Annotated in this window: 42 protein-coding genes and 1 pseudogene; 18 read left to right on the top strand and 25 right to left on the bottom strand. The window is 69.3% G+C overall.

The features are described 5' to 3' along the window. The coding region (locus tag JWP65_RS09215; RefSeq protein WP_299762984.1) for a DNA polymerase at positions 1-1,124 on the bottom strand (1,124 nt) is incomplete at its 3' end. A gap of 513 nt (positions 1,125-1,637) precedes the next feature. Between JWP65_RS09215 and JWP65_RS09210 the strand changes: the two genes are divergently transcribed. Further along, positions 1,638-2,087, top strand: coding sequence for a hypothetical protein (locus tag JWP65_RS09210; RefSeq protein WP_299762982.1), 450 nt, complete (start codon positions 1,638-1,640; stop codon positions 2,085-2,087). A 647-nt stretch (positions 2,088-2,734) separates the two neighbouring features. Here JWP65_RS09210 and JWP65_RS09205 read toward each other — a convergent pair. Then, positions 2,735-3,079, bottom strand: coding sequence for a hypothetical protein (locus tag JWP65_RS09205; RefSeq protein WP_299762980.1), 345 nt, complete (start codon positions 3,077-3,079; stop codon positions 2,735-2,737). A 99-nt stretch (positions 3,080-3,178) separates the two neighbouring features. Between JWP65_RS09205 and JWP65_RS09200 the strand changes: the two genes are divergently transcribed. The 7 genes from JWP65_RS09200 to JWP65_RS09170 all read left to right on the top strand — a co-directional run bounded on the left by JWP65_RS09200 (position 3,179) and on the right by JWP65_RS09170 (position 11,643). Then, complete coding sequence (locus JWP65_RS09200) at positions 3,179-4,180, top strand: chemotaxis protein CheB (protein WP_299762978.1); 1,002 nt, start codon at positions 3,179-3,181, stop codon at positions 4,178-4,180. A 24-nt stretch (positions 4,181-4,204) separates the two neighbouring features. Then, entirely contained in the window at positions 4,205-7,606 is a 3,402-nt protein-coding gene (locus JWP65_RS09195) for a CheR family methyltransferase (protein ID WP_299762976.1), read from the top strand. Between the two features lie 94 nt (positions 7,607-7,700). Further along, on the top strand, positions 7,701-9,698 hold the full coding sequence (locus JWP65_RS09190; protein ID WP_299762974.1) for a S9 family peptidase: 1,998 nt from the start codon (positions 7,701-7,703) through the stop codon (positions 9,696-9,698). Between the two features lie 96 nt (positions 9,699-9,794). Continuing rightward, positions 9,795-10,397: a hypothetical protein gene (locus tag JWP65_RS09185; protein ID WP_299762973.1), complete on the top strand. Its 603-nt coding sequence runs from the start codon at positions 9,795-9,797 to the stop codon at positions 10,395-10,397. Positions 10,398-10,400: 3 nt separating this feature from the next. Beyond that, complete coding sequence (locus JWP65_RS09180) at positions 10,401-10,610, top strand: hypothetical protein (RefSeq protein WP_299762971.1); 210 nt, start codon at positions 10,401-10,403, stop codon at positions 10,608-10,610. 203 nt (positions 10,611-10,813) lie between these two features. Continuing rightward, positions 10,814-11,377, top strand: coding sequence for a hypothetical protein (locus JWP65_RS09175; RefSeq protein ID WP_299762969.1), 564 nt, complete (start codon positions 10,814-10,816; stop codon positions 11,375-11,377). 74 nt (positions 11,378-11,451) lie between these two features. Continuing rightward, a complete protein-coding gene (locus JWP65_RS09170) occupies positions 11,452-11,643 on the top strand; it encodes a hypothetical protein (protein ID WP_299762967.1) in 192 nt (63 codons plus the stop codon). A 30-nt stretch (positions 11,644-11,673) separates the two neighbouring features. Here JWP65_RS09170 and JWP65_RS09165 read toward each other — a convergent pair. The 14 genes and pseudogenes from JWP65_RS09165 to JWP65_RS09100 form a co-directional block, all read right to left on the bottom strand. After that, positions 11,674-11,941 (bottom strand): annotated as a pseudogene (locus JWP65_RS09165) (acyl-CoA dehydrogenase family protein); the annotation flags it as partial. A 135-nt stretch (positions 11,942-12,076) separates the two neighbouring features. Beyond that, positions 12,077-12,817 (bottom strand): transporter substrate-binding domain-containing protein, encoded by a 741-nt coding sequence (locus JWP65_RS09160; protein WP_299762965.1) that lies wholly within the window; start codon positions 12,815-12,817, stop codon positions 12,077-12,079. 45 nt (positions 12,818-12,862) lie between these two features. Continuing rightward, positions 12,863-13,522, bottom strand: a complete 660-nt coding sequence (locus JWP65_RS09155) for a CoA pyrophosphatase (protein WP_299762963.1) — start codon at positions 13,520-13,522, stop codon at positions 12,863-12,865. Between the two features lie 91 nt (positions 13,523-13,613). Continuing rightward, entirely contained in the window at positions 13,614-14,084 is a 471-nt protein-coding gene (locus JWP65_RS09150; RefSeq protein WP_299762962.1) for a hypothetical protein, read from the bottom strand. A gap of 652 nt (positions 14,085-14,736) precedes the next feature. After that, positions 14,737-14,883: a hypothetical protein gene (locus JWP65_RS09145; protein ID WP_299762960.1), complete on the bottom strand. Its 147-nt coding sequence runs from the start codon at positions 14,881-14,883 to the stop codon at positions 14,737-14,739. A 133-nt stretch (positions 14,884-15,016) separates the two neighbouring features. Beyond that, positions 15,017-15,634 (bottom strand): hypothetical protein, encoded by a 618-nt coding sequence (locus JWP65_RS09140; RefSeq protein WP_299762958.1) that lies wholly within the window; start codon positions 15,632-15,634, stop codon positions 15,017-15,019. A 63-nt stretch (positions 15,635-15,697) separates the two neighbouring features. Then, positions 15,698-16,126 carry a hypothetical protein gene (locus JWP65_RS09135; protein ID WP_299762956.1) on the bottom strand — a complete coding sequence of 143 codons (429 nt, stop codon included), beginning with the start codon at positions 16,124-16,126 and terminating at the stop codon, positions 15,698-15,700. A 121-nt stretch (positions 16,127-16,247) separates the two neighbouring features. Beyond that, a complete protein-coding gene (locus JWP65_RS09130; protein ID WP_299762989.1) occupies positions 16,248-16,688 on the bottom strand; it encodes a tripartite tricarboxylate transporter substrate-binding protein in 441 nt (146 codons plus the stop codon). A 2-nt stretch (positions 16,689-16,690) separates the two neighbouring features. Further along, positions 16,691-17,260, bottom strand: a complete 570-nt coding sequence (locus JWP65_RS09125; protein ID WP_299762954.1) for a tripartite tricarboxylate transporter substrate binding protein — start codon at positions 17,258-17,260, stop codon at positions 16,691-16,693. Positions 17,261-17,369: 109 nt separating this feature from the next. Beyond that, entirely contained in the window at positions 17,370-18,521 is a 1,152-nt protein-coding gene (locus tag JWP65_RS09120; protein WP_299762952.1) for a CaiB/BaiF CoA-transferase family protein, read from the bottom strand. A 3-nt stretch (positions 18,522-18,524) separates the two neighbouring features. Beyond that, the gene (locus JWP65_RS09115) at positions 18,525-19,511 is read right to left on the bottom strand and encodes a tripartite tricarboxylate transporter substrate binding protein (protein ID WP_299762950.1); all 987 of its coding nucleotides are present in this window, start codon (positions 19,509-19,511) and stop codon (positions 18,525-18,527) included. Between the two features lie 26 nt (positions 19,512-19,537). After that, positions 19,538-20,512 carry a tripartite tricarboxylate transporter substrate binding protein gene (locus JWP65_RS09110; protein WP_299762948.1) on the bottom strand — a complete coding sequence of 325 codons (975 nt, stop codon included), beginning with the start codon at positions 20,510-20,512 and terminating at the stop codon, positions 19,538-19,540. Positions 20,513-20,541: 29 nt separating this feature from the next. Then, positions 20,542-21,519: an acyl-CoA dehydrogenase family protein gene (locus tag JWP65_RS09105; protein WP_299762946.1), complete on the bottom strand. Its 978-nt coding sequence runs from the start codon at positions 21,517-21,519 to the stop codon at positions 20,542-20,544. 9 nt (positions 21,520-21,528) lie between these two features. Further along, entirely contained in the window at positions 21,529-22,686 is a 1,158-nt protein-coding gene (locus JWP65_RS09100; RefSeq protein ID WP_299762944.1) for an acyl-CoA dehydrogenase family protein, read from the bottom strand. 469 nt (positions 22,687-23,155) lie between these two features. Here JWP65_RS09100 and JWP65_RS09095 point away from each other — a divergent pair, with 469 nt between their 5' ends. From JWP65_RS09095 to JWP65_RS09080, 4 genes are all read left to right on the top strand, one after another. Then, entirely contained in the window at positions 23,156-23,950 is a 795-nt protein-coding gene (locus JWP65_RS09095) for a crotonase/enoyl-CoA hydratase family protein (protein ID WP_299762942.1), read from the top strand. 79 nt (positions 23,951-24,029) lie between these two features. Then, positions 24,030-24,767 carry a LysR family transcriptional regulator gene (locus tag JWP65_RS09090; RefSeq protein WP_299762940.1) on the top strand — a complete coding sequence of 246 codons (738 nt, stop codon included), beginning with the start codon at positions 24,030-24,032 and terminating at the stop codon, positions 24,765-24,767. Between the two features lie 7 nt (positions 24,768-24,774). Further along, positions 24,775-26,376: a hypothetical protein gene (locus tag JWP65_RS09085; RefSeq protein ID WP_299762937.1), complete on the top strand. Its 1,602-nt coding sequence runs from the start codon at positions 24,775-24,777 to the stop codon at positions 26,374-26,376. Then, positions 26,373-27,623 (top strand): MFS transporter, encoded by a 1,251-nt coding sequence (locus JWP65_RS09080; RefSeq protein WP_299762935.1) that lies wholly within the window; start codon positions 26,373-26,375, stop codon positions 27,621-27,623. The genes JWP65_RS09085 and JWP65_RS09080 overlap by 4 nt, the downstream gene beginning before the upstream one ends. 19 nt (positions 27,624-27,642) lie before the next feature. On the opposite strand, the gene JWP65_RS09075 is transcribed toward JWP65_RS09080, so the two are convergent. The 3 genes from JWP65_RS09075 to JWP65_RS09065 form a co-directional block, all read right to left on the bottom strand. Then, positions 27,643-27,789: a hypothetical protein gene (locus JWP65_RS09075; RefSeq protein ID WP_299762933.1), complete on the bottom strand. Its 147-nt coding sequence runs from the start codon at positions 27,787-27,789 to the stop codon at positions 27,643-27,645. Positions 27,790-27,833: 44 nt separating this feature from the next. Continuing rightward, the gene (locus JWP65_RS09070) at positions 27,834-27,965 is read right to left on the bottom strand and encodes a hypothetical protein (RefSeq protein WP_299762931.1); all 132 of its coding nucleotides are present in this window, start codon (positions 27,963-27,965) and stop codon (positions 27,834-27,836) included. A 67-nt stretch (positions 27,966-28,032) separates the two neighbouring features. Further along, entirely contained in the window at positions 28,033-30,111 is a 2,079-nt protein-coding gene (locus JWP65_RS09065) for an ATP-binding protein (RefSeq protein WP_299762929.1), read from the bottom strand. Positions 30,112-30,323: 212 nt separating this feature from the next. Here JWP65_RS09065 and glgC point away from each other — a divergent pair, with 212 nt between their 5' ends. Both glgC and JWP65_RS09055 read left to right on the top strand, forming a co-directional pair. After that, positions 30,324-31,586: a glucose-1-phosphate adenylyltransferase gene (gene glgC / locus JWP65_RS09060; RefSeq protein ID WP_299762988.1), complete on the top strand. Its 1,263-nt coding sequence runs from the start codon at positions 30,324-30,326 to the stop codon at positions 31,584-31,586. A 98-nt stretch (positions 31,587-31,684) separates the two neighbouring features. Then, entirely contained in the window at positions 31,685-32,947 is a 1,263-nt protein-coding gene (locus tag JWP65_RS09055; RefSeq protein ID WP_299762927.1) for a multidrug effflux MFS transporter, read from the top strand. Between the two features lie 3 nt (positions 32,948-32,950). On the opposite strand, the gene JWP65_RS09050 is transcribed toward JWP65_RS09055, so the two are convergent. The 3 genes from JWP65_RS09050 to orn form a co-directional block, all read right to left on the bottom strand. Beyond that, positions 32,951-33,922, bottom strand: a complete 972-nt coding sequence (locus JWP65_RS09050) for a glycerophosphodiester phosphodiesterase (RefSeq protein WP_299762925.1) — start codon at positions 33,920-33,922, stop codon at positions 32,951-32,953. 209 nt (positions 33,923-34,131) lie between these two features. Further along, the gene (locus JWP65_RS09045) at positions 34,132-35,706 is read right to left on the bottom strand and encodes a DEAD/DEAH box helicase (RefSeq protein WP_299762923.1); all 1,575 of its coding nucleotides are present in this window, start codon (positions 35,704-35,706) and stop codon (positions 34,132-34,134) included. A gap of 201 nt (positions 35,707-35,907) precedes the next feature. Next, a complete protein-coding gene (gene orn / locus JWP65_RS09040; protein ID WP_299762921.1) occupies positions 35,908-36,498 on the bottom strand; it encodes an oligoribonuclease in 591 nt (196 codons plus the stop codon). A 35-nt stretch (positions 36,499-36,533) separates the two neighbouring features. Here orn and JWP65_RS09035 point away from each other — a divergent pair, with 35 nt between their 5' ends. From JWP65_RS09035 to trxC, 4 genes are all read left to right on the top strand, one after another. Then, entirely contained in the window at positions 36,534-37,799 is a 1,266-nt protein-coding gene (locus tag JWP65_RS09035; RefSeq protein ID WP_299762919.1) for a M48 family metallopeptidase, read from the top strand. Next, positions 37,796-38,134 carry a 4a-hydroxytetrahydrobiopterin dehydratase gene (locus JWP65_RS09030; protein ID WP_299762917.1) on the top strand — a complete coding sequence of 113 codons (339 nt, stop codon included), beginning with the start codon at positions 37,796-37,798 and terminating at the stop codon, positions 38,132-38,134. The genes JWP65_RS09035 and JWP65_RS09030 overlap by 4 nt, the downstream gene beginning before the upstream one ends. Before the next feature lie 12 nt (positions 38,135-38,146). Next, the gene (gene rsgA / locus JWP65_RS09025) at positions 38,147-39,067 is read left to right on the top strand and encodes a ribosome small subunit-dependent GTPase A (RefSeq protein ID WP_299762915.1); all 921 of its coding nucleotides are present in this window, start codon (positions 38,147-38,149) and stop codon (positions 39,065-39,067) included. Between the two features lie 71 nt (positions 39,068-39,138). After that, entirely contained in the window at positions 39,139-39,585 is a 447-nt protein-coding gene (gene trxC / locus JWP65_RS09020) for a thioredoxin TrxC (protein WP_299762913.1), read from the top strand. A gap of 103 nt (positions 39,586-39,688) precedes the next feature. Here trxC and JWP65_RS09015 read toward each other — a convergent pair whose 3' ends face one another. From JWP65_RS09015 to JWP65_RS09005, 3 genes are all read right to left on the bottom strand, one after another. Continuing rightward, positions 39,689-40,687 (bottom strand): CobD/CbiB family protein, encoded by a 999-nt coding sequence (locus JWP65_RS09015; protein WP_299762911.1) that lies wholly within the window; start codon positions 40,685-40,687, stop codon positions 39,689-39,691. Positions 40,688-40,802: 115 nt separating this feature from the next. Continuing rightward, positions 40,803-41,516, bottom strand: a complete 714-nt coding sequence (locus JWP65_RS09010) for a CoA pyrophosphatase (RefSeq protein WP_299762909.1) — start codon at positions 41,514-41,516, stop codon at positions 40,803-40,805. Positions 41,517-41,587: 71 nt separating this feature from the next. Further along, positions 41,588-41,766, bottom strand: a 179-nt coding sequence (locus JWP65_RS09005; RefSeq protein ID WP_299762986.1) for a 50S ribosomal protein L19, incomplete at its 5' end; no start/stop codon positions are given.

Below are 41,766 nucleotides of genomic sequence, written 5' to 3'. Positions count from 1 at the left end.
GCTCCCAGGTGCCTGAGCCGAAGGCGAACCCAGCGTTGGCCTCCAAGATCAGCAAGAGGGTCGCCCAGATGTCCGCCGAGAAGAACCGGGTGGTGTTCATCCGCAAGGGGGCCGTCTTGGCTGACGTGAAGGTGGTCCAGTGGGATGACGACGTGCGGGTCAGCATCAGCACCCACCAGCTTCTTGCCTGGGGGCACCGTGAACAGCTCCCGGCACTCGTGGCCATAAGGGCTGTACGAGGCGGGCACTTGGGCCATGTTGGGGCGCGAGTGGGTCATGCGGCCAGTCACCGCGCCAATCGTGTTCACGCCTCCGTGGATGCGGCCATCGGCCTTGATGTGCTTCAGCCACGACTCGTCACCTTCAGCCAACTGCCCGATGCGCTTGCCCACCATCAGGTACTCCTTCAGGGGCTCCGCCTCGGGGTACTGAAGTTTGCTGATGACGGTCTCGTCGACCTTCGGCTTGCCGTCGTTGGTGAACTCGGTGGGCTCCCAGCCGCGCATCAGCTTCAGCCAGTGCGCGATGTGGTCGCGGCTGCCTGGGTTGAAGGTGACCAGCTTGACCTTCGTCATTGGGGCGCCCTCGGTGTAGCCGTGCTGCTTGCTGTCGCGGGCTGGTGAGAAGACCTTGCCGTCAGGCCTGTACAGGGGCTTGAAGACCTCCTGCAGCTGCCGCTCTAGCTCGACCCGGCGCTGCACCAGCTTTGCGTACAGCTTGCCCGCCTTGGCGTTGTCGAAGAGGAACCCGTAGCTCTCCTGGCGGGCCACGATGTGGGCCACCTGGGTCTCCAGCACGACGCAGCGCTCGTCCCACTGCTCGCCCAAGATGCGGGAGTACAGGTCGTGGGTGACCTCGACGTCCTGGATACAGTACTGCTCCATCGTGTCGAGCCACGCCGCAACGAGCCTGTCGTCGGTCAGCGTGGAGCCCTCGGTGCGGGCCTTCTCGATGGCCTCCGCTGCCGTCCATGGGCCGGCGAAGTCCCCCTTGTAGTCCCCAAGGCGGTAGCCCCAGGCTTCGAGGGAATGCCGGCCCATGCAGATCGAGAGCATCTTGCCGTTCTTCACCAGGGTCTTGTCGTGGTCGAAGATGTCAGCCCAGTGGAGGCGGGCAAGCACCACGGTGTCGCGGATGCAGGACCAGTGGCGCGTGTAGGCTCCACAGTGGGTGCCGTTGCAAGGGCCACTCCGTGGTATGACCATCAAAATAGACCATCAATCCAAGGCACCCGCTAGGGGCACCTACAGGAGCACCTACAAGGTGAACCACAAGGTTCTCTCTAAGGTTCCCTTGTAGATGATAGAAGTAGTAGTACTAGTAGGAGAACCCCATAGGTTCATCTTTAAGATTCCCTTGGGGGCAAGGGTGTCGGTTTAGACGATGGTCTTGAGGGAGCCGAGTGGGGTCCCCGATGTTTTCCTCAAGCATCTGAGAGGGTATCGGATCATCGCCCAGCCCGGATTTCCCCCCGTGGGGGCCTCGATCTGGCCGCCGCAGGCACCCGCAAGGACTGCCCTCCAGGGCCACCACACGGCACCACCAGGGGCACCAGCTGGCACCACACTGAGCTAAGTGCTTGATTCGTAAGGTATGGACAACGGATTAGCAGTCCGCAAGGTGGGCTAGTGGGGGCCATGCTGGGCTTGCTGGCCATGCTGGGCCTGCTGGTGCTCATGTCGGGGCCCTGGCAGTGGGCACCTGTTTTTTTCCCCTTCAAGACTCATCAAGGACGCTACGATGGCGACATGAAGAAGATCATCATGGGCATATGCGTGGCGCTGCTGGGCGTCTCGACCCACGCACAGCAGTCAACGAAAGCACAGCAGTCAACGAAAGCACAGCAGGCCTACATGGAGTGTCTAGCAGACAGCACACCAACGTCGTTCCCCCTCAACGAAGCAGGCGTCAACGGCGCTGTTACGGCCGCCCTCTGGCGCTGCGAACAGGCTTACTTTACGGTGGTCGGGGAGTACGCAGTAAAGAATCCCAAGGGGAACATCCAAGCTTACGCTGACAGCTGGCTCGGTAACGTGGCGGCTGACATGCGCTCGATGCTCAAACAGATGCACAACGTGCGGCCGTGACTTGCAATCGTTGAATAAGTGGGATGGTATTCGGGTCATGGAACTGCAGCCACCTACCCCCGACCAAGTCAAGGACGCCATCAAGGCGGCTGGGGTGACTCGTGGGGATGCAGCAGCCCTAGTGCATGTGTCAACCTGCCCCCGCTGGGCGTGAAGCACCTCTCGGTCAAGAACAACGGGCGCAAGCGGCGGGTCCGGGACGATGAACTCAAGGCGGTCCAGGGCTGGCCGAAGACCCGGAAGCGTGGCTTGAAGCCCGCACTGGCGCCGACATCGCGGCCGAGATGCGCGCCATCCAGCTTGCCACATGGAAAGCAGCCATGGAGTATGCGGCGGGGCTGTGTGAAGCGGAAAAGGTGGAGGCCAGGGATGCAGCCCCCGCCGAGGACATCGCCTACAACTGGGCTACGGACCACTGTGCCGCAGCCATCCGTCAGGCTCCCGAGCCGGCGACCCCATAAGTAAATCGTTGATCTTGCGGGAAGGATGAATAAGCGGGACAAGGGACTCTAATCCGTAGGTCGACAGTTCGAATCTGTCAGGACCCACCACTTTAGACAAGGGTCAGCCGGTCAAGCCGGCTGACCCTTGCTCGTTTCCGGCCGACCACCACCTGACGCGCTCGATGGCGCCGTCGACTCCCAAGATCAGGACGACGCCACCACACGCAGGCAGAGCATGCGCAGCCGGGCGATCGCCGCGCGCAGGTGCAGCAGCCGTGCTTCGAGCTCAGCCGGCTGCCCGCTCTGCTCGCGCCACAGGCCGTGGGTCAGTTCGAAATGGCGGATCAGCACCTCGATCCAGGCGACCGACAGCGAAGGAAAAGAGGCCGCGTACATGCGCATCAGGTCGACGTGCCGGCTGACGCGCCGGTACAGGTCGGGCTCCAGCGGCGAGCGCATCAGCCGGCCGACGTCCTCCTCGTACGACTCCAGCGTGGCGGCCAGCTGGAAAGCGACGGCGTTGAGGGCCGAGCCCTGAGATGCGGACATGGGTTGACTTTACCTGCTCCAGTTCACGGTGGCGCATGCCGCAGAAAAAAGCGGCCGGGTCCGACGCACGGAAGTGCTTTGGCTGCTCAGAATTCGTCGATGGATCCTTCTTTCAACCACGTGGTCGTCATCGGTGCCTCCACCGGCGGCGTCGGCGCGCTCCTGGAAATCACGAGCGCGCTGCCGCCCTCCTTTCCCGCGCCGATCTGCGTCGTGCAACACGTCGGCGCCCACCCCAGCCTGTTGCCGGAACTGCTGCGCTATCGCCGCCCAAACAACGCCGTCCATGCCCAGGACGGTCAGCGCATCGCGGCAGGCACGCTCTACATCGCCCCGCCTGACCGGCACTTGCTGCTGGAAGGTGACCGCCTGCGCGTGGTGCACGGCGCGAAGGAAAACCACGCCCGGCCGGCGATCGACCCGCTGTTCCGCAGCGCCGCGCTGTCCTGGGGTCCCAATCTGATCGGCGTGGTGCTGACCGGCCAGCTCGACGACGGCAGTGCCGGCCTGGCGGCGGTCAAGGATTGCGGCGGCATCGCCGTCGTGCAGGACCCGGCCGAAGCCGTGGAGCCGGAGATGCCTTACAGCGCGCTGGCGGCCTGCGAAGTCGACCATTGCGTGCCCCTGGCCCACATTGCCCCGCTGCTGGCGCGGCTGGTGCGGGCCCGGCCGCAACCGCTGCCGCCAGCGCCCGAGCGGCTGGCGCGCGAGGTGGCAATCAACCGGGACGCGGCCACTCTCGACAACCTGGCAGCCATCACCATCCCCTCCTGCCTGACCTGCCCGGACTGTGGCGGCACGCTGTCCGAAGTCAAGGAAGGCAAGCCGCTGCGGTACCGCTGCCACACCGGCCATGCGTTCTCCGTCCGCACGCTGATCAGCCTGCAGGCAGACGCTGCCGACAGCGCCTTGTGGGGCAGCATCCGGATACTGAGGGAGCGCGAGATGCTGCTGCGCCGCAGCGCCGGGGTCGCCCGCGGCCTTGGCGACCAGAGCCAGTGGACGGCGGGCGAGGCACAGGCAGACAGCCTGCGCGAGCAGATCCGCGCGCTCGAAGCCATCGCCAGGGGCAGCGTTCCCGGGGGCCAGCGCCCCGCATAATGTTTCTCCACCGAGGGGGACCGAATGACCGCTGAACTCCGGCCGGACGGCGTCGAACAGGACCTGGCAGACGTCATCGACAACATCGTCCCCAGCCACGGCTACCGCAAGATTCCGGTCGTCGGCCTGGGCGGCTCCGCCGGCAGCATCGAGGCCCTGCAGTCATTTTTCGCCACCATGCCGCCGCGATCCGGCCTGGCCTTCGTGGTGGTGATCCACCTGGCCAGCGACCACGACAGCATCCTCACGGACGTGATCCAGCGCAGCACGCGCATGCGGGTCATCAAGGTGGCCGGCAGCCTCAAGGTGGAGGAAGACACCGTCTACGTCATACCGCCCGGCAAGACGCTGCAGTCCGAGGACGGCCGCCTGCGGCTGGGCGACCTTCCGGATGGACGGCTGCACCACGTGGTGGTCGACGTGTTCTTCCGCACGCTCGCCGACAGCCACGGCGCGCATGCGGCGGCCGTCGTGCTGTCCGGCATGGATGGCGACGGCGCCATCGGCATCAAGCGCGTCAAGGAGCGCGGCGGCCTGACGGTGGCGCAGGATCCGGACCAGGCGATGCACGCAAGCATGCCGCGCTGCGCCATTTCCACCGGCATGGTCGACTGGGTGTTGCCGGTGCAGGAAATGCCGGCCCGCCTGTTGTCCTACTTCCGGCTGGAGCATGACGTGGCGCTGCCGCCCGAGGAGCCGGTGACCGAGGCCGCCGCGCAAAGCGCCACCGACGAAGATCGCCTGCGTGACGTGCTGAGCTTCCTGCGCACCCGCACCAATCGCGACTTCTCGCAATACAAGCGTGCCACGGTGCTGCGCCGCATCGGCCGGCGCATGCAGGTCAACGGCGTGGACAACCTGCAGGGCTATCTGACGGTGCTGCGGACCCGGCCGGGCGAGTGCGTCGCGCTGCTGCAGGATCTGCTGATCAGCGTCACCAACTTCTTTCGCGACGCCGAATGCTTCACGGCGCTGCTGCATCTGCTGCCGGCCCTGTTCGAGGGCAAGGGACCCAACGACGCCATCCGCGTCTGGACCATGGCCTGCGCCACCGGCGAGGAGGCCTACAGCATCGCAATGCTGCTCGCCGAGCACGCGCGGGAGCTGGAGGCGCCCCCGATGCTGCAGGTGTTCGCCACCGACCTCGACGAGCACGCCGTGCAGGTCGCGCGCGAAGGCCTGTATCCGGCGACCATCGCCGCCGACGTCAGCGAGGACCGGCTGCGCCGCTTCTTTGTCAAGGAGCATGCCGGCTACCGGGTGCGACGCGAGTTGCGCGAAATGGTGCTGTTCGCGGTCCATGACGTGCTGCGCGATTCGCCGTTCTCGCGGCTGGACCTCGTCAGCTGCCGCAACCTGCTGATCTACCTGACCCGTGACGCCCAAGCGCGGATCCTCGAGACCGTGCATTTCGCCCTGGTGCCGCGGGGCAAGCTTTTCCTGGGCGCATCGGAATCGGTGGACGAGGGCAACCCGCTGTTCGCGCTGGTGGACAAGAACCATCGGATCTACGCACAGCGGCCGGCGCGGCGCCCGGCGCGACCGCTGCCTGACGGCGCAGCCGCGCGGCGCGCGCCCGACGCGCAGCTGGCTTCACCCCGCAGCCCCGTCATCAGCGCCTACGCCATGGACCCTGCACCGGGCCTGGGCCCGGCGCCGCCGGTGGTGGCGCGACCAGGCGATGCTGCCGGTCATGCTTCATGGGCCGACATGCACCTGCAGTTGCTGGAGCGGCTGGCTCCGCCGTCGGTGCTTGTCAACGGCGACCATGACATCGTGCACCTGTCGCCCAGCGCCGGCCGCTTCCTGCAGATGGCCGGCGGCGAGCCCAGCCGGAACCTGTTGCGCGCGCTGCAGCCGCAGTTGCGCATCGAGCTGCGCGCCGCCCTGTACCAGGCCCGGGACGGCACCGAAGTCAAGCTGCCGCCCATGAGCATGCCAATGGCCGGTGGCACCGTCGTCGCCACGCTGCGCGTGGTGCCGGCGCACCAGATCGGCGAGTCCATGTTCCTGGTGCTGTTCGAGCTGCAACAAGGCGGGGACACCGGCGAGCGCCGCACGGACCGGCCCGAGGCCGACCCGATGGCGCGGCGCCTGGACGCCGAAATCGAGCGGCTGAAGATGCAGCTGCGCGAGACGGTCGAGCAGTTCGAAGCCTCGACCGAAGAACTCAAGGCGAGCAACGAGGAACTGCAGGCCATGAACGAGGAACTTCGCGCCGCCACCGAGGAGCTGGAGACCAGTCGCGAGGAGCTGCAGTCGATCAACGAGGAACTGACCACGGTCAACAGCGAGCTGAAAAGCAACGTGGCCCAGCTCAGCCATGCCAACAGCGACTTGCACAACCTGATGGACGCCACCAGCATCGCCACCGTGTTCGTCGACCGGGACATGCGGATCATGCGCTACACGCCGGCCGCCGTGGCCCTGTTCAACCTGATTCCCAGCGACGTGGGCCGGCCGCTGACTGACCTGGGCTCCCGGCTGGACTACCCGCAGCTGGGGGCCGACGCGGCCCGCGTGCTGGAGCGGCTGGTCCCGGTGGAACGCGAGGTCGGCCGGCCCGATGGCGGCTGGTACCTGGCACGCCTCATGCCCTACCGCACCATGGCCGATCGCATCGGCGGCGTGGTGTTCACCTTCATCGACATCAGCGAGCGCAAGCAAGCCGAGGAGATGCGGCAGTGGCTGTCCGCGGTGGTGGATTCCACCAGCGACGCGATCATCAGCTTTTCCCTGGACCAGACCATCCTGAGCTGGAACAATGGCGCTCGCAAGCTGTATGGCTACACGCCGGACGAAGCGATCGGACAGCCCATGTCGATGCTGGCGCCCAGGCGGATGGCTGACCAGGCCGACATCATTTCAGACATGGCAAACGGCCGCAGCCGGGAGAATTACGAGACGGTGCGGCGGCGCAAGGATGGCAGCGAGGTGCCGGTGGCGCTGAATGTCTCCCCCGTGCGCGACAACGAGGGCCGGGTGATCGCCGGCACCGCGACGGCCCGTGACATCTCGGCGCAGCGGGCCGCGAGCGAGGCGCTGCGCCAAAGTGAAGAGCGGCTGCGGATGGTGGTCGAGAATGCGCTCGACTACGCAATCTTCTCGACCGACCTGGACCGCCGGGTAAGCACCTGGAACATCGGCGCCGAACGGCTGCTGGGCTATTGCGAGGCGGAGATCCTGGGCCAGTCCGCAGACGTGATCTTCACCCCGGAGGACCGCGCCGCCGGCGCCCCGGAAAAAGAAGGCCGCACCGCAAGACGCAAGGGCCGCGCCTCCGACGAACGCATGCACCTGCGCAAGGACGGCAGCCGGTTCCGGGGCACGGGAACCATGATGCTGATGCGCAACCACGACCATCAGGCCGTGGGCTACGTGAAGATCCTGCGGGACCTGAGCGACTCCAGGCCGGAACCGGAGTGATCCCGCGGCCCCTGGCCCGGTGTCCGTGGCCGTCCGACCACGCCCGCAGACTCCTCCTACACGACGTGAGCAAAGCCGCGGGCACCATTGGTGCATGACCAACCCCTTCACCCCGCAAGACCTCTATCTTCATCGCAAGGTCACCGAGGTGGCTTGCGCTCCCGACGGCTCGTGGATCGCGGCTGCCGTGCGGTCGATCCGGCGCCAGGAAGATGACGCCATCTCCAACATCTGGGCGGTTTCGCCCAGCGGCGATCCGGCGCGACAACTGACCTTCGGCACCGGCACCGAGAATGCCCCGCGTTGGTCCCCGGACAGCACGCAACTGGCATTCATCTCGAACCGCGGCGGCACCAACCAGGTTTACGTGCTGCCCCTGGCCGGCGGCGAAGCGCGCCAGGTCGGCGGTTTCGAGGGCGCGGTGTCCGACCTGCGCTGGATGCCCGATGGCCGCTCGCTGGTGGTCGCCTGCGCGGTCAGCGTCGACCCGGACTGGCGGGGGGCGCGGCCGGCCGGCCGCAAGCCGAAAACGGCTGGCGTGCAGCCCCAGGTGGCCTGGAAGCTGCCGTACAAGAGCGACGGAGTGGGCTACACGCTGAAGCGAGAAATCCACTTGTTCCTGCTGGAGCTTGGGTCCGGCGAGCAGCGCCAGCTGACCGACGGAGCGTTCGATGTCCTGGCGTTCGACATCTCCCCTGATGGCCGCGAGCTGGCCTACACCCGCACGCGCAGCGGCCGTTTCGGCCACCGCTGCGACCTGTGGCTGGCCGGTGTGGACGGCAGCGGGGCGCGCCAGTGCACGCGCGATTTCGCCACCGTGATGAGCCCGGCCTGGTCGCCCGACGGCGGCCGCGTGGCCTTCTGCGCCACCGGCGAAGAGGGCGATGCGCAGACCGGCCTGCATGTCCTGGACGTGGCCGGTGGCCGCAGCCGGCGCCTGGGCGACGAGAACCTGCAGGTGTCCGACCCGCTGTCGGTGCGCTGGGGGGAAGACGGCCGGCACCTGCTGTGCACCCTGCAGTCGCGCGGCCGGCACCAGGTCGCGCGGGTGCCGGTGGACGGCGGCGATGCCAAGGTCCTGTGCGCCGGCGACCGCCAGTTCTCCGCCTTCTCGGCCGGCGGCGGCCTGCTGGCCTATGCGGTCGACCATCCTTCGTTGCCCAGCGAAGTCCACCTGTGCGACTGCGACGGCGGCGTGGAGCGTCAGGTCAGCGACTTCAATCCCTGGTGGAAGGACCGCACCTCCATCCTGGCCGAGAGCTGGCAGTTCGAGGTGCCGGATGGCAAGGGGGGCACGGAAACGATCGAAGGCTGGCTGCTGCGCGCCGAGGGCGCCGTCGGCCCGATGCCGTTGCTCAACGACGTGCATGGCGGCCCTGCCGCGTATGCGCTGCTGGACTTCGACACCAACGTGTTCTGGCAGGTGCTGTGCTCCAAGGGATGGGCCGTGCTGGCGCTCAACGCGGTCGGCTCCGCCAGCTACGGGCGCGAGTTCTGCGATCGCCTGTCCGGGCACTGGGGCGAGTACGACCTGCCGCAGCACCTGTCGGCCATCCGGCAGTTGAAAAAGGAGGGCATCTGCGACGAACGCATCGCGGTGGCCGGCAAGTCTTACGGCGGCTACCTCAGCGCCTGGAGCATCGGCCACTGTGCGCAGTTCCGGGCCGCCGTGGTGATGGCGCCGGTGGGCAACATCGAGACCCACTACGGCACGTCGGACGGCGGCTATTACGCCGATCCGTACTACATGGGCACCAGGGATCGCTTCCAGCGCGAGCTGGCGCGCCAGCTGTCGCCGCTGCACTGCGTGGAAAAGGCCACCACGCCGACGCTCTTCATGCAAGGCGCGGACGACGAGCGTTGTCCCAAATGCCAGTCCGAAGAACTGTTCGTCAGCCTGATGCGCGCGGGCGACACGCCGACCGAGCTCGTGCTCTACCCGGAGCAGGACCATCACTTCCTGGGTGAAGGCGCCCCGTCGGTCCGGGAAGATGCAGCCACGCGGATCGTCGACTGGCTGGTGGCCCACATCGACCGCGAGCCACAGCCGCTGCGCCAGGAGGACGACACCGCCACCGCGCAGTCGACTTGAATACTTTCAACCTACCACCGAGGTGCTTCTTTGGCTTGGCTGACAGCCAGGCCGATTGCCTAGGCAAACCGACTAATGTCGCTCCAGGAGGAGCGCATGGACGAGCAGGAGATTCGCAACTGGAGTGTCGCCGGCGACGACCGCATTGTCGGCACGTTGCACAGCCGCCCCGAGCATCCGCAAGGGCAGACCGTCATCACCGGGCCGGTCGTGCGGGTGCGGTTCGTGGGTGAGGCGGGCAGCCCGCTGGCACTCACCGGGTCGGGCAATGCCTACTTGCTGGGCCAACCGGCAGCGCGCTTCGGCATGCACCGGGCCCAGGCCTTCGTGGCCCGGTTGTCGAGCAGCGCGCGCCCGGCCGACGCTGCGCGCCTTGACGCCGCCAAGGCGAGCAGCGTGCACCGCGCTCCGGCGGCCAGGGTGCCATCAGCCGTGGTTCGGTCGGTGCCCGCGCCCACCCTCGCGGTGACCTGCGACAGCTGCGGCGCGATTGCCGTCGCCACCCTGGCGCAGGAAGTGCGCAGCGTCAACGCCGCCGGCGGCATCCGCATCGACGATCCCTGCCTCGAATGCGGCGGCAGGCTGGCGGCGCAACCCGGCAAGTACCTGCTGAACGCCGCGACGGAGGTCCTGGAGCGGGTCGGCGACTTCGAGCCCCACTCCGCGCCCGGCGCCAGCGGCAGGGGTGCCGGGGCGTAAGCGATGCTGCTGTCCGCGGAGCTCACGCAGCAAGGCTTTTACTGGTACCACGAGTGGATCGGCGGGGTGCCCGCGCTGGTCGAGGTCAGGGGGGGCGGGCCGCCCTGGACCGTGCATTTCTGCCTGGGACACCATGACGAGCGCCTGGCGGGAATGCCCGGCTTGTTCCAGTGGACCGTGGCGGCGTACGACGAAGCAGCGGGGGCGCCATGACCGAGCGTCCCCCCATCGCGGCCGCCATCCAGGCGCGCGGTTTGCGGCGTCCGCGCCTGGCGCGGCCGGTCGGCCCGGGGCTTTCCGGTGCGCTAGCGCCGGCTGCTCTGGCGGCGGCGCCAGAACCAGATCCGGCACGCCGGCTTCCAGGCCGGCTGACGACCCGCTCGAATGCTGCTAATGTCCAGCCCCAGGAGGGGCCCATGGAAGAGCAGGAGATTCGCGATTGGTGCGTCACCGGCGAGGAGCGCATCCTGGGCAACGTCTACAACCGTCCCGGCCACACCGACGGGGAGACGATCATCACCTCGTGCGTGGTCCAGGTGCGGCGCGTGGGCGAGTCCCGGATTCCCATGGCGTTGACCGAATCGGGCAGCAGCTACTGGCTCGGCACCCCGTCGCGGCGCTTCGGCCTGGACAAGGCCGAGGCCTTCGTCGGCCGGATGGCGAGCAGCATGCGCCCGGTCGGCACGCCGCGCGGCGACGGCGGCGGCGACTACGACACCGTCCTGCAAGGCCTGCCCACGGCCGGCGACGCGAACCGGCCCGCGGGCGGCGCCACGCTGGCCGTCACCTGCGACAAGTGCGGCTCCGTGGCCCTGGCCACGCTGGCCGACGAAGTCTCGTGCGTCAACGTCGCCGGCGGCATCCGCATCGACGACCCCTGCCCCGGCTGCCGCGGCAAGCTGGCGGCGCGGCCGGGCCGGTACCGGCTGAACGACGCGAGCGGCCGGCTCGAGCGGGTGGGGGACTTCGCGCCGCAGTGAAAATGACGCCGACCGCTTCGTGTATCCTTCGCGGCGTTTCCGGAGCGCCGCTCCGGCCCACATTCAGACCTGTCGTGACACCGTCCTTGCACCAGACCAGCGATTTCGAGAACAGCCGCGGACGCGCCGGCTTCAGCGCCCACCCGCCGCACGCGAGCGGCGGCTCGGCCCTTCAGCGCTGCGTCGCGGTCATGGTGCTGCTGGCCGGCTCCGCCGCCTTCGTTGGCATGGTGATCTGGCCGCTGGTCAACATCGTCAGCGGCTAGAACCTCAGCGCCTGCCGCCAGCGCGTCGGGCCTGATCTTGCGGGCCAGCGACCACTGGTGCACTTCGGTCGGGCCGTCGTAGATGCGAAAGGCGCGGTCTCACGGAACATCTGCTCCACGGTCGAATCGCGCGCCACCCCCAGGCCACCCATCACCTGCACGCAGCAGTCGGCGATGCGGAACAGCGCTTGCGAGACCGCCACCTTGGCCATCGAGCTTTCGGTGCTGGCCGCGATCCGCCGTCCAGCACGCCGGCGCACCAGTCAATCATGAGCTCGCATTGCTGCAGTTGGATCAGTCGGCCAGCATGCAGCTCACGCCTGGGCGTGACTATCCCAGGCGCGGCCCGCCGCAGCCATCGGCGCGGGACGAGATCGCGCGCGGGCAGCTTCCGATCCGGGGGTGCCGGAGCCCGAGGCGCCTGGGAATTGTCCTAGGGACCCGCCGGCGGCGCCACCGCGGCGCCGTCGACGCCATGCCGCCGCAGCGCTTGGGCGACGAAGCCGCTGCGCTTCATCTCTTCGACATACGCGGCCAGCGCGGTGGCCGCCGCCTCGCCGCGGCTGCGCGGGCAGCCCATCGCCTGGCGGATCTGCATGAAGCGGCCGGGCAGGAGACGCAGGCCGCCCAGCCGCTGCGCATCGGCTTGCAGCTGCTGCCTGACGCCGGCGGCCACATCGGCGCCGTGCCGCAGGAAGTGGTCGACAACCGCCGGCGAACTCGGCGCGCGCTCGATGGTCGCCGCCTTGAGTTCACGCGTGAGGAACAGGTCGTAGGCACTGCCGTGGCCGACCACCACCGTCGTGCCCGCCCGGTCGACTTCATCCGTGGCGGCCAGCGGCGAGTCTTGCTTCACGGCGTAGCAGCCCTCGATGAGGACGTACGCATCCGTGAAATGAATGCCCTCGCCGCGCTTGGGATCGATCGCGAAGAAGCCGATGTCGGCCTGTTCCCGGGTGACGGCGTCGACGGACTTGCCTGCCGAGTCGAACACCACCAGCTCCAGCGCCACGCCCAGCCTTTGCGCAAAACCGCGGGCGAGATCGACCGACACGCCCTTGGCCAGTCCGGGCCCGGCGTCCGGGGCGGCCAGGATCGGGTTGCCGGTGTTGATCGATGCGCGCAGCGTGCCGGTGGGGGCGAAGGCCTGGACGATGTCGGCGGGGCAGGTCATGCGGCTGGCTCCTCTGGGTTGCGGCAGCGCCATCATGCCCGACGCCTAGCGCCGCGCGAACATGGGCTGGTCGTAATGCGCCACGCGGGTCGGCCGGCCCCGGATGCAGACCTCGCTGAACTGGTACAGGATGGCCGCCGTCGGCGCGGCGATCCAGTGGTTGCCCACCGGCATGCGCAGGATCTCGCGCCCCGCGTCTTCGGACGGCTCCAGCAGCGGCGCGTCGGGTCGCAGGAACTCCGGCACGGGGATGCGGTGCACGCTGGCGACTTCATCCGGGTTCGGTTGTAGCGCGTCCGCCTTGCCGGCCCAGACGATCACCGGCGTGATGACGTAGCCGGAGCGGCTGGCGTAGTCGTCCAGCGTGCCGAGCACGTCGGCCGGGCTCAACGCCAGCCCGACCTCTTCGTGCATCTCGCGCAGCGCGGCCTCTTGCGGCGTCTCGCCCGGATCGATGCGGCCACCCGGCAGCGCCCACTGGCCGCCGTGGCTGGACAAGGCGGCGGCCCGTCGCGTCAGCAACACGGCGGCGGCGATGCTCCAGGATGCCGGCGCGGGAACGCCCGCCACCCCGGCGCCGCCGCCTTCCTCGACCAGCGCCAGCGCCACGGCCGCCGCGCGCTGCGTGCCCACGGCGATGCGGCGCACGGAAAAAGCGGCGAGCCGCTGGCGCACCTGGTCTCGCAATGTGGCGTTGAGTTGCATCGGTGCATTCTGGCAGGCGGGCACCGATCGGAGACAACCGGCTCGCGCCGTCATCCCCGCGCACGCGCCGATCCAGGCGATCGCCCTTGCGCTACCTGAATTCCTCGCATTTCCTGGCGATGTCTGGCGTTGGCGCCGGGCTGCGGCTCGCGCAGAGCGCCCGGGCCCGCTGGTGGCAAGCCACCGCGGCCGCATCCTGCTGTGCCTTCGACTGGCGCCGCAGGGCCGGCACGGCGACCGCCTGGAACGTCTTGCCGCAGTCGCCCGCAAGCGCCGGCTCGCGGGCGTGCCACGCGATCCCGGTCACGACCTCCCAGGCCCGGTAGGCCACGTCGAAGGCGGGAGCAGCGGCGGCTGGTGGCGCCGCGGCGCCGAGCCCGGTGCCGACCCCGGCAAGCGCCAGGACACAAGCGAGGGTTCGGCGCAGCGCGGGCCGCATGTCCGCACAGGCAGCGCGGCGGCTCAGGCCGGGCGCCTCGAACACCGGCCGGCTGCGCTCGACGTCCAGGAACGCGAGCTTGGGGATGGCGGCGAGGAACTTGCAGCGCATGACGTCGAGCATACGCGCGGGGGGACCAGGGCGCCCTGGATTCCCGCCTGCGCGGCAACCACGCAAGCGGCCTGGACCCGCTGCGTGGATCGCCGCCAGCAGACTGCCGGGCGCCGACAACCGCAGGCCCTGGCGCGGGCTGATGTGGTCGTAGCGGTCTTCCAGCAGCTTTCCTCCACCGGCAGCGGCCGCTCGGCAATCTGTTGCCGGCGCGTCTTGCGGGCGCCTTTTCTCGGCGTAGCTGATGCCGATCCGGTTGCAGAGGGTGCGGGTCCAGGTCCGCTCGGCGATCTTCTTGATGCGCTCGACCTTGTCGGAAGCGATGAACTCCCCGCCGACGTTGCAGGTGCCGAGGAAGGGGAACTCCTCGTCGGGCGTGGCGCACTGGGCGTCGTGCGCGGCCCGCAGCGCCTGCGGGTTGCCCCCGCCAGCTCGCCCTCGTGCATGGCGATCTCGGCATCGCGCTTGAGCAGCTCGAAGCCATCCGCACTTGGTGGATGCGCTCGTAGAGCGTCGCCGGCTTGGTCGCCTTGTCGACGATGTGCTTTGGCGCGGTCACCTTGCCGCCATCGTGGCGCCGTCAACCGGGCGCAGCACCCGGCACGGAGCGCCGGCCGCGAACACGCCGGCCGGCACCTCGCGGGTGACCACGCTGCCGGCCCGATCACCGCGCCGTCGCCGGCGTGTAGATCTGCACGGCCGGCCCGAACAGGCCGAAGGCACCGATGGTCACCGGGCAGACCTCGAGCACCACGCAGCTGAAGTTGATGAACGCCTGCTGGCCCAGGTGAATGTTGCTGCCGTGTCGCAAAAGAACGGCGGCGTCGCCAACCCCGTGGCGCCGCCGCAGCCGAACGGCTGGGCCCGCAGTTCGCGCCGCAAGCCGGTGGCCCCAGGCGCAGCGGCATTCAGCCGGGCGCACAGCGCCTGCGCCGGGGCGCGGGTCAGGTCATGCCGATGCCGGCGAAGGTGCTCAGGTCGGCGCTGGCATGGGGTGCCAGGGTGATGCACACCTGCGTCACGCGCTCGCCTTCGCACTCGGTGGTGATCAGGCCGTCCCGCACTTCGTCGGCCAGGAACGGCGCCACCAGTTCGCAGGTGTCGGCCCCGATCACGATGGTACCGGGAGGCGCCCGCAGCGCGCGCTCTTCGGCGCGCGAGGCCTCGGGCGGCAGCGCCACCTGGCAGGCCTTTCCGTCAAGCTGGAAGTGGGCGATGTTGCACTGCCCGGTCGCCAGGCCGCCCCGCGCCCCGGTGTCGGCGCCCACCCGTTGCATCAGCAGCGCGGCGCGCAACGCGTTGAGCGGATGGTCAAAGCTCAGCAGCGCCTCGCCCTTGCCGAACACCTCGGCCCGGCCTTCGAAGCGGCCGGCCAGCAGCTCGACTTCCGCCAGCTCCCAGCCTGGGCCGAGTGCCCTCGCGTGCAGCAGCGTCTGCACGCGCCGCTCGAACCGGATCCCCGACTCGCCGTTGAGGAACACCTTGCGCCAGATGCTGACCGGCGCATGCCGCAGCAGGTGTTCGGACAGCGACTTCATCAAGGGCGATTGGAACGGATGCATGTTGTTTCTGCTTTCTGCGGCGTGCAGCCGGCAAGCGCCGCCGGCGGGCGAAAAGCGGTGGCGTCAGGCCGGCAGCGGCCGGGGCCACTGGTCGAGGCCCGACAGGCGGAACAGGCGAACCGGGTCCCAGTCGCGCAGCCGCTCCAGGCTGGGCAGGTTGCCGATGGCCAGGTGGGCCAGGCCGTCGGCCGCCACCAGGGCCGCCGTGGCGCTGGAATGGGCGCCGTGCGTCACGCCCTTGAGCAGGCAGTGGGCGGCCCAGTAGTCCCCCGGCGCGCCGTCGCAGACTTTGTAGAAGGCGCTGTAGCGGCCGCTGCCCAGGTGCGTCTCGCAGGCATAGGCGGCAACGTGGTAACCCTTGGCCGCCGTGCTGACCCGCTCGACCACTTGCGTCGGCGCCGGGCCGGCGCCATCCGGCGTGCCGCTGCGCAATGCGCTGGCCACCTTGCGGCTGGCGGCGCAGCGAAAGCGGAACGGGAAGCAACGAGACACTTGGCGCAAAGGGCAGACTCCGGGCAGCCGGAGGGCCGCAGCAACCCTGTAGGAGTGTTCCTACCTCACGCCGGTTCTTAGGTGATTGGCGTAGCCGTCTAGGGAAGCGGCGTAACCCGCTTCACTCCAGCTTGATGGCTAGCCGCCTGACCAGCGGCTCCCAACGCGCCGTCTCGGCTTTCATCGCGGCTTGGACATCGGCGTGGCTGCTGCCGATGGCGACCAGGTCGGCGGCTTGCAGCCGCGCGCGCACTTCGGGCTTGCGCATGATCTCGCGGGCCGCGCGCTCGAGTTCGGCCACGATCGGCGCCGGCGTGCGCTTGGGCGCCTGCAGCACCAGCTTGAAGCTGATGTCCAGGGTCGGCTGGCCCAGGGCCGTGGCCAGCGTCGGCACTTGCGGCGCCAGCGGCGACGGCTGCACCGACGACACCGCCAGCGCCGTCAGCTTGCCGGCCTTGACGTGCGGCAGCACCGTGGGCGTGGCCAGGAAGCCGCAGTCGGCATCGCCCGCCAGCACGCCCAGCGTCGCTGGGGCCGGGCCGCGGTACGGCACGTGCACCATCTTCACACCCCTTCCTCCTCCTCCTCTCTCCTCCTCCTCGAGCTTTGCAGGAACATCTCGGCCGCCAGGTGGCCTGGCACCGCCGCCCCGCCGGAGGCGTAGGTGAGCTGGCCTGACTTTGCGCGCGCAACCAGTTCCGCCACGCTGGTGATGTTGCGCCCGCTGCCGCATACCAGCATCTGGGTGAAGCTGGCCAGCACGCTGACGTTGACCAGCTCCGTGCGGGCATCGAAGTTCAGCTGCTTGTAGACCAGCGGATTGGTGGTGACCACGGTGTCCGGGCTGATCACGAGCGTGTAGCCGTCAGGCTCCGCCTTGGCCACCACGCCGGCCGCCAGGCTGTTGCCGACGCCGGGGCGGTTCTCCACCACCACCGATTGCTTCAGCCGCTGCGCCAGGTGCTCGCCGAACAGCCGGGTGACGATGTCGGAGGGGCCGCCGGGCGGCGAGCCGACCAGCAAGCGGATCGGCTTGGCGGGCCAGGCGGCCGGGGCCTGGGCTTGTGCGGCGACTGAAACCAGCAAGGACGCCGCGAGCCAGGCGCCGGCCCAGCGGGAAAGATTCGATCGCACGGCGGTTCTCCTTGGGTCAGACCGGCTGCAGCAGGAACGCGACCACCGGCGAATTGGCGTGGTCCGGATCGTCCAAGGCGATCTCCTGCACGCGGTAGCCCGTAGCTGTTCATGGTGTCTCCTGGACGGCGCCGATTTCGCGCAGCAGTTCGGCTGTGTGTTCCCCCAGCCGCGGCGCCATGCGCACCGGCAGCGGCTGGCGGTCGATCCGCATCGGCGGGCCGGGAAAGCGCAGTGTCCCCATCGCCGGGTCTTCGATGGTGCGAAAGAACCCGGTGGCTTGCAGGTGCGGGTCCTGCTCCAGGTCTTCCAGCCGATTCACGCGCGCGGCCGGGATCTCCAGCCGCTCGCAGGTCTGGACCCAGTCGGCGGTGCTGCGCGTGGCGAGGATCTCCGCGGCCAGCCGGTACAGCGCGTCGATGTTGTGCGTGCGTTCAGCCATGCTGGCAAAGCGCGCGTCCGCGGCGGCATCGGCGCGTCCGGCCTCGGTGAAGAAGCGCCGCCAGTGGGCGTCGGTGTACGGCATCACGCACAGGAAGCCGTCGGTGGTGCGATACGGCTTGCGGTGCGGCGCGAACAGGCGCGGATAGCCGCAGCCGGCCTGCGGCGGATCGAAGTGGTGGCCGTACCAGTGCTCCACCAGGTTGAAGGCCGCCATGGTTTCGAACATCGGCACTTCGACATAGCTGCCCTGCCCCGTGCGTTCGCGCGCGAACAACGCCGCCAGGATGGCGTGGGTGGCGACCAGGCCGCAGGTCTTGTCGGCAGCAATCGTCGGGAAGTACTGGGGCTGGCCGGTCTGGCGCTCCATCAAGGCGGCGCTGCCTGACATGCCCTGGATGATGTCGTCGTAGGCCGGTCGGCCGCGGTACGGGCCGGCTTCGCCGAAGCCGTGCAGACCGACGTAGACCAGCCGCGGGTTGCGCGCCATCAGCGCCTGCGGGTCCAGCCCGATGGCGGCCAGCTTTTGCGGCCGGATGCTGTGCATCAGCACGTCGGCGGTGTCGACCAGCCGGAGCAATGCCTCGCGCGCCGCGGGGCGCTTCAAGTCCAGCACGATGCTGCGCTTGCCCCGGTTCACGCCCAGGAAGATCGCGCCCATGCCGACTTCCGTGCTCGGCCCGGTGTGGCGTGTGGAGTCGCCTTCCGGCGGCTCCACCTTGATCACGTCGGCGCCGTAGTCGGCCAGGTTCTGGCTGGCGTAAGGGCCGAGCACCACCGCGCTCAGGTCGATGACGCGGATGCCTTGCAACGGCAGCACGGCTTATTCGATCGTGACGCCGGAGGCCTTGACCACCTGCGCCCAGCGAGCCAGTTCCTTCTTCACGTAGGCGCCGTATTCGGCCGGCGTGGAGCCCAGCGGCTCGGCGCCCTGGACCGCCAGGCTGGCGCGCACGTGGGCGCTTTGCAGCGCCTTGTTGATCTCGGCGCTGAGCCGCTCCACGATGGGCTTGGGCGTGGCCGCCGGCACCATCACGCCCTGCCAGGCGCCGACCTCGAAGCCGGGCATGCCGGACTCGGCCAGCGTCGGCACGTCGGGGAACAGCGACATGCGTCTGGAACTGGTCACCGCCAGCAGCTTCAGGCGCTTGTCCTTGACGAAGCCCATCACCGAATTGATGGTGTCGGTCATGAACTGGATGTCGCCGGCGACCAGCGCCACGTCGGCCGGCGCGCTGCCCTTGAACGGCGCGTGCACGGCCTCGATGCCGTTGGCCTGCGCGAACTGGAAGGCCCCCAGGTGGGTCACGTTGCCGTTGCCGGCGGAGCCGTAGGTCAGCTTGCCCGGGTTCGCCTTGGCGTAGGCGACGAACTCCTTGACGGTGTTGGCCGGAATGCCGGGATGCACCACCAGCGCCAGCGGCACCACGGCCGTCAGGGCCACCGGCGCGAAGTCCTTCTCCACGCTGTACGAAAGACTCTTGTACAGCGCGGGGCTGAGCGTGATCGACGAGGTGTTGTACAGGATGGTGTAGCCGTCGGCCGGCGCGCGCGCCACGGCCATCGCGCCGATGTTGCCGTTGGCGCCGCCCTTGTTGTCGACGAGCACGTTCTGGCCGAGTTGCTCGCCCAGCTTTTGGGCCAGCACGCGCGCCACCAGATCGGTCGGCCCGCCCGGCGGGAACGGCACGACCATGGTGATCGGCTTGGTCGGCCACGCGGCCTGCGCCAAGACGGGTGCGGCGGCAACGCCGAAGGTGGCGGCCACGGCCGCGAAGGCCAGCCGGCGAGTCAATTGTGTGGCTTGCATGCTTGTCTCCTGCTGGTGGTTGTCGTTCATTCCTGCTGCACCTTCGCCTTGACGGCGATGCGTTTCCACAGCTCGATCTCCTCGGCCTGGAACTTGCGCATTTCCTCGGCGCCGCCGTTCATGGTTTCGGCGCCGAGCTTCTCGTAGAAAGCCTTGGTCTCGGGCAGGCGCTCGATCTGTCCCAGCAGGGTGGCCAGCTTGTCGGTTTCGGCCTTTGGCGTCTTGGCCGGCACCATGGCGCCGACCCAGACGTAGGCGCCGTAGCCAGGCAACCCGGCTTCACCCATGTGCGGCACATCGGGCAAGGCCGCGGCGCGGCGGCTGGAAGCGACGGCCAGCGCGCGGATCTTGCCGGCCTTGACCAGCTCGGTGGAAGCGGTGATGTCGGCGAAGGCGAGGTCCACCGTGCCGGAGGCGACGGCGGCCAACGCGTCGGAGGCGCCCTTGAACGGCACGTTCACGATGTCCAGCCCGGCGCGCTCGTTCAGCGACTCGTTCATCAGCTGGTAGCCGGCCGAGCCGCCGCCGTGATTGAGCTTGCCGGGCCTGGCCTTGGCGGCGGCGATCAGGTCGGGCAGCGTCTTGAACGGAGACTGCGGCGGCACCACGACGACGACGGGCGCGCGCATCATCATGCTCAGCGGCGCGAAGTCGGCCTGCGGGTTGTACGGCAGCTTGCGAAACAGCGCCACGTTGACGGCCAGCGTCGAATTGCTGCCGACGAACACGGTATAGCCGTCGGCCGGCGCGGCCAGCACGGCCTGCACCGCGATGAAGCCGTTGGCGCCCGGCTTGTTGTCCACCACCACCGGCTGGCCCGTCAGCTCGGTCAGCTTGCGGCCGAAGTAGCGGGCCGAGGTGTCGGTGCCGCTGCCCGGCGCGAACGGCACGATGAACCGGATCGGCCGGCTGGGGAAGTCCTGCGCCAGCGCGCTGCCGGCAGGGAGGACGGCGCAGGCGGCGATTGCGGCGGCGGCAAGCAGGAAGCGGTTGCGGTTCATGAAAGAGTGTCTCCTTTGTGGTTCTGGATTCAGGCGGCGCGCACGAATTGGGCCAGGGTGGTGTCGGTGGCCAGGACCTGCTCGCCGACGATGCGGTGCCAGTGGCCCTCGGACCCGTGAGCCAGGCGCCATTCGTGCAGCCGGCGCGTCAGCAGCTGCAGGTCGTATTCCCCGGTGACGCCGATGGCGCCGTGCAGCGCGTGGGCCGTGTTGGCCACGCCCGGTGCGGCTTCGCTGGTGCGGGCCTTGGCGATCGCTGCGGGCAGCAGCCGCGGCGTGCGCGCGTCGGTCTGGAACGCCGCTTCGGCGGCGATCGAAGCGGCGACGACCTGTTCGGCCATCACGCTCAGCTGGTGCTGCACCGCCTGGAACTTGCCCAGCGACTTGCCGAACTGCGAGCGTTCGTTGCAGTACTGCAAGGTCATCTCGAACACCCGCGTCATCGCACCGGCCAGCAGCGCGGCATGCACCGCGGCCGCCAGCGGCGCCAGCGCCGCCGCGTCGCCGGCGACGGGTTCCGCCGCAGCGGCGTCGGTCCAGGCCAGGCTGGCCAGCTGGGTATGCGCGATGCCGGCGGGGCTGCGCCGCGCGCGAGCGCACGACAGCAGCACCAGCCGCTTGCCGTCCGCCGCCAGCACGTGCTCGGCGATCGCGCCGAACGGCACCAGCGGGCAACGGATGCCGCCGCCTGCGTCGCGCTGGAACGCGGGCGCGATGGTCAGCAGCCCTTGCGGCAAAGCCACGCCTTCGGCGACCAAGGCGCGGGCGGCGATGGACTGCGCCACCGGCACCGGCACGGCGTAACGGCCGAAGTGCGCCAGCACCGGAAACAGCTCGGCCAGCGGCAGGCCGGCGCCGCCGCTGTCCTCCGGCGTCAACAGGTCGAGGAAGCCGGCACCGGCCAGGGCTTCCCACAAGGCGGCGGGCGAGCCTCCGGCTTCGATGGCGCGGACCACGGCGGGGGTACAGCGGTCGCGCAGGATGTCTTCGATGGCTTCTGCAAACATGGGGATCCTTCAGCGCAGTCCGAGCCCGCGGGCGATCATGCCGCGCAGAATCTCGCGGGTGCCCCCGCGCAGCGAGAAGGTGGGCGCGACCTGGGCCAGGTAAAACACCGTGGCCAGCAGCTCGGCGTCGAGGTCGGCGCCCGGGTCGGCCCCGATCGCATCGGCGATCAGCGTCGGGATCTCCTGCTCGAAGGTGGTGCCGATGTCCTTGACCAGCGCCGCCTCGACGATCGGACTTTCGCCCGCCACCAGCCGGGCGGTGACGGCGACCGACATGTTGCGCAGCGTGGCCAGGTGGGTGGCGAAGCGGCCGACGGTTTCCACGTGCCGCGCACCGTTGCCGCCGCGGCGCAGGCAGGCGATCCAGTGCTCCAGCAGCACGATGCTGGAGTAGATGCGCTCGGGGCCGCTGCGCTCGAACGCCAGTTCGGCGTTGACCTGCATCCAGCCGCTGCCTTCCTCGCCCACCAGCGCATCGTCGGCCAGCAGCACGTCGTCGAAGAACACCTCGTTGAAGTGGGCGTCGCCGGCCAGATCGGTGATCGGCCGCACCGTCACCCCGGGCAGCGCCAGCTCGACGATGAACTGCGACAAGCCCTGCTGCCGGTCGGCCGGATCGCCCGAGGAGCGCACCAGCGCGATCATGTAGCGGCAGTGGTGCGCGTTGGTCGTCCAGATCTTGCGGCCGTTGAGCTTCCAGCCGCCTTCGCACTTCGTCGCGCGGGTGCCGACGCTGGCCAGATCGGAGCCGGCGTTGGGCTCGCTCATGCCGATGCAAAAGAAAGCTTGCGCCGCGCAGATTTTCGGCAGGTAGAAGCGGCGCTGCGCCTCGGTGCCGAACTTGTTGATCAGCGGGCCGCTCTGGCGGTCGGCGATCCAGTGGGCCGAGACCGGCGCGCCGGCGGCCAGCAACTCCTCGACCAGCACGAAGCGCGAGAAGGCGTCCATGCTGGCGCCGCCGTATTCCTTGGGCAAGGTCACGCCGACCCAGCCGCGCTCGGCCAGCTTGCGGCTGAAGCCCGCGTCGAATCCCATCCAGGAGCGCGCGCGCAGCTGCGGCGGGGCCGGCTCCCATGAAGCGCGCAGAAACTCGCGCACTTCGGCGCGGAAAGCCTGCGTTGCCTGGGGCAACGCGGCGTAGCGGAAAGCGGACAGCAGTTGCCTCATTCGGCGAGCATAGGAGCGGATAGCGCCAGGCGTCCAATATTTAATCTGGGTCCGGCGATACCGGATCGCTACGGTCAACCACCCGACTGCAGAGCAGCGACGGGTTTCCACCTGGATCCGCCGATAGCCGCGGAGTATCAAAGCAGCGAGATCTTCCTCGCGAAGATCACCGATGCCCAGGTGGCGGCATCGCGCGTGTCGATCTTGCGGAACGCCTTGGGTCCCCCAAGTGTCCCAGCGCGGGCTTCATGCAGTCTCCAGGTGTCTTGCCATGCGGCGCAGGACAGGAGGGGCGATCAGCACGGTCCGGTAGTCAATCAAGGGTGGGCGATGCCGGATCGCTGTGAGCATGACGCCATTGCTCAGCGCGCCCGCGGGTTTTCACCTAGCTCGTGCGATACGCAAGAGATATCGGAGCACGGCGATTCGCTATTGGACATTTGCAGTCGCGCACCCTAGTCTCCCGCCCATGCCTAACTTCCTCCTCTACCAACAGAACGGCCCCGTGGTCACCCTGACCATGAACGAGCCGGCTCGCCGCAACCCGCTGACCGGCAACACCGCGGTGGCCGACTTCATCGAGGCGATCGAGCGCATCCACAACGACCGCAGCGTGCGCGCGGTGATCCTCACCGGCGCGGGCACCGCGTTCTCCTCTGGCGGCGACATCAAGGACATGGAGCGGCAGGCCAACGGCAGCATTGGCGGCATGCAGATCCGGCAGGAGTACCGCACCGGCATCCAGCGCCTGCCCCTGGCCCTGTTCAACCTCGAAGTGCCGGTGATCGCCGCCGTCAACGGCGCGGCGATCGGCGCCGGCATGGACCTGGCCTGCATGTGCGATATCCGTATCGCCTCGGAGCACGCCAAGTTCGCCGAGAGCTTCGTCAAGCTGGGCATCATCCCCGGCGACGGCGGTGCCTGGCTGCTGCCGCGCCTGATCGGCCTGTCGCGCGCCAGCGAGCTGTCGTTCACCGGGGACGTGATCGGGGCGCAGCAAGCGGCCGATTGGGGCCTGGTGTCGCGCGTGGTGGCGGCCGACAAGCTGCTGGAAACTGCCAACGAACTGGCCGCGAAGATCGCCGCCAATCCGCCGCATGCCGTGCGCCTGACCAAGCGGCTGCTGCGCGAAGCCATGCACACCCGCCTGGACACCCTGCTGGAGATGGCAGCCTCGTTCCAGGCGTTGTCGCACCAGACCGACGACCACCGCGAGGCGGTGGCCGCCTTCCTCGAGAAGCGGGCACCGGTCTTCAAAGGCTGACGGTGGGCGCGCGGCGCCGGCGGCGGCGGTGGTGGAAGCAGCGCTGGGCTGTGCCTGGCTGCAACCCCGACCGCCCACCATGGACCTGCGCCGGATCCCGCCATTTCGTCGTCCTTGCCCAAACCCCGAGATCTTCCGCCGCGCGGCGCAGCGCCTGCACATTGCGCAGCCGCCGCTGACGGTCTCGATCCAGAAGCAGCACGCGGAGCTGGGCACCCGGCTGTTCGAGCGCGTGGCCGGCGGCGTGCCGCTCACGACCAGCGGCCGCACGGTGCTGGCCAAGGCAGCGCAAGCTGCTGTTCCCCGGCAGCCAGCTGGGCGCGTGGCGCGCAGCGCGGTCGAAGGCACGGGCGGCACGCTGCAGGTGGGCTTCGTCGGCACCAGCACCTACGGCCGGCGCCGCTGGCGTGACGAATTCATCGTGGCCCTGCCGCGCGGCCACGCGCCGACCGGCCGGCCAGGGTCCGCCGCATCTGCGCGGGCCGGCCAACGAAGCGTTCGTGATATACGGGGCCGGCGGCACCGACGACCTGCACAGCGCCGCCACGCTGGCGTGCCAGAGCGTCGGCTTCTTGCCGCGAGTGGCGCAGCAGGGGTGCAGACGCTGCTGGCGCTGGTGGCAAGCGGCCTGGGGCCTGGGGCCTGCCGCAGGGCGCGGCCGTCGGCCTGGCGCTGGCCTGCACGCCGCAGACCGAAAGCGCCGCGGTCGTGCGCTTTCGGGCAACGACGCTCGCCGCCTGCGCCTCCTGACCTGGCTTCGTCATCCCCGCGCAGGCGCATTGGTGTCCGGGCAAACCTGACCGTCGTTCTAGAATGAACCGGCCATGAACCAACCCATCGCCCCCATCCAGACCGTCCAATCGCAAGGCTTCGCCGCGGCCCCGCCCGGAGCGGTCGAGCCGCTGTACCTGAACCTCGCGATTTCCGACCCCGAAGTGCTGGTGGCGGCGCGCGAATACGCCGAGGGCCGGCCGCGCACCGACTTCATCCAGACCGCGCTGAAGATCGGCGTGCTGTCGCTGCGCGCGGCGCGCGGCGTGGTCGACGGCGACGCCGTGCGCAAGGAGGGCGAGCGGCTGATGTCGGCCCTGACCGAGCGCCTGAACGGCTGGCGCGAAACCATGGAAGGCAACGTCACCAGCACGCTCACCCGCTACTTCGATCCGCAGCAAGGCATGTTCACCGAGCGCGTGGAACGCCTGATCCGGCACGACGGCGACCTCGCGCAAGTGATGCGCGGGCAGGTGCAGGTGGCCGAGCAGAGCCTGGGCAAGCTGTTCGAGCAGTTCGTGGGCGACAACAGCTCGCTGTTCCGGATGCTGGACCCGTCCGGTGACAACCAGCTGGTGACCACCATGCAAAAGACGCTGGACGGCGTGATCCAGGCGCAAAACCTGAGCATCCTGCAGCAGTTCTCGCTCGACCAGCCGGACAGCGCCCTGAACCGCTTCCTGCGCGAGCTGGGCACCAAGCACGGCGACCTGAACGAGGCCATGAGCAAGCGCATGGGCGACGTGGTCGCCGAGTTCAGCCTGGACCGGCCCGACTCCGCCCTCAGCCGGCTGGTCGGCCGCGTCGAGTCGGCGCAGAAGAACCTGACCAGCGAGCTGAGCCTGGACAACGCGGGCTCGGCGCTGAACCGGCTGCAGACCATGCTGCAGGACAACCACCGCCAGCAGCTGGAACTGGCCAACAACCTGGCCAAGACGCTGGAGATCGCCGTCAGCAACCTGAACACGCGGCGCGAGGAAGCGGCCCGCAGCACGCGCCACGGCGGCGAGTTCGAGGCCGACCTCGGCCTGCTGCTGCGCCAGGTGGCCGAAGGCGCGGGTGACGTGGTGCAGGACTGTGGCAACTCCACCGGCGTGATTCCCAACTGCAAGGTCGGCGACTACGTGCTGTCCATCGGCCCGGAAAAGACCGCGGCCGGCGCCCGCATCGTGGTGGAGGCCAAGGAGAACGCCTCCTACGACCTGGCCCGCACGCTGGCCGAGGCCGACATCGCGCGGCGCAACCGCGGCGCCGGCGTCTGCATCTTCGTGCACAGCGAGAAGACGGCGCCGGCCAGCGTGCCGGTGTTCAGCCGCTACGGCCACGACATCGTGCTGCGCTGGGACGCCGAAAGCGAGGCCAGCGACTGCTGGCTGAAGGCGGCGCTGATGGTGGCCACCGCGCTGTCGGTGCGCGCGGCCCAGCACGGCTCCAAGGACGGCGCCAGCTTCCAGGCCATCGACAAGGCGATCGAAGGCATCCGCAAGCAGGTCGAGGGCTTCGAGGAGATCCTGACCTTCGCCAACACCAGCGCCCAGGCCACCGGCAAGATCGTCAAGCGGGTCGACCTGATGCGCGACAACATGGTCTCCAGGCTCGAGTCGCTGTGCGACGAAATCGTCAAGCTCAAGGCGTCCGCCGCGGACCCGGTTTGACCCGCCCTCCACCGCCCCCGCTGCCCGCCCCCTCCACCACCGCCACCGGCGGCTGGCTGGTCCTGCTGACCACGCTGGCGATCCAGGCCATGGTCTCGATGGCGGTGCTGGCCATCCCGGCCGTCGCGCCGGCGGTGGCGCAGTCGCTCGGCGTCTCGGCCACCATGACCGGCGTGTACATCGCCCTGGTCTACGTCGGTGCCATCCTGGCCAGCCTGATGGCCGGCCAGTGCGTGGCGCGCTACGGCGCCATCCGCGTCAGCCAGGCCGGCCTGCTGCTGTGCGCCGCCGGCCTGTGCCTGTCGGTGCTGCCATCGGTGGCGGCCGTGGCGGCAGGCGCGGTGCTGATCGGGATGGGCTACGGCCCGATCACGCCGGCCAGCTCGCACCTGCTGGCCGCCACCACGCCGCCGCACCGGGCCGCCCTGATCTTCTCCATCAAGCAAACCGGCGTGCCGCTGGGCGGCGTGATGGCCGGCGCGATCGTGCCCACGCTGGTGCTGAACACCGGCATCGCGCTCGGTTTGTTCGAAGTGGCGCTGGCCTGCGTGGCCTGCGCCCTGGCGGCGCAGCCGCTGCGCCGCGGGCACGACGCCGACCGCCGGCCGGACGCGCCGCTGGCCATGCGCAGCCTGACCGGCCCGTTGCGGATGGTGTTCGGCCATCCCCAGCTCAAGCGCCTGGCCTCGCTGTCGTTCGTGTTTTCCATGGTGCAGCTGTGCCTGGCAACCTACATCGTCACGCACCTGCACAGCAGCCTGGGCTACAGCCTGGTGGCCGCGGGCTTCGCGCTGTCGGTGGCGCAGGCCGGTGGCGTGGCGGGCCGGATCCTGTGGGGCTGGATCGCCGATCGCTTCCTCGGCGCGCGGCGCACGCTGATGCTGCTGGCCGCGATGATGGCGCTGTGCACGGCGGCCACCGGGCTGCTGCCGGCCACGGCGCCGCTGGCGCTGGTGCTGGTGTTGCTGGCGGCCTTCGGCGCTTCGGCCACCGGCTGGAACGGCGTCTACCTGGCCGAAGTCGCCCGGCTGGCGCCGCCCGGCATGGCCGGCACCGCCACCGGTGGCTCGCTGTCGGTCACCTTCTTCGGCGTGGTGCTCGGCCCGGCGGCGTTCGGCGCCGTGTCTGGCCTGTTCGGCAGCTACAGCGCCGGCTACCTGGCGCTGGCGGTGCCGACGGCGCTGTGCTGCTGGGGCCTGTTCGCCAGCGCGCGCGGTGGCAAGGACCAGCCAGGCTCCCGGGCCTGAAGCTGCCCACCCGGGACGCTCAGTAAGGCGTGCCCCGGGACGGGTTGGCGGCCGGCGCGGTCGACGCCACCGACCAGCGATTGCCACCCAAGCGCGTGATGCCGGCGCGGCCACCCACCGTCGTCCAGGCCTCGGGCTGGGCGCCAGCGCCCGTGCCTGGCGTCATCGGTTCGGCGTCGGTGCGCGCATCGACGCCCCAGCCGGTGACGCTCAGCCGATCACGCCGGCGCCGCCGTTGGTGACGCGCGGCACTTGGCTCGCCTCGATGCCGCAGCCGGCACGGGCGGCCAGCGCGAGGGTGGTGGCGGCCAGGCCGAGGAGGAGCTTGGAGCTGTGCTTCATGTGGATACGCAGCACCGGACCGCCTGGATGCGACCCAATCGTTCCAAATGCTACCGGCGCCCCGACTTCAAGCCCCCTGGACCAGCTGCAGCAGGCGCTCGATGTCCACCGGCTTGGTGCAATGGTGGTCGAAGCCCGCTTCGCGCGCCCGGGCCTGGTCCTGCTCCTGGCCCCAGCCCGTGAGCGCGATCAGCACCACGCTGCGGCCCCAGTCAGTCTCCCGGATCTTCGCCGCCGCTTCGTAGCCGTTCAGGTGCGGCATGCCGATGTCCAGGATGGCCACGTCGGGGCGCAGCTGCTCGCCCGCGAGCAGCGCGCGGTTGCCGTCGGTGGCCGTCTGCACCACGTGGCCTTCGATCTCCAGCAGGGCCGCCATGGTTTCCAGGGCGTCGGCGTTGTCGTCGGCCAGCAGCACCTTGCGCGAGCGCGGGGCGGCGGGTTGGGCCGGCGCGGAATCCGCGGCGGTGGTGGCGGCCGGCTGATCCGGCTGGCGTGTTGGCAGGGTCACGATGAACTCCGATCCTTTTCCTGGCCCATCGCTCGCGGCGTCGATGCGGCCTCCATGCAATTGAACCAGCCCGCGGGTGAGCGCCAGGCCGATCCCCAGGCCGTTTTCCGACCGGTCTATCGCCGACGCCACCTGGGAGAACATCTCAAAGATCTCCGGGCGGTCCTGCGCCGACAGGCCGATGCCGTTGTCGCGCACCCGCAGCGTCAGCACCCCGTCGGCCATCCCGGCTTCCAGTTCGATCCGGCCACCGGCGTCGGTGTACTTACCCGCATTGGACAACAAGTTGGACACCACCTGTGCCAGCCGCACCGGATCGACCAGCAGCGGCGCCGCCCCCGGCGGCAGCCGCACGTGCAGCTGGTGCCGCTTGGCCTGCAGCAGCGGGCGCACGGTTTCCACCGCCGCGTCGACCACCTCGCGCAGTTCCACCCGCCGCAGCCGCAGCTCCAGCTTGCCGCGCGAGATGCGCGAAACGTCCAGCAGGTCGTCCAGCAGCAAGGCCATGTGCCCGACCTGTCGCTCGATCACCCCCAGCGCCCAGGCCTGCCGCGGCGCGTCGTTGCGCGCCACCAGCGCGGCCTGCCGGATCGGCGCCAGCGGGTTGCGCAGCTCGTGCGCCAGCGTGGCCAGGAAGTCGTCCTTGCGGCGGTCGGCATCCTGCAGCGCGCGGGCGCCCTGCACTTGCTCGGTGGCGTCGTGGCCCTGGGCGAAGATGCCGGCGACTTGGCCATCGGCGTCGTGAACCGGCTGGAACACGAAATCGACGAAGCGAAGCACCGCGGGGCCGCCCGGCTGCGGCTGCACCTGCAGCGCCATGCCCCGGCCGACGAAGGGCTTGCCGGTGCGGTACACCTGCTCGAGCAGCTCGACGAAGCCTTGCTCGCGCACCTCCGGCAGCGCCTCGAGCACCGGCCGGCCCATGATGTCGCGGTGCCCCACCAGCTGGTAGTAGGCCTTGTTGGCCAGCTCGAAGACGAAGCGCGGGCCGCGCAGCAGCGCGACGAAGCCGGGGGCGTCGTCGAACCAGGTGCGCAGCGTGTGGGCGGCGTCCTGCGCCTCGCGCACCAGCCGGTCGCGCTCGCGCTCGGCGAGCACCGCGCCGGTTTCCTCGGTGCAGGCGCAGAACAGGCCGCCGATGCCGCCCTCGTCGTCGTGGATCGGGCTGTACGACCAGGTGAACCAGGTGTCCTCGGGATAGCCGTTGCGCTCCATCACCAGCAGCACGCGTTCGTTCCAGCTGGCGCGGCCGTGCACCATGACCTCGTCCGCCTGCAGCCCCACCACGTCCCAGATGTCGCTCCACGACTGGCGCGCCGGCTGCCCGAACGCCTGCGGATGCCGCTGGCCCAGCACCGGGATGTAGGCGTCGTTGTAGATGTTGACCAGCGACGGGCCCCACCAAACGAACATCGGAAAGCGCGAGTTCAGGCAGATGCTGACCGCGATGCGCAGGCTGCGCGGCCAGCCGGCGACGGGACCCAGCGGCGTGGCGGCCCAGTCGGTGGCCAGCAGCAGGCGGCCGGTTTCGGTCAAGGGCGCCCCGGCCCCGGCCGAGGCCAGCAACAGCGGGTGCGGAACGGCCAGCGCCCTGCGCTGCGGCGACGCGCCTTCTTCGGTGTCCGAGTCCTGGAGCATGGGTCTCGATGGTAGTGCCGGGCCGCGCCATCGGCTCGGCCGTGGGGCACTTGCAGTGCCAAAGGCGACAGTGTCCTACACCCGAGCCAGCCGGCCGGGACCACAGTGACATCCGATCCATTCTCAGGTGACAAGCAATGCAGGAGCAGACTGGCGCCCAGGAAGCGCTCGGCGCCGCGCAACCGATGACGGCCGACGCCGCCACCGAGCGGATGGTGCTGGCGCGGCAACTGCCCAAGCGCACCGTCGCGCTGGTGCTGGCGGGCGGGCGCGGCTCGCGCCTGCTGGACCTGACCGACCGCCGGGCCAAGCCGGCCGTGTACTTCGGCGGCAAGTTCCGCATCATCGACTTCGCGCTGTCCAACTGCATCAACTCCGGCATCCGCCGCATCGGCGTGCTGACGCAGTACAAGTCGCACTCGCTGCTGCGCCACTTGCAGCGTGGCTGGAACTTCCTGCGCGGCGAAGCCAACGAGTTCATCGACCTGCTGCCGGCGCAGCAGCGCGTCAACGAAGCTTTCTGGTACCGCGGCACCGCCGATGCGATCACGCAGAACATCGACATCCTGCGGGCCTACGGGCCCGAGTACATCCTGGTGCTGGCCGGCGACCACATCTACAAGCAGGACTACTCGCTGATGCTGCTGGACCACGTGCAAAGCGGCAGCAAGTGCACCGTGGGCTGCATCGAGGTGCCGCGCATGGAAGGCACCGCCCTGGGCGTGCTGCACGTGGACGAACAGCGCAACATCACGGCCTTCGTCGAAAAGCCGGCCGATCCGCCGGCGATCCCCGGCAAGCCGGACCGCGCGCTGGGCAGCATGGGCATCTACGTGTTCGACGCCGAGTACCTGTACCAGCTGCTCGAGGAGGACCTGGGCGACGACGCGTCCGAGCACGACTTCGGCAAGAACGTGATCCCGCGCGTGGTCAAGGAAGGCCGCGCGCTGGCGCATCCGCTGAACCACTCCAGCGTGCCGCGCGCCAGCCGCGCCAATCCCTACTGGCGCGACGTCGGCACGGTCGATGCGTTCTGGGCCGCCAACCTCGACCTGGCCTCCGACTGGCCCGAGCTGGACCTGTACGACCGCGACTGGCCGATCTGGACCCACCAGGAGCAGCTGCCGCCGGCCAAGTTCGTTCCCGACGAACGCGGCAACCATGGCGTGACGGCCAACGTGCTGGTCTCCGGCGGCTGCGTGGTGTGCGGCTCGGTGATCCGCAAGGCCGTGATCTTCTCGCAGGTGAACGTGCACTCGTCGTGCATGATCAGCGAAGCCGTCATCATGCCGGAGACCGAGATCCAGTCCGGCTGCCGCCTGAGCCGCGTGGTGATCGACCGCGGCTGCACCATCCCGGCCGGCACCGTCATCGGCGAAGACGCCGAACTCGACGCCCAGCGCTTCTACCGCACCGCCAACGGCGTGGTGCTGGTGACCAAGGCGATGCTGGAGAAGCTAGGGGCTAGGGGCTAGGGGCTAGGGGCGAGGGGGTTGGGGGTTGGGGTCGCTTAGGGTTACGCTCACGGACCCGTCCTCCCTAGACCCTAGACCCTAGACCCTGCCCCTTCCCAGTGAACCCCCAAGCCTCCCAACTCTGGACCGCGCCCCGCTGGGCGCTGGCCGTCCTGCTTGCCCTGCTGGGCATGCTCGGCCCCTTTTCCATTGACACCTACATCCCGGCCTTCACCGGCATCGCGTCGGCCCTGGGCGCGACCCCGGTGCAGATGCAACAGACGCTGTCGGCCTACCTGTTCGGCTTCGCCTTCATGAACCTGTTCCACGGCGCGCTGGCCGACAGCTTCGGGCGGCGCCCGGTGGTGCTGTGGTCGATCGCCATCTTCACGCTGGCTTCGGCCGGCTGCGCGCTGTCGCAGACCGTCGCGCCCCTGGTGTTCTTCCGCGGCCTGCAGGGCCTGTCGTCGGGCGCCGGCATGGTGGTGTCGCGCGCCATCATCCGCGACATGTTCCCGCCCGAGCAGGCGCAGAAGGTGATGAGCCAGGTCACCATCTACTTCGGAGTGGCCCCGGCGATCGCGCCCATCATCGGCGGCTGGCTTTTCGTGCACCTGGGCTGGCACAGCATCTTCTGGTTCCTCACCGGCGTCGGCATCGTGCTGTGGAGCGCCAACTTCAAGCTGCTGCCCGAGACGCTGCACGCCACCCAGCGCCAGCCGTTCAACGCCCGCAACCTGATGCGTGGCTACTGGCAGCTGGGATCGAGCGGCCGCTTCCTGCTGCTGGCGCTGGCCAGCGGCATCCCGTTCAACGGCATGTTCCTGTACGTGCTGTCGGCGCCGGCTTTCCTCGGCCAGGTGCTCGGGCTGGGACCGACGCAGTTCTTCTGGTTCTTCCTGCTGACCATCTCCGGCATCATGGCCGGCTCCTTCGCCAGCGGCCGGCTGGCCGGCAAGATCCAGCCGCAGCGGCAGATCCGCTACGGCTTCGCCGTGATGCTCGCGGTCTCGCTGCTGAACGTGGCCGCCAACTTCCTGTTCCAGGCGCATCCGGCCTGGGCGATGCTGCCGATCGCCGTGTTCGCCTTCGGCTGGGCCCTGATGGTGCCGGTGGTGACGCTGCTGGTGCTGGACCTGCATCCCGACCGGCGCGGCATGGCGTCCTCGCTGCAGGCCTTCATCGGCGCTTCGTCCAACGGAATCGTGGCCGGCGCCATCGCGCCGCTGGTGATGCACTCGGCTCTGGCGCTGGCGCTGGCGTCGCTGCTGATGATGTGCATCGGCCTGGTGGCCTGGGTGTTCCTGCGCCGGCGCTGGCCGGAGACGGGGCGGCTGCGCATCTCCGGTCCGGCGGCTCCGGCGGAGCCGGCCTGCCCCTGACCCTCAGGGCCGAACCGGTGTCGCCCGCGGCAGCGGCATGCCGCGCTGCTGCATCTGGGCGCGCAGCAGCTCGGGGCGGTCGGTCACGATGCCATTCACGCCCATGTCGAACATCCGCGCCATGGTCGGTGCGTCGTTGACGGTCCAGGCCAGCACCTTCAAGCCGAGCGCCTGCGCCTCCTTCACCGCCTCGGGCGTCAGGTCGCGCCAGAACGACGACCAGGTGTGGCCGCCGGCCGCCTTGATCATCCTGGGCACCGAGCCGTGGTCCTTCAGCTGGAAGCCGGCGGTCCACTCGGAGCCGCCGGGCTGGCCGGCACCGATGTTGTCCATCGAGCGCTGCTGGATGCTCAGGTAGACGGTGGGAATCCCAGGCGCCTCCTTTTGCACCAGTTGCAAGGTGCGCCAGTCGAAGGAGAGGATGGAGCTGCGCTGTTCCAGTCCCGCCTCGCGGATCGCCGCCACCAGCCGGCGCGCGAATTCCTCCGGCGGCATCGTGTCGTTGGGCGCGGTCGGCGTCAGCTTGGTCTCGATGGCGAAGCGCACCTGCTCGTTGCCGGCCTTGCGCGCCAGCGCGAACAGGTCGGCCAGCCGCGGGATGCGCGTGCCGTCCACCGGCTGCTGCTGCGCGAAGGTCCTGGCGTAGTCGCTGCCCGGCCGAATGCGGCCGACGTCGTAGGCGGCTAGTTCGGCAGCCGTGAGCTTGGAGATGAGCGGGCCGCGCCCCGTCAGGAAGCTGCCGTCGGGGCCGCGCGTGATGTCGGCGTTCAGCGCCGGGTCGTGCGACAGCACCAGCACGCCATCGCGGGTGATGGCGATGTCGGTCTCGATGGTGGTCACGCCCACGCCCAGGGTGTAGGCGAATCCGGGCAAGGAGTTTTCGGGCAGCACCGCCCGCGCGCCGCGGTGGCCTTGCAGGTCGAAGTCCCGGGCGGTCGCCGCCAGCGGCGCGGCGGCGAGGAGCAGCCAGGCCAAGGCGACGGCAAGGTGGCGCAAGGATGAAAAGGCAGCGTGCGAGAAAGCCATGGTTTTTCCCTTGTGGCGGCAAACGGCAGCCGCGTGCAGCCAGTGTAGGCCGGCAGCATGACGCAAAAAAGGCGACCCGAAGGTCGCCTTTGCCGGAAGCTCTGGATTCGCGCCAGCCGCCTGCGCGGGGGCAGGCTGCGGCGGGAATGACCCGGGCTTTAGCGCGCCGGGCGCGGACGGGGCACGAAGCCGCCGCCGTCACGGGCGCCGAAGCTGCCTTCACCACGCGGGGCGAAGCCGCCTTCGCGCGGTGCGGCCGGGCCGCGGCTGTCGCGGGGGCCGAAGGTCTTGCCGCCAAAGCCGGTGCTCTTGCCAAAGCCACCGCCGCCGGGACGGCGTTCGCCGCCCGGACGGGCCGGCTTGCCGCCGAAGCCGAAGCGCGGCGCCGCCGGGGCGCGCTGCTGCGGCTCCATGCCCGGGATCGTCTCGGCGGTGAAGCGCTGCTTGCTGTACGCCTCGATGTCGCCGATCTTGCGGCGGTCGCGGAACTCGGCGAAGGTGATCGCCAGGCCGTCGCGGCCGGCACGGCCGGTGCGGCCGATGCGGTGCGTGTAGTCTTCGCTCTTCATCGGCAGGCCGAAGTTGAACACGTGCGTGATCGTCGGCACGTCGATGCCACGGGCGGCGACGTCGGTGGCCACCAGGATCTGCACCTGGCCCTGGCGCAGGGCCATCAGGCGGCGGTTGCGGATGCCTTGCGACAGCGCGCCGTGCAGCGCGACGGCGCTGAAGCCTTCCTGCTGCAGGTCGTTGGCGAGGTTGTCGCAATCGATCTGGGTGCTGGCGAAGACGATCGCCTGGTTGATCGTGGTGTCACGCAGCCAGTGGTCCAGCAGCTTGCGCTTGTGCTGCAGGCTGTCGGCCCAGAACAGCACCTGCTTGATGTTGGCGTGCGCTTCCTGCGGGCTGTCGACCTGGATGCGCTGCGCATTGCGCATGACGCGGCCGGCCAGCTGCTGGATGCGCGGCGCGAAGGTGGCGCTGAACATCATGGTCTGGCCGCGGTTGGCGGTCAGGTTGTGCACTTCGGCCAGGTCTTCGGCAAAGCCCAGGTCCAGCATGCGGTCGGCTTCGTCGACGACCAGGAACTTGACCTTGTCCAGCTTCAGCTGGCCCTGGCGCTGCAGGTCCAGCAGGCGGCCCGGGGTGGCGACCACCAGGTCGGCGTTCTGCAGACGCGCCAGCTGCATCTGGTAAGGCATGCCGCCCACCACGTTGGCGATGCGCAGGCCCTTGCAATGCTGCACCAGGTCGATGGCGTCGTGCGCCACCTGCTGCGCCAGTTCGCGCGTCGGGCACAGGATCAGGGCGCCGGGGGTGGCGGCCGTGAAGGTGCGCGGATTCAGCGGGTTCTTGCGGTTGCGCTTGGGCGCCGTCTCGCCGCGGGCGATGGCGTCGTCGTAGGCCTGCTTTTCGGCAGCTTCGGCGTCGGCCTGCATCTTCAGCAGGGTGTGCAGCACCGGCAGCAGGAAGGCCGCGGTCTTGCCGCTGCCGGTCTGGCTGGAGACCATCAGGTCGTTGAAGTCCGACTGGCCTTCGCCGGCGGTCTGCTTCATGGCCAGCCCGATGCATTGCGTCTGCACGGGCATCGGTTGGGTGTAGCCCAGGTCGGCGATGGCCGCGAGCAGTTCAGGGGCGAGTCCCAGAGCGGCAAAGCCGTTCGGGACAGAAGTTTCGATTTCCGTCATGAGATGTTCCATCGCAGCGCGGCCCAGGGCGGGCAGCGCCGTCATTCGAATGGTTGGATAACATCAACCATTCCAACGACAAACAGGCTTGAACCTGCGGCCCTATCTGCTCAAGGTGTTGAGCGGGCCAGTGCGAGAAGGCAGATGCGCGATTAAATTGCCGCTGTGAAGCAACAAGCCCCCGATTATGGCAGCTTTCGGGTTTTCCCGCTAGCGGTATTCAGAAGCGGGCCCATGGGGCAGCCCTCAGAGCTTCAGCAAATGCTCTCGGTAGTGCACCAGCTCGTCGATCGACTCGTGCACGTCGGCCAGCGCCGTGTGCAGCTGCCGCTTCTTGAACGAGGTGTAGACCTCCGGCTTCCAGCGCTTGGCCAGCTCCTTGAGCGTGCTGACGTCGAGGTTGCGGTAGTGGAAGTACGCCTCCAGCTTGGGCATGTACTTGACCAGGAAGCGCCTGTCCTGCCCGATGCTGTTGCCGCACATGGGGCTCGCCTGCCGGTGCACGTACTTCGTGATGAATTCCAGAACCTGCTGCTCGGCTTGCGCTTCAGACACGGCCGAGGCCCGCACCTTGTCGGTCAGGCCGCTCTTGCCGTGCGTGCCCCTGTTCCAGGCGTCCATCAGGTCCAGCTGGGCCTCGGTCTGGTGCACCGCGATCACCGGTCCTTCGATGCGCGGCTCCAGGTTGGGGCCGGTGACGACGACGGCGATCTCGATGATGCGGTCGCGCTCGGGGTCCAGCCCCGTCATCTCACAGTCGAGCCAGACCAGGTTCTGGTCGCTGCGTGTCAGCGTGGCGGGGGTCTGTATCTTCGGGGCTGGGGTCGGTTCTGCCATGCGGGCATTGTCGCCGAAGGACTTAAGATTCCGGAATGGATCCTTCCCAATCGCTGACCCTGGCGTTCGCCGCCTTCCTGGTCGCCAGCCTCGTCGTCAAGTTCTGGCTGGCGAGCCGCCAGCTCCGTTTCGTGGCCCGCCATCGCGATGCGGTGCCGGCCCTCTTCGCCGGCACCGTCCCGCTGGCGGCCCACCAGAAGGCCGCCGACTACACCATCGCCAAGTCGCGCATCGGCCTGGCGGAAACGGCGTTCGGCGCGGCGGTGCTGCTGGCCTGGACGCTGCTGGGCGGGCTGCATGCCCTGAACCAGCTGCTGGTGGACTGGCTGGGCACCGGCATGTGGCAGCAGCTCGCGCTGCTGGGTGCCTTCGCGGCGATCGGCGGGCTGCTGGAGTTGCCGTTTTCGCTGTACCAGACCTTCGTGGTCGAACAACGCTTTGGCTTCAACAAGATGACCTGGAAGCTGTGGCTGGGCGACCTCGCCAAGGCGACGCTGCTCGGCGTCGCCATCGGCGCGCCGATCGCCGGGCTGATCCTGTGGCTGATGGGCGCGGCCGGGCCGGCCTGGTGGCTGTGGGCCTGGGCCGTGTGGATGGGGTTCAACCTGCTGCTGCTGGTGGTTTATCCAACCTTCATCGCGCCGCTGTTCAACAAGTTCCAGCCGCTGGACGACGAGGCGCTCAAGGCGCGCGTGACGGCACTGATGCAGCGCTGCGGCTTCGCCGCCAAGGGCCTGTTCGTGATGGACGGCAGCAAGCGCAGCGCCCATGCCAACGCCTATTTCACCGGCTTCGGCGCGGCCAAGCGGGTGGTGTTCTACGACACGCTGCTGGCCAGGCTGTCGCCGGGCGAAGTGGACGCGGTGCTGGCCCATGAGCTGGGCCACTTTCGCCACAAGCACATCCTCAAGCGCATCGCCGCCATGTTCGCCCTCAGCCTGGCCGGCTTCGCCTTGCTGGGATGGCTGTCCGGCCGGGCCTGGTTCTACACCGGCCTGGGCGTGGCGCCCAACCTGGAACGGCCCAACGACGCGCTGGCCCTGCTGCTGTTCATGCTGGCGCTGCCGGTGTTCACCTACTTCATCTCGCCGCTGATGGCGCAGCTGTCGCGCCGGCACGAGTTCGAGGCCGACGCCTTCGCCGTGCAGCAGACCAGCGGCGCCGACCTGGGCAATGCGCTGCTCAAGCTGTACGAGGACAATGCGTCCACCCTCACCCCGGATCCCGTCTACGTGAAGTTCTACTACTCCCACCCGCCCGCCTCCGAGCGGCTTGCCCGGCTGCACGGAGCAACGGCATGAGCGATTCCATGCTCAAGAAGATGGACTGGTCGCAGCACCAGCGCCGCCCCCTGACCCCGACGGAGATCGTCAAGCGCCTGGCCGACGCGCCGGGCTGGAAGCTCAGCGGCGACGGCGAGGCCGTTGCGATCGAGAAGACCTACAAGTTCGCCAACTACCACGAGACGATCTCGTTCGTGAACGCGCTGGCCTTCGTGGCCAACGCGATGGACCACCATCCCGACCTGTCGGTGCACTACAACCGCTGCGTCGTGCGCTTCAACACGCACGACGTCAAGGGCATCTCGGAAACCGATTTCGACTGCGCCACGCGCATCGACGCGCTGCTCGCATGAGGGCCGACACCCTTGGCTGATCTTGGCAAGCCGCAGCCCGGCCTGGTGGTCGCCAGCCACGGCCGCCACTGCCTGGTGGAAACGCCGCAGGGCAGCCGCCTCATCTGCCGCTCGCGCGGCAAAAAAAGCGAAACGGTGGTGGGCGACCACGTCCAGTGGAGCGCCACCGAAGACGAAGGCGTGATCGTCAAGATCGATCCGCGCCGCAACCTGTTCTACCGCCAGGACGAGATCCGCACCAAGTCGTTCGCCGCCAACCTCGACCAGGTGCTGGTGCTGATCGCGGCCGAGCCGGAGTTTTCCGAAATGCAGCTGGCGCGCGCCCTCATCGCCGCCGAGATGGAACACATCAAGCCGCTGATCGCCCTGAACAAGAGCGACCTGGTGGAGCCGTTCGAGCGCGCCTGGGGCCGCCTGCTGCCCTACCAGCACATGGGCTACGGCGTGCTGCCGCTGTCGCTGCGGCTGTCGCAGGACACCGACCACGAGGCGCTGCTCAAGCACATGCAGGGCAGGACGACGCTGGTGCTCGGCCCCTCCGGCGCGGGCAAGAGCACACTGATCAACTTGCTGGTGCCGCAAGCCAAGGCCCTCACCGGCGAGATCTCGCAGGCGCTGAACTCGGGCAAGCACACCACGACCGCCACCACCTGGTACTGGGTCGACGAGGCACGCAGCACCGCGCTGATCGATTCGCCGGGCTTCCAGGAGTTCGGCCTGCACCACGTCGACCCGATGAACCTGGCGACGCTGATGCCCGACCTGCGGCCGCACATCGCGCAGTGCCGCTTCTACAACTGCAGCCACATGCATGAGCCAGGCTGCGGGGTCCAGGCCGCCGTTGCCGAGGGCGCATCGGCCACCGGCATCCAGCCCAACCGTTACCGGATCTACCGCGGGCTGTTCGAGGAATTGTCGCAACCGCGGTACTGACTGACCGTAAAGCCGCTTGCTTTCCGCCGCGGCCGCCCGCATCTCCCGACCAACAGGAGACGCCAGGAACCATGAGCCAGTTGCACCTTGTCTGCCCGCACTGCCACACCACCAACCGGATCGACACAGACCAGCTCGGCAGCGGCCCCGATTGCGGCAGCTGCCACCGGGCCTTGTTCACCGGCCAGCCGGTGAACCTCAGCGCCACCGAATTCGACCGCCACATCACGCGCAGCCAGCTGCCGGTGCTGGTCGACTTCTGGGCGCCCTGGTGCGGTCCTTGCCGCATGATGGCGCCCGCCTTCGAGCAGGCCGCCAGGGAGCTCGAGCCGCGGGTGCGGCTGGCCAAGGTGAACACGGAGGAAGCGCAGGGCCTGGGCGCGCGCCTGAACATCCGCAGCATCCCGACCCTGGCCTTGTTTGTCGGCGGCCGCGAAATCGCGCGCCAGGCCGGTGCCATGGGGGCGCCGGACATCGTGCGCTGGACGCAGGGGCAACTGGTGCGCGCACCAGCTTGAGGCAGCCGGGGTGCGCTGGGCTTGACGCCAGCTAGGGGCTGCCGCCAAGACTGCGAACTCCGGAAGGCTGGGTTGGCGCGAAGCCGCACCCCGGCGACCCGCCCTACCCCAGCAGCCGCGCCAGCGTCAGCAGCGCCAGCAACACCATCCACAGCACCACCGAGCGCCACACCAGCCCGACCACGCTGCGCAGGTGCTGCACCTCGGCCTCGCGCCCCGGGGTGCTGTCGCTGTCCACCGGCGGCTCCAGGCCGAGGTCGCCGGCCAGCGGCCCAGCCGGGCCGTTGGCCGCGAAAACGGGACGCAGCGCCTCGCCCCCCAGCCGCACGTTGACGGCGCCCGAGGTCGCCGCCAGGATCACGCCGTCGTTGTCGTCCGGAAAGCGCTGGGCATGGTTGCGCCAGCAATCGATCGCCTCCTCGAAGTTGCCGACCACGGCGAAGCTGACGGCGGTGAAGCGCGCCGGCAGCCAGTCCACCGCCGCCCAGGAGCGGCTGGCGGCGGCCTGCAGCGCCTCGCTGGCCGGCTGCAGCTGCGCATGGCTGCGGTGGCGCCAGTAGCGCACCACGAACTCCGCCATCCGGTACAGCACCGCGCCGGCCGGCCCGAGCCCGAAGGCGGCCAGCACCGAGAACCAGGCCAGCACGCCGAACACGTGGCGGTGCGCGGCCAGCACCGAATATTCGATCACGTGGCGCACGATCTCGCTGCGCGGCAGCTCGCTGGCATCGCCGAGCTGCCAGCGCGCCAGCAGCTCGCGCGCCAGCGTCTCGTCGCCGCTTTCCAGCGCGTCGCGGATGCCGGTGAAGTGGTGGCTGAACTGGCGAAAGCCCAGCGTGACGTACAGCACCAGCACGCTCCAGACCATGGCGGCTGGCCAGCCGACGAACCGGTGCAGCAACTCATGGATTGCGAAGGCGGCGATCGCGGGGGCGACGACGGCCAGCGACCACGCCACCCAGCCGTGCTGCGGCTTGCCGGCGTCGAAGTTGCGGCTCACCCAGCGGGCCCAGAAGCGCAACCTGCCATGGATCGCGTTCTGCGGCCCCAGCGGACGCACCTGCTCGATCAGCAGGGCGAACAGCAGCGCGAAGAAGCTCATGGCGGAATGATAGCGGGCACGATGCCTCGCTTGCCACTGCGGCTTGCGGCCGCAGTCCAGCCGGCGGTTGGTCCACAGGGCAGCCGAGGCCCCGGGTCAAGCCGGGGTGACAAGGTCATGCCGCCAGAAAGCGATAGAAGTTGCGCAGCATCGCCGCCGTCGCGCCCCAGATGAAGCGCTCGGTGCCGTCGTCCATGTAAGGCATGGAAAACCATTCGCGCCGCACGCCGCTGAACTCGATGGCGTGGCGGCGGTGGTGCGCCGGGTTCATCAAAAACTCCAGCGGCACCTCGAAGGCGTCGGCCACCTCGCCGGCGTTCAGCCGCAGCCGGTAGTCCGGCCGCACCAGCGCCACCACCGGCGTGATGGTGAACATCGTGCCGGTGAGGTAGGTGGGCATGTGCCCGATCACTTCGGCCAGGGCGCGGTCCAGCCCGATCTCCTCGGTGGCCTCGCGCAAGGCCGTGTCGGCCGCATCGACGTCCGTCGGGTCGCACTTGCCGCCGGGAAAGGCGACCTGGCCCGAGTGCGTGGCCAGGTGCGTGGCACGTTCCGTCAGCAGCACCATCGGCCGCTCGCGCATGACGATCGGCACCAGCACCGCGGCGGCGGCCGGCCGGCGATCGGTAAAGCGCGGCTCGGCCCATACCTCGGGTTGCCAGGCCGGGGGCAGCGCAAAGCGCTGGCGCACCGCCGCCGGCACCAGCTGCGCCCGTGCCACCGCCGGCAGGTGGCTGTCGACCGCGAACACCGGCACCACGCGCGGGTCGAAGTTGGGCAGCTTCGACAGCGGCGTGTCCGGCGGGATGGAAGGGGCTATCGGCGGCATGGGTCGTGGGCGGAAATGAAAAACCGCCGCGAGCGCAGGGCTGGCGGCGGTTTTCGCGAAAGGCGCGCTGCTTACTTGGCGGCGGCGGGAGCCTTCTCGCGGTAGGCCAGCTTTTCCTTGATGCGGGCCGACTTGCCGCTGCGCTCGCGCAGGTAGTACAGCTTGGCGCGGCGCACGTCGCCGCGGCGCTTGACTTCGATGCCGGCGATCAGCGGGCTGTAGGTCTGGAAGGTGCGCTCGACGCCTTCGC

The sequence above is a fragment of the Ramlibacter sp. genome (assembly GCF_028292805.1).
GTDB lineage: Bacteria > Pseudomonadota > Gammaproteobacteria > Burkholderiales > Burkholderiaceae_C > Ramlibacter.
This window is presented reverse-complemented; position numbering and strand designations above follow the sequence as displayed.

What these genes read in the sequence shown, in the direction of transcription:
- JWP65_RS09210 (WP_299762982.1), top strand. Translation starts at nt 1,638, where the DNA reads ATGCTGGGCTTGCTGGCCATGCTGGGCCTGCTGGTGCTCATGTCGGGG.
- JWP65_RS09205 (WP_299762980.1), bottom strand. Translation starts at nt 3,079, where the DNA reads ATGTCCGCATCTCAGGGCTCGGCCCTCAACGCCGTCGCTTTCCAGCTG.
- JWP65_RS09200 (WP_299762978.1), top strand. Translation starts at nt 3,179, where the DNA reads ATGGATCCTTCTTTCAACCACGTGGTCGTCATCGGTGCCTCCACCGGC.
- JWP65_RS09195 (WP_299762976.1), top strand. Translation starts at nt 4,205, where the DNA reads ATGACCGCTGAACTCCGGCCGGACGGCGTCGAACAGGACCTGGCAGAC.
- JWP65_RS09190 (WP_299762974.1), top strand. Translation starts at nt 7,701, where the DNA reads ATGACCAACCCCTTCACCCCGCAAGACCTCTATCTTCATCGCAAGGTC.
- JWP65_RS09185 (WP_299762973.1), top strand. Translation starts at nt 9,795, where the DNA reads ATGGACGAGCAGGAGATTCGCAACTGGAGTGTCGCCGGCGACGACCGC.
- JWP65_RS09180 (WP_299762971.1), top strand. Translation starts at nt 10,401, where the DNA reads ATGCTGCTGTCCGCGGAGCTCACGCAGCAAGGCTTTTACTGGTACCAC.
- JWP65_RS09175 (WP_299762969.1), top strand. Translation starts at nt 10,814, where the DNA reads ATGGAAGAGCAGGAGATTCGCGATTGGTGCGTCACCGGCGAGGAGCGC.
- JWP65_RS09160 (WP_299762965.1), bottom strand. Translation starts at nt 12,817, where the DNA reads ATGACCTGCCCCGCCGACATCGTCCAGGCCTTCGCCCCCACCGGCACG.
- JWP65_RS09155 (WP_299762963.1), bottom strand. Translation starts at nt 13,522, where the DNA reads ATGCAACTCAACGCCACATTGCGAGACCAGGTGCGCCAGCGGCTCGCC.
- JWP65_RS09150 (WP_299762962.1), bottom strand. Translation starts at nt 14,084, where the DNA reads ATGCTCGACGTCATGCGCTGCAAGTTCCTCGCCGCCATCCCCAAGCTC.
- JWP65_RS09140 (WP_299762958.1), bottom strand. Translation starts at nt 15,634, where the DNA reads ATGCATCCGTTCCAATCGCCCTTGATGAAGTCGCTGTCCGAACACCTG.
- JWP65_RS09130 (WP_299762989.1), bottom strand. Translation starts at nt 16,688, where the DNA reads ATGGTGCACGTGCCGTACCGCGGCCCGGCCCCAGCGACGCTGGGCGTG.
- JWP65_RS09115 (WP_299762950.1), bottom strand. Translation starts at nt 19,511, where the DNA reads ATGCAAGCCACACAATTGACTCGCCGGCTGGCCTTCGCGGCCGTGGCC.
- JWP65_RS09110 (WP_299762948.1), bottom strand. Translation starts at nt 20,512, where the DNA reads ATGAACCGCAACCGCTTCCTGCTTGCCGCCGCCGCAATCGCCGCCTGC.
- JWP65_RS09105 (WP_299762946.1), bottom strand. Translation starts at nt 21,519, where the DNA reads ATGTTTGCAGAAGCCATCGAAGACATCCTGCGCGACCGCTGTACCCCC.
- JWP65_RS09100 (WP_299762944.1), bottom strand. Translation starts at nt 22,686, where the DNA reads ATGAGGCAACTGCTGTCCGCTTTCCGCTACGCCGCGTTGCCCCAGGCA.
- JWP65_RS09095 (WP_299762942.1), top strand. Translation starts at nt 23,156, where the DNA reads ATGCCTAACTTCCTCCTCTACCAACAGAACGGCCCCGTGGTCACCCTG.
- JWP65_RS09090 (WP_299762940.1), top strand. Translation starts at nt 24,030, where the DNA reads ATGGACCTGCGCCGGATCCCGCCATTTCGTCGTCCTTGCCCAAACCCC.
- JWP65_RS09085 (WP_299762937.1), top strand. Translation starts at nt 24,775, where the DNA reads ATGAACCAACCCATCGCCCCCATCCAGACCGTCCAATCGCAAGGCTTC.
- JWP65_RS09075 (WP_299762933.1), bottom strand. Translation starts at nt 27,789, where the DNA reads ATGACGCCAGGCACGGGCGCTGGCGCCCAGCCCGAGGCCTGGACGACG.
- JWP65_RS09070 (WP_299762931.1), bottom strand. Translation starts at nt 27,965, where the DNA reads ATGAAGCACAGCTCCAAGCTCCTCCTCGGCCTGGCCGCCACCACCCTC.
- JWP65_RS09065 (WP_299762929.1), bottom strand. Translation starts at nt 30,111, where the DNA reads ATGCTCCAGGACTCGGACACCGAAGAAGGCGCGTCGCCGCAGCGCAGG.
- glgC (WP_299762988.1), top strand. Translation starts at nt 30,324, where the DNA reads ATGGTGCTGGCGCGGCAACTGCCCAAGCGCACCGTCGCGCTGGTGCTG.
- JWP65_RS09045 (WP_299762923.1), bottom strand. Translation starts at nt 35,706, where the DNA reads ATGACGGCGCTGCCCGCCCTGGGCCGCGCTGCGATGGAACATCTCATG.
- orn (WP_299762921.1), bottom strand. Translation starts at nt 36,498, where the DNA reads ATGGCAGAACCGACCCCAGCCCCGAAGATACAGACCCCCGCCACGCTG.
- JWP65_RS09035 (WP_299762919.1), top strand. Translation starts at nt 36,534, where the DNA reads ATGGATCCTTCCCAATCGCTGACCCTGGCGTTCGCCGCCTTCCTGGTC.
- JWP65_RS09030 (WP_299762917.1), top strand. Translation starts at nt 37,796, where the DNA reads ATGAGCGATTCCATGCTCAAGAAGATGGACTGGTCGCAGCACCAGCGC.
- trxC (WP_299762913.1), top strand. Translation starts at nt 39,139, where the DNA reads ATGAGCCAGTTGCACCTTGTCTGCCCGCACTGCCACACCACCAACCGG.
- JWP65_RS09015 (WP_299762911.1), bottom strand. Translation starts at nt 40,687, where the DNA reads ATGAGCTTCTTCGCGCTGCTGTTCGCCCTGCTGATCGAGCAGGTGCGT.
- JWP65_RS09010 (WP_299762909.1), bottom strand. Translation starts at nt 41,516, where the DNA reads ATGCCGCCGATAGCCCCTTCCATCCCGCCGGACACGCCGCTGTCGAAG.